Raw genomic sequence first — 55,970 nt, 5'->3', positions numbered from 1 at the left:
TGGTGATCCGCTCCGGCGGGCTCGTGGCCCAGAGGGCGGCGACGAGCGCCTCTCGGCTCGCGCCGTCGGGGTGCAGGGCCAAGAAGACAAGCAGCTCTCGCAGGCCTGCGTCGAGCAGTCCAAAATGAGGCGCGACCGGGATGTGACCGCTCCGCTTCCGCCAGTCGCGTCTCCGGCCGTTCACGCTGAATGCGAAGCTTGTTATCCCGCTCACGGATGTCGCTGACGGAGTCTTCATCGGGGTCATCGAAGAGTTCAAAATTGCGGAAGACCCTCTTGATTTTGACATCGATTTCAGCGATTACCCAACGAAGTCCGATGACCTGCTATTCGCGCTCCTGCGCGATTGAGGGGATCGATTCGGTGGCGGCTGCGCGTCTCCGGAGGGTCTGCCGCAGTCGTACCGGTCCAAAAAACTGGACGTGCGCTGTCCCCCAACAGGCTCAAAATCCGGAGTTCAGAAGTGTCCACGAAAAGTCCCGAAATTTAGATAGAGGCAGTCATGGCCGATCAGACCGACGGACACACCGACAGCAGCGCCATCGGACGCAGCACACATCAGGCCAACCAGGCACGCCGTCGCTGCGACTGCACGCGGTGCCTCCCCTACTCGCGTCGACCCAGTCTGCGCGTGCCGACACCCACTGCGATTCGGCAATAGGGCTGGCAGCAAAGCCCGAGTCCCCAGCAATGGGAACCGGCCGCGTAAAGCCGTTGCTGCACTCCGCGGAACAAGCAGCCGAGCTGCTGCAAGTCCGTCCGTCATGATTGCGGCGGAAAGCGACAGCTCGCGCCGTGCCGCGCCGGCTCCTGGGCAAGCACCTGCTACCACCGTCAGCTATGCGCAACAGAAAAAAATTCAGCCTTATTTTTTAACATATTGTGAACTTGACCGCGCTTTCTATCGACGCAGTCACATTAGTCTACAACGGATGGACGGTTTCCGGTTTCGTTACCGACTGGCCAACGGAACGGTTTTCTCCGAGAACGGATTGACCGCCCAGCTCGTGCGGTGTTTCTCGGCTGGAAGCAGGCAATGGATGGCCCAATCTGCGGGCAATAAATGGCACGGTCGGCGGCTTCTGCGCGGTCCGTGTGGGTTCGGCGTCCGAGATCGTTCCGGTTGCCGGAAGTTTCGGTCCTGAACAGGTTGTCTACCGGGATGGTGGGAGGTCCTGGGTGAGGTGGGTGGTGAGGATGGCGATGTCGTCACTGGGTTCGGTTCCGTCGCCGAAGGCGTGCAGGGCGGTGCGGGCGATGCGGCGCGGGGGCTGGGTGGCGGCGTGGGCGGCGAGCAGGGTGATGGCGTCGTCGAAGCCGATGCCGCGGCGTTCGATGAGGCCGTCGGTGTAGAGCACCACGGTGCTGCCGGTGTCGAGGAGGTGCTGGTGGTCGCGGCGGTCGTCGGGGAACGCTTCGCTGTACCCGAGCAGTGGCCCGCTCTCCTCGAGCAGCGTGGTGGTTTTGTCGGGGTGGACGACGATGCCGGGGGGATGCCCGGCGCTGGTCCAGGTCATCCGCCAGCGCCGGGAGCCGTCATCGAGGGGGGTGAGGTAGGCGAGGAACGCGGTGCCGGTGATCCGGCCGCCGGCGGTGGCGTCGCCGAAGGTGCCCAGGGCGTCGTCCACCGCGGTGAACGCACCGGCGGGGCTGCCGTGGGGCTGCTGGTCCCAGCAGGCTTGCCGCAGCATCGAGCGCAGCTGTCCCATCTTGGCGGCGGCGTGGATGTCGTGCCCGGTCACGTCGCCGATGACCACGGCCACGGTCCCGCCGGGCAGCTGGGCGGGCAGGGCGAACGCGTCGTACCAGTCGCCGCCCACCTGATCGAGGTGCGCCGCGGCGTGATAGTGGCTGGTGAACGTCAGCCCGGGCAACTCCGACAGGTCGGGCAGCATCGCCTGCTGGAGTTCGTGGGCGGAGGTGATCCGGTTCTGCAGCAGCCGCACCCGCTGCAGCGCGGTGGCGACGTAGCCGGCCAGGCCGGTGACGACGGCGAGTTCGGCCAGGTCGGGGCTGTGGGGTTCGGCCCATCCGAATTCGAGGACCCCGAGGACCCCGGTCGGACCGTGGATCGGGGCCGCGATCACCCCGGTCACGCCGTGGCCGAGGTAGAAGCCGCGGGCCCCCGGGGACAGGGCGTCCGGCGCCGTGTGCAGGTCAGGGTGGCAGATGAGGCGGGCTTCGCGCACGACCTGGGAGGTGAGCAGGTCGGCGTCGGGATCGAACTCGGCCCATTGGCCCGCGCGCTCGTCCTCGGCCGCTCCGCCGCCCTGGTCTTCGGTGGTGGCGCGGGGGCCGAGGTTTTCGGTGATGAGGAGTTCGACCCGGGACGGTTTCAGGCCACTGGCGACCAGATCGGCGATGCGGTGGCGCAGGTCGGTGACGCTGTTGCAGGTGGACAGCGCCTCCGCCGCGGTCAGCAGCAGCTGCACGCGATCGAGCGCGGCGTGCAACCGGGAGTTCAGCTCGTCGCTGCGGGCCCGTTCACGCGAGGCCGTGTGGAGGGCCAGGCGCAGCCGCAGCAGCGTGGTGCCCTGGGCGGCCAGCTCCGCCAGTTCCGACAGCTCGTGCTCGCTCCATGCCCGGGGCTGGTGATCGATCGCGCACAGGGTGCCCAGCACCCGGCCGGTGTCGTCGGTCAGCGGTATCCCGGCGTAGGCGATGATGTTCATCTCGGTGATCACCGGCGCCGGCACCGTGACGTCGCCGCGGGTGTCGCCGACCACCACCGGGCGGGCGCTGCCGACCGCCCGGGCACACAGCGAGTGGGTCAGCGGTGTGGCCCGCCGCTCACCCCACGGCGCCGCCAGGCCGCACAACCCGGGGAAGACCTGCCGGTCGGACTCCACCAGCGACACCAGCGCCACCGGCACCCCCAGCCGGTCCGTGACGTGGCGGGCCAGGCGATCCAGCTGCTCATCCGGCCGGGCACCCAGGCCCAGATCCCGCAACGCCTGCCGGCGGGCCGGGTCGTGCAGCGCGGAGCCGTCATCTGTCATCGTGGACTACCTCGGGGCCGGGTGGACTGGTCGCAGCGCCACATTTTGCACCACGACACCGTCAGCAGGTCGCACCAGCCCGGATCATCACCCAACCCGGAGGGCTCGGCGGGTTTCATCGCCGCTGCCATGGGTGAGAACGCAGCCGTGTTATCGCCGGTACTACCTGGCGTGCGCGGCCGAGGACCCTGCCCGATGTGCCTGCTCCCGACGGCCTGCTCGATGCCTGGACGCCGAACGCACTGACCCGGCTGACTCCGGCATCGCCGCCGCCGGCCGGGCCGGCGGCATACCGGTGCGCCGTGGATCCCGGACCAGGACGAGACACTGCAAAGCGCATGGCTGACCGGTACCGGACACACGAACCCTCTCGTATAGCGACAATCACTCGAACGATGATGCCGTCGATGGCGACCAGGTCGTCGCCGACCTGGCTGCGGCACTGCGGGTCGGTGCACTCACCGCGGACGCGCTCGAAGCTGGCGAATCCGCTGACACCGACACCTATCGGCCGGTCTCACCGGCCAAGCGCACATGCGATCACTTCTCACCGATGTTGATCATGATCTCAGGCGCTCAGTGCGGTCATAACAGGCGAGCAATCGCGGCCCGTTCCCACAATCGCAGCCACCAGCTACAACTGGCCGCGTCGCACCCGGTCGCTGTCCTCCTGCGTGGCCGCCGGTCTGATGGTGGGCCTCATTCCGGCTTTGACGCGACACCCATTGCGCTCTTGACTCCGAGATAGCTCGATCACGCCGCATCAGGGTGTGCCGGGCAGCTCCGCGGGCTGGCGTCTGCGATCGAGCGGAGACGCGGACTCGCGCCAGGCGAAGGTCCACCCGGCAGCGACCGGCCCTCGACCGGCACGGGCGGATCGACGGGCTGGTCAACAACGCCGGCGCCAGCCTCAACGGGGCCGCTGGACCAGGTCGATCCGGCCGAGTTCGGCCGGATCCGGCAGCTCAACGTGGGCGCCTTGCTGGCGATGACCCAGGCGGTGCTGCCGGCCATGCGCGAGCAGGGCTTCGGCCGCATCGTGGACATCAGCTCGGGCACCGCGCGACGGGTCGCGGTCGGCCTCGGCGCCTACGCCTCCACCCAGTCTGCGGTCACCATGCTCAGCGCGGTGCTGACCGAGGAACTCGCCTCAGACGGTATCGTCGTGTCCCTGCTGCTGCCCTCGGTGACCGCAACCGAGTTCGGCGACTCGATGTTCAAGCTCGGCACCTCGCCTCGCCCGGGCGCGGTGGTGCACCGTCCGGACTACGTGGCCGGCGCCGTCATGCGGCTGCTGCGCACCGGCGAGGCGAGTCTCGGCATCCCCCACGGCCCGGAGCAACTGGGCCTCGATCAGCGGTCCTGAACCCCGGCCTCAGACGCGAGCCGGCTCCCGGCCACGCGGCCGGCCCGGCTGCCGCAGGTACAGCGCCCCGGCCGTCACCGCGGCCGCGATCAGGTACCCCGCGACCAGTGTGATGGCCCCGCCACCGGCCGGGGGCAGGACCAGGGCCAGCACCGCGCTCACCCCGGCCAGGATCCAGCGGGTGCGGTCGGTGGTCAGGCCGACCGCGAGCAGCGCGACCGTCCACAGCAGATACCACGGCTGCACGACCGGGCCCAGCACCAGCATCGCCGCGAAGGCCAGTCCGGTGCCGAGCATCGGGTGCAGCTTCCCCTGGTAAGTCAGCCACAGCAGCCGCGCGCCGACGACCAGGCCGGTTAGCGCGCCGACGGCCGAGAACACCCTGATCGCGCCGTCGGTGAGGTCCAGCCCGGCCAGCGAGCCGAGGCCACCGGCCAGGAAGCCCAGCTCGTTGGTCGGGGCCAGCCAGCTGTGCACCGGCCCGGTGGACACCCCGGCCAGCGTCCGGACCCAGCCGAAGCCCAGTCCGCTGCCCAGCGTGATCACCACGGTGACCAGCACGAGCCCCGCGGGCAGCCCCAGCGCCACTGCGGCCTTCCCCGCCGGGCGCGCGCGGCGGGCCAGGCCGGCCCCGGCGAAGCCCAGGGCCGCGACGGCCACGATCTTCACGTTCGCCCCGGTGCCGATCAGCGCCACCCCCGCCGCGATCAGCGCGAGCCGCGCGAAGCCGGTCCGCTCCGCGCCGAGGTGGAGCACCTCCAGCCCGGCCGCGGTCAGCCCGATCATCAGGCCGTCGTTGTGCACGCCCGCCACGACGTGCCACAGCACCAGCGGGTTGAGCAGGCCGAGCCACAGCGCCACCGACGGTGACGTCCCGGTGCGGCGGGCCAGGCGGGGCAGCGCCCAGGCCAGCAGTACCAGGCCGACCAGCTCGACCAGTCGGTGCAGCAGCACGGGGCCTGGCCCGGTTTCCCCGGCGATGTGGGCGATCACCCGCGACAACCCGACGAACGCCGGGCCGTACGGTGCGGGCGTGTCCTGCCAGTAGTGGCTGACCTGCAGGGTCACCGGGGACGCGGCGCCGAGCGCGGTGGCCGGGCCGAACGCGTACGGGTCGAGCCCCCGGTCCGCGATGACCCCCTGCGCGAGGTAGCTGTAGACGTCCCCGCTGAACAGCGGGCGAGCAGCCAGCAGGGGCAGGCCGCACAGCGCGGTGACCGTGTACAGCCGCCGCACCGGGATGTCGGCGGCGCGGCGCCCGAGCCGCAGCCAGGCGAGCACGAACGCGGCCATCCCGAGCACCCCCAGCGCCACAGTGAGCACCGCGGGCAACGGCAGCCAGGTCACGAGCACGAGCAGCACGACCCCGGCGAATCCGCTCCAGCGCAGGCTCGGCGCCTTGACCTCAGCTTTCGGCCGTTCGCACGTAACGTCCGACATCAACCGGTCTCTCCCCCTTGACGGAAACGAAGCTATCCAAAGAAAACAGCGGGCTCAGGCCGGACCGGGAGTGGTCACTGTCACTCCTGTGTGGACCATCCCGGACCGGCCGCCGCGCGTAACCCCGCCGGTGCGGGACCCACCGGAATCCTGGCGGCCGGCGGGGATCCCGGGTAACGGCGCGCGTGTAACAGAATCACACGCTCTGGCCACAGCTTCTCCACACGAAGTGCGCCCCTCCCGCCACCCTGCCTGGGATCGGGACGAACTCGATCTCGGGGCACCGTGCCACGACTTCTGCTGGTCGAGGACCGGCCCTAACGGCCGCGGAAGGCGTTTCGGATCTCGTCGACCAGCACGTCCGGCTTCTCCCAGCCCGGGTAGTGCCCGCCGTACTCCATCTCGTTCCAGCTGATGAGGTCGCGGTACCGGCGTTCCGCCCAGCGCCGCGCGATCGGGAACGGCTCTCCGGGGAACAACGTGCAGGCGGTGGGCACGGTGACCGCCCGCGCGTTCTCCGCCTCGGCCCCCCGCTGCTCCCACCGCAGCGACTCCCAGTACCAGCGGGCGGTGGACGCGCCGGTCCCGGTGAACCAGTACAGGGCGATGTCGTCCACCTGCTGGGCCAGGCTGACCCCGCCGCCGGCCTCGGGCCGCGTATCGGAAAACCCGGCCAGCGCCTCGGCCAGCCAGGCGGCGAGCCCGGCGGGAGAGTCCACAAGGGAGTATCCGAGGGTCTGCGGCAACAACCCCTGCACGATGACGTGAGTGGGCCCGGTCCGCAGAAACTGCTCGCGCCGGGCGATCTTGGCCCGCTCCGCGTCGTCGGCGGACTCGAGGTCCTCGGGCAACGGCGACGCGATCGGCATGGTCAGGTGCAACGCGGCGACCCGCTCGGGCACCAGCCGGGCCAGCTCGGTGCTGACGAAGGCGCCCCAGTCCCCGCCGTGCGCCCCGAAGCGTTCGTAACCGAGCCGGGTCATCAGCTCGGCCCAGGCCCGCGCCGTCCGCCCGGAGTTCCACCCGCGTTCCCGGGGACGCTCACAGAACCCGAACCCCGGCAACGCGGGAATGACCAGGTCAAAAGCGTCCTCGGCGGAACCCCCGTGCGCGACCGGGTCGGTCAGCGGCCCGATGGTGCTCTCGAACTCCAGCACCGACCCGGGCCACCCGTGCGTCAGCACCAGCGGAAGCGCATTGGCCTCGGGGGACCGCACGTGCCAGAACGCGATGTCGAGCCCGTCCAGCCGCGTGCGGTAGTGCGGGATCGCGTTCCACCGCTGCTCCAGCGCCCGCCAGTCGTGCTCCCGCCAAGCGTCCAGCAACTCACCCAACCGCCCGACGCCGATCCCCTGCGTTCCATCGTCGACCGTCTCGGCTTCGGGCAACCGGACACGGTCCAGCCGCTCGCGCAGGTCCCCCAGGGCGCTTTCGTGGATATTGATGGGGAAGGCTTCGATTTCGGTCACAGAGCCACGCTAGGCTGGAAGTGACGGTATTCTCAATACATAAAATTGCGCAGCCAGGTCGGCGCCGTAGCCTCTACTGCGCACAGTGTTAACCAGGGTCACTGACCCGTTACAGTTCATGATTTTCTTGAAGCAGGTAAGAGAGACTGCGAGGGTGAGGAACGCGCGCAGAAGTGATTGGCGTAGCGGTCGTGCCGGACGCCGAGGCGGTGAGTAACCGAACAGCCAGGCGATGGACCGTTCGATGAATACGGCATCAGCCGCGAAACCGTGTACAGCTACCTGCGCACCGCCGCACCGGTCACCAGCTGAGCCGAGCCTACGAGTACGACCGCCAGCGGCTCGCAGGGCCCGGATATCGCGCGAAGTGAATGCGTACGCTCATGTCGGCCGTGACCGTCTCGGAAATGACGACCCGCGTCGGGCGTCGGCGCGGCCGGATGTGCCGGGGCGGACGGGTGGGCCTGGGCGGTACCGCAGCTCAGGAACAGGCAGCCGGCCGCAAGGAAGCCGAGTAACGCACGGTTCCTGGAGGCGCGGGGTTGAGGCGCCGCCATGGTGTGCATTTAGGTGCACGATCGACAAGTAATTCACGTATAAATTCGGGTGGTTGGCGTGGGAGTGGACCGGGCTGGACCCGCGGAACTCGAAGCAAGCAAAGGCGGACGCTTCGAGCATTTTCATCCACGGGTACTTCACAACGACGGGCTCCGCGGAACAGGCGGACTGCCTGAACGCCGAAGACCGCTGACGTCCGCTCCAGATGGGGGAATCCACACGCGGTGTGAAGGGGGGCGGTCACCGAGTGGGCATGCTGCCGTATGTCGACGACGATGAGTCGTGGGAGGTCACGCTGGTGGGTCCGCCGTACGGCGGGGGATGTCGAGGGTGAGCACGGCGCCGCCTTCGTTGCGGGCGGTGAGCTCGCCGCCGTGCAGGCGGGCGTTCTCCCGGGCGATGGACAGGCCCAGCCCGCTGCCTTCGGTGGCCCGGCGGGCGTGGTCGCCGCGGACGAAGCGGTCGAACAGGATCGGCAGCAGGTCCTCGGGGATGCCCGGGCCGGAGTCGCGGACCTGGACCGTGACCGGGTCGGCGGTGCCGTCGATGATTACGGAGACCGGGGCCAGGCCGTGCCGGACGGCGTTGACCAGCAGGTTGCCCACGATGGTGTGCACGCGGCGTGGATCGGCGACCACGGTGGTGTCGCCGGCGCTGGTGATCTCGACCGCCGTGCCGGGCAGGTTGACCTCGGCCGCGTCCTCGATCAGCGCGGGCAACTCGACCGGCTCGGCGCGGAAGTCCGTGGAGCCGGCGTCGAAGCGGGAGATCTCCATCAGGTCCTCGACCAGCTTCGCGAGCCGCCGGGCCTGGGCGGTGAGCAGCCGCGTCGCCCGGGTGCGGGTGTCGGGGCTGACGCTGTCGAGGCTGTCCACGGTGGCGACGATGGAGGCCAGTGGGGTCCGCAGGTCGTGCGCGACGTCGGCCACGAACCGCTGTTGCTGGCCGTCCTTCTCGCGCAGTTGTTCGATCGACGTGCTGACCCGCTGCGCCATGGTGTTGAAGGACATCGCGAGGTCGGCCAGCTCGTTGCGGCCCGTGACCGGGACCCGCACGTCGAAGGCGCCGTCGCCCAGCTCACGGGCGGCGGAGGCGACGCGGCGGATCGGGCGCTGGATGTGCCAGGCGGCGAACAGCGCGGCAAGAACCCCGAGCAGGGCCACAGCGACCGCGACGTACACGAGTTTCCGCGGCTGCCCGGCCAGCCCCACCTCGATCGGGGTGATGTCGAACAACTCCAGCAGCCAGTAGTCGCCGTGGTTCCCGCTGACCACCAGCAGCCGCAGTCCGCTCTCCGGGTCGGTCGTCGTCGCCGTGCGCAGGTCGGACGGGGTGGTGGTGCGCACCAGGACCTGGTCGGCGACCGCGTCGACCACGGCCGGCCGGTCGTTGATCCGGATGGGTGCCGGCTTCGGCAGGTGCAGGACGCTGGTCGAGGAGTAGGTGGCCAGCCGGGGCGAGCCGCCGGGGCTCCGGGTGAAGATCATCCACTCCTGCGAGTCGTTGTCGATCAGGCTTTCGATTTCCGGCGTGGTGCCGTCCTTGGCCCGTTCGAACCCCGGCAGCGCCTTCGCGAACACGTTGCCGAACGAGGACTGGGCCGCGAAAGTGAAGCCGCCCAGCACGTCCCTCTCCTGCAGCCGGGCCGCGGCCAGCGCCATCACCGCCGTCGCCGCGGTGGTCACCAGCACCACCGCGGCCGTCACCCGCGCGCGGAGCCCGAAGGCCGGCCGCCTCACGGCCCGGCCATCCGGTACCCGAGCCCGCGCACGGTCCGCAGCACCACCGGGTTCGCCGGATTGTCCTCGATCTTCGCGCGCAGCCGCGCCACCGCCGCGTCGACGATCCGCGAGTCGCCGAGGTAGCCGTAGTCCCAGACCCGCTTCAGCAGGGTCTGGCGGCTCAGCACCTGACCGGGGTGGCGGGCGAACTCGAGCAGCAGGCGGATCTCGGTGGCGGTGAGGGCGAGTTCGGCGCCGTCGCGGGTCACGCGCATCGCCCTGGCGTCGATCTCCAAGCCGCCGCCGGCGCTCAGCACGCTCGGCGCCGGCCCGGGCTCGGGCACGGCGCGACGGCCGACCGCCTTGATCCGTGCGTCGAGCACCCGGGGCTCGGCCGGTTTGACCACGTAGTCGTCGGCCCCGCACTCCAGCCCGGCCACCACGTCGATCGGGTCGCCCCGCGAGGTCAGCAGGATCACCGGCAGCCGGCTCGCGGCCCGGATGCGGCGGCAGACGTCGAACCCGTCGATTCCCGGCAGCATGACGTCGAGCAGCACGAAGTCGGGCTCGGACCGGCCGGCGGTCAGGGTTTCCAGTGCCCGTTCCCCGGTCGGCGCGTGGACGACCTCGTGCCCGAGCGCCTCCAGGGCCAGGGTGAGCGCTTCGGCCAGGGCCTGATCGTCCTCGACCAGCAGAAGTCGTGGCATGGCACTCCCAAGATCAAGTTCGTCCCCATCCTGAAGAAGGTGGCGAGAGGGACGCGCTTCGTGTGGAGAAGCTGTGGCCAGAGCGTGTGATTCTGTTACACGCGCGCCGTTACCCGGGATCCCCGCCGGCCGCCAGGACTCCGGTGGGCCCCGCACCGGCGGGGCCACCCGCGGCGGCCGGTCCGGGACGGTCCACACAGCAGTGGCGGTGACCACTCCCGGTCACACCACGACACGAGATCAAACCAAGTCACCCACCCCCACCTTGAGGACACTCCCTAGGCCCAGCGTGACGGGCGGACACCGGTCTCGCGGAGGAAAACCGCGGAAAGGTGCGCCGCGCTGTAGAAACCGCACTGCTGCGCCGTTCGCGTGACCGTGGCGCCGTCTTCCAGCAGCCGTTTCGCCTCGGCGATCCGCAGCAGGACCAGGTACCGGTGCGGTGTGTGCCCGGTGGCCCGCTTGAACACCCGCACGAAGTGGTACGGGCTGAGCCGGACCGCGCCGGCCAGCTCCGTGACGGTGACCGGGTGCGCCAGCCGGTCCCGCAGGTAGGCCACCGCCTCTGGGGCCGGGTCGAGCGGCATGATCTAGTCCTTCTCCGTTACCTGCTGTGACGCCATGATCATCAACCACCCGATCGCACCCGGACCAGCCCAGCCGCTGCCCATCCGGTGCCCAATCACGGCGTAACGTTCAGGCTGTGACGGTGCTGGGTGAGCGGCTGCGAGAGCTGCGCCGACGTTCGTTCACCGGCCGGGGCCCCGAGGTCTCGCTGTTCCGGGACGCGCTGGCCGAGCCGGGCCTGATCTTCGTGCACGGCGTGGGCGGGATCGGCAAGAGCGCGCTGCTCGAAGTGTTCGCGGAACTGGCGGCCGATGCCGGACGCCCGGTGGTCCGGGTCGACGCGCGGCATCTGCGATTGGCGCCGGACCCGCTGCCGGCCGTCACCGATGAAGGCCGGCCGGTGCTGCTGATCGACACCTACGAGCTACTCACGGACAGTGACGACTGGGTTCGCGAGGAGTACCTGCCCTCGCTACCCGGCGACGTGCTCGTGGTGATCGCCGGGCGCCACGCCCCCGGGCCACGCTGGCGGGCGGACCCGGCCTGGCGGGACCTGATGCGCGTGGTCGCGCTGGACAACCTGCCGCCGGAGGACGGGCGGCGGTACCTGGCGGCTCAGCAGCTCGCCGGGCACGAGCGGTTGCTGGCCATCAGCCACGGCCATCCGCTGACGTTGTCGATGCTGGTCGACGCGGTGCGCCGGGGCGCGCAGCCGAGCGCGCTGGCCGACCTGCCCGACGTCGTGAGCGCCCTGCTGACGCAGGTGATCACCGCTGTGCCCAGCCCGCGGCACCGCGCGGTGCTGGAGGTCTGCGCCCAGGCTCCCCTGACCACCGAAGAGCTCTTGCTCGAGGTGCTCGGCCCGGAGGCCGGCGAGTTGTTCGCCTGGCTGCGCACCCTGCCGTTCGTGGACGAGGGGCCGCGTGGGCTGCACCCGCACGACGTTGTCCGCGACGCCCTCGACGCGGACCTGCGCTGGCGTGCCCCCGGCCGATACGCCGAGCTGCGGGATCGGATCTCCGCCGCGATGCTCGCCCGCATCCGCGCTTCGGCGGACGAGCGTGAGCAGATCCAGCTGATCGTGGACTCGATCGTCCTGTCCGGCGCTCGCTCGAAGGTCGAAACGTGCACCACCCCGCCGCCGACGATGCAGGCCTACGCCGACCGGCTGCGCGACGGGGACCGGGCCTCGATCGTCGAGATGACCTCGGCCTGGCAGGGGGAAGAGCAGGCCGCGCTGGTTTCGCATTGGCTGGAGCGGCAGCCGGCGGCGTTCTGGGTGTTCCGCTCGCTGTCGGGTGAGGCACGTGGTTACACCGCGGGCCTGGAGCTGGCCGACGCCGACCCGGGCGTGGACCCGGGCGTCGACGCCATGTGGCGCCACGGTCTGGAGAACGGCGCGCCGAGGCCGGGTGAGCGAGTGCGGGCCTGGCGGTTCTTCCTCGACCGCGACCACGGCCAGTTCACCTCGCCGTCGGTGACCCTGTTCGCGGCCTGCCAGACCCTCGACATCCTGCTGTACGGCGACAACACGGCGTGGACGCTGGTGGGCGCGTACGAGGACGCGGCCCGCTGGGGCCACACGATGGACAACCTCGGCTTCCAGCCCGCGGCCGAGTACACGGTCGGCGGGCGGACGTTCCCGGTTTTCGCCCACGACTGGCGCCGAGCCGGGGTCGCGGAGTGGATGCGTTTCGTGCACGCCCGGCAGGCCGGCGCCCAGGCCGAACCCCCGGAATCCGGTCACACGGTGCTATCCGAGCCCGAATTCACCCGCGCGGTGCGGGACGCCCTGCGTGACCTGCACACGCCGGAACGGATCCGGGACAACCCGTTGCTGGGCTCGAGAATGGTCCGCACGCACGGTGGTCCGCCGGTCGACGCCCTGCGCGAGCTGCTGGCCACGGGAACGGGTGGACTGCGGACGGACCTGGGCGAGCTGGTGGACCGCACCTTCCTGCACCCGGCCACCACCCAGGAACGCGTCGCCCAGTCGTTGCACCTGTCGTTCAACACCTACCGACGGCATCGGGACCGGGCGGTCGGCCACCTCACGGAATGGTTGTGGGTCCGGGAAGTCGGCCGCGTCGAGTAACCCAGGAACTGCGAGACCGCGGTTTCCACGCGACTATCCCGCATTTGTGGGGGCACCAAGTTAGCGTTGATGATCGAGGCGATGCCCTGCGGTGTCGCACCCAGGCTGCGGTACTGGCCACCGAGCTGGGCGCCGAGCACCACCCGTACGCGTGAAACCGGCAGGCCGGGAGTTCCGCGGTGTCCGGGCTGGTGCGGGAGTGGATCGAATTCGGTGGCGTTCGGCGCGAATCTGCCTTTCGCGCGATGGATTTCGCGATCGGTGCCCTGGTCGTCCGGGGCTCCGTCGGAGCGGCCCGGCGGCCGGGCTGGACCAGCTCGTTCAGGCGCCACCGTCGAAGGCGGCGGACACCGGGAATGCGTCGGACTGGACACTGGACACGATCACCGGCTGGCGCAGGGCCGCGTTGGTGCTGCCGCACGTCTGCGCCGATCCGTCGCCGAACACCTGCAACTTCCACAACAGCACGCCCCACTGGGTCGCGCGCTGGGCCGGGGTCAGCCGGACGTGCCGGTCGCTGCCCGGCACCGGCAGCGTCCGGTTGCCGCCGGTGCCCGTCGTCGCCGAATAGAGCGTGGCCCACTGGTTGCCGTCGGCGGACACCTGGACGGTGAACGCTTTGGCGCCGGCCGCTTACCCGCTGGAAAACGACCTGGTTGAGCGTGTGCGACCCGCGGAGGTCGGTCTGCAGGGTCTGCGAGTCGGCGGCCAGGCCGGACCAGTGGGTGCCGGGGTCGCCGTCCACCGCCGCACTCGCGGGAGGGCGGCGTTGTCGGTAGAGGACGCGGTCACCGCATGTCCCTTCGAGAGCAGGGTGGGTACCGCCCAAGCGGTGAGCAGGGTCGCGGTCAGCAGGCCGGCCGCGCGACCACCGCGCCCGGGACGAGCGCGAGCTTTCGCCTCATTGGTAGACCCGCACGTAGTCGATGACCATGTCCTGCGGGAGCACGGTCCCGGCTCCCGGCGGGCCGGGGAAGTCCCCGCCGATGGCGTTGTTGAGGATCAGGAAGAACGGGTGGTCGTAGACCCACGGCCCGCGCGTGCTCTCCACGGTGTCGCGGTCGATCGTCTCGAACGCGTTGCCGTCCACGGAGAAGGTCATGTGGTTCGCGTCCCAGTCGAGGCCGAACTTGTGGAACCCGGCCGAGACGTCCTGGCCGGCGTCGAAGGGCGCGCCGATGCCACCGCCGCCGTTGTAGGCCGGGGCGTGGATGGTCGAGTAGGCCAGGTTCGGCGACTTCCCGACGTGCTCCATGATGTCGATCTCGCCGCAGTTGGGCCACGGCGTGCCGCTGAAGAAGTTGGCGCCCAGCAACCAGAACGCGGGCCACAGGCCTTGCGTGCCGGACACCTTGATGTTGGCCTCGACGTGGCCGTAGGTGAAGCTGAACTTGCCCGCGGTGTTGATCCGGCCCGAGGTGTACTGGCAGGTGCCGCTGCCGCTGATCGGGTCGACCGGGCAAGCGCTTCCCGGGGTGGCTTCGCGGCGGAGCTGGATGACGAGGTCGCCGCGGCCGTCCTGCTTGGCGTTGTTGTTGTTCGTGTAGTACTCCAGCTCGTTGTTGACGCCCGGGCCGGTCTCGGCGGTCCACTTGCTCGCGTCCGGGGCGGCGCCCGCGGCGCCGTTGAACTCGTCGCTCCAGACCAGCGTGCCAGGGAAGTGCGGGGCCGGCGGCGCGGGCGGCGGGGTGGTCGGGTTGCCGCCGGTGCCGTAGACGTCGAAGCCCCACAGCGAGTAACCGTAGCCGTTGGACCGCGCGGTGCCGTACATCCGGACGTACCGGCCGCTGCCGTCGACGGTCAGGGTCTCCTTGAAGCCCTTGCCGGTGGTCGTCGAGTAGATCGACGTCCAGTTCGCGTTGTCGTTCGACACCTGGATCTGGTACGCGACGGCGTAGGCCGGGTCCCACTGCAGGACCACCCGGTGCACGTTCGCGGTCGCGCCGAGATCGACGGTGATCCAGCCCGGGTCGACCCAGCCGGTGGTCGCGCTGGTCGCCCAGCGGGTGGCCGGGTCGTGGTCGAACGCCTTGGCCGGGAGGCAGCCCGGGCAGGCGCCGTCGTCCTGGGAGGAGGACGCCGAGCCGGACTTCCCGTACGACAGCAGGACGTCGCCGCTCGGCGGGGTGGTGCCGCCCCCGCCGAAGACCTGGAACTCCCACAGCGAGTAGCCGTACTGCGTGGCGCGCTGGGTGCCGGTCAGCCGGATGTACCGGCCGCTGCCGGTGACGTTCAGCGTCTGGTTCCCACCGGTGGCGGTGGTCGTCGAATACAGCGGAGTCCAGGTGGCACCGTCGGCGGAAGCCTGGATCGTGAACGCCTTGGCGTAGGCGGTTTCCCAGTTCAGCACCACCTGCGACAGCTGCTGGGTGGAGCCGAGGTCGACCTGGAGCCACTGCGGGTCGCTGAACGCGCTCGACCAGCGGGTGCCGCCGTCGCCGTCGACCGCGGCCGACGCCGGGGTGCCGGCGTTTTCGGCGGACGACGCCGTCACGGGACGGCCTTGGGAGAGCAGGACGGGCGCGGCCTGGGCGGCGGGCGCGGTGAGCAGCGCGGCCACGGCCAGGGTGAGCACGGCGAGCACGCTCAGGCGGGCTCGGGGTCGCTTCATGCGGCGGTGCATGGGAACCTCCACGGGGACCGGAGCCGGGACGTCCTTGCCCCGGCGCGGATCGGCTCACGTGGCCTCGGCTCGGGTGTGGGGCCCGCGCTTCGGAACGCTCTTAGTTCAAGGTATAAATAAAGAGTGTGAAAATGTCAATGACGCTGCGCCGGACGGTGCCCGGACCGCCCGGACACTGGGCCGGGAGAAGGAATCCCGCCCGGAACCTTGACGCTCGCCCGGCGCGCGATGTTAACTGCTCCTCGCTTCGACGGAACCGGTTCCGCGGCCGCCACCTGGATCGATTCCACCCCCCTTCGGGCTGACTGGTTCGCCGTCGCGCCGCCCGCTTCGCCCTGCTCCCCGGCTCACGGGGCTCGGCGGATGCCCGGCCGCGGACCCGTCGCACCACCCGGACGCCGGCGCGGGCAGTGGGGCCCGCCCGGCCCGCCGCCGCGCCCCGCGCGCGGCCCGCCGGACTTTCTCCGACCGATCAGGCAGGCAGATGAGATCAACGACGTTCTCCCGAGGACGGCGGTTCCTCGCCGTCTCCACCACCCTCCTCACCGCGTTCGCCACGGCGACCGTCCTCGGTTCCCCGCCGGCGCAGGCCGCCGCGTGCGGGACGGCGAACCTCGCGCAGGGCCGCACCGCGACCGCGTCGTCCACCGAAAACGGCGGCACCCCGGCGTCGAACGCCGTCGACGGGAACACCGGCACCCGCTGGTCCAGCGCGTTCGGCGACCCGCAGTGGCTCCAGGTCGACCTGGGTTCGGCCCAGCAGCTCTGTGACGTCGTGCTGACGTGGGAAGCCGCGTACGCCAAGGCGTTCACCGTGCAGCTGTCCGGCAACGGCACGAGCTGGACCGACGCGTACTCGACCACCACCGGCACCGGCGGCACGCAGACCGTGCCCGTCACGGGCACGGCCCGGTACCTGCGGATCAACGGCACCCAGCGGGCCACCGGCTACGGCTACTCCCTGTGGGAGGTCGCGGCGCACGGCCCCGGCGGCGGCACCACGATCCCGCCGACCGACCCGCGCAACCCGGACCTCGGGCCGAACGTGTCGGTGTTCGACCCGTCGACCCCGGCGGGCACGATCCAGGACCGGCTGACGCAGATCGCGAACCAGCAGCACACCAACCAGTTCGGCGACCAGCGGTACGCCGTGCTGTTCAAGCCGGGCGCCTACAACGCCGACGTCAACCTCGGGTTCTACGAGCAGGTCGCGGGACTGGGCCTGTCCCCCGACGACGTCAACCTCAACGGCCACGTCCGCGTCGAGGCGGACTGGCTGCAGCAGGGTGACAACCCGGCCAACAAGGGCAACGCGACGCAGAACTTCTGGCGCTCCGCGGAGAACCTGTCGGTGACGCTACCGGCCGGGCAGGTCGAGCGGTGGGCGGTCGCGCAGGCCGCGCCGTACCGGCGGATGCACCTGAAGGGCAGCCAGATCCAGTTGTGGAACGGCGGTGACGGCTGGGCCAGTGGCGGACTGATCGCCGACAGCAAGATCGACGGCCAGGCCGTTTCCGGCTCGCAGCAGCAGTTCCTGACCCGCAACAGCGAGCTCGGCGGCTGGGCGGGCGGCGTGTGGAACATGGTGTTCGTGGGCTCGACCGGCACGCCGGCGGCGTCGTTCCCGAATCCGCCGGAGACCGTCGTCGGCCAGACGCCGGTGATCCGTGAGAAGCCGTTCCTCTACGTCGACGGCTCGGGCAGCTACAACGTGTTCGTGCCCGCGCTGCGGCAGAACTCGGTCGGCACCAGCTGGGGCCACGGCGCTCCGGCCGGGTCGTCGATCTCGCTCAGCGAGTTCTACGTGGCCAAGCCGTCCGACTCGGCCGCGACGATCAACGCGGCGCTGGCGGCGGGCAAGAACCTCCTGTTCACGCCGGGCGTGTACCACCTCGACCAGGCGCTGAACGTCACCCGCCCGGACACCGTAGTGCTCGGCCTCGGCCTGGCAACGCTGCAGCCCACCAACGGCACCGCGGCCATCACAGTGTCCGATGTGGACGGCGTGAAGATCGGCGGCCTGCTGATCGACGCCGGCGCGGTGAACTCTCCGGTGCTGATGCAGATCGGGCAGCCGGGCTCGGCCGCGAACCACACGGGCGACCCGACATCGCTGCACGACGTGTTCTTCCGGATCGGCGGCGCCGCCGTCGGCCGGGCGACGCAGACGCTGGTGGTCAACTCGAACAACGTGATCGGCGACCACATGTGGCTGTGGCGCGGCGACCACTCGAACGGAGTCGGCTGGAACGTCAACACCGCGGCGAACGGCCTGGTGGTCAACGGCGCGAACGTGACGATGTACGGCCTCTTCGTCGAGCACTACCAGCAGTACGAGGTGCTCTGGAACGGCAACGGCGGGCGGACGTACTTCTTCCAGAACGAAATGCCGTACGATCCGCCGGACCAGGCGTCCTGGTCCAGCGGTGGTGGCCGGCAAGGCTGGGCGGCATACAAGGTGGCCGACTCGGTGACCAGTCACGAGGCGTGGGGTCTGGGGAGCTACTGCTTCTTCCAGACCAACCCGTCCATCGTGGCCGGTCATTCGTTCGAGGTGCCGAACACCAGCGGGGTCAGGTTCCACAACCTGGTCTCGGTGTCACTGGGCGGCGTGGGCACGATCGCGCACGTCATCAACGACACGGGCGACCCGGCCAACACGGCCCACCAGGTGAGCCCGCTGAACAACTACCCGTGACCGGTCGTGAGTGAGAAACCGTGTTCCAACATGGTTTCTCACTCACGACCGCCCGAGCCGCCGCTCGCCCCCGGTGCCCGGCGATCCACGCGACGTCGACCCGGCGGGCAGGTGGCCCTGCCCGGCCAGCTGCACACGCCCGCTCACGGCACATCGGGATAAGCGTGCGTCCGCTGCATCTCCATTCGTCCTGCCCTCGCTGACGGTCCGCGAAATCACCCAATCATCAGAACCAGGCGCCCGCGGACGTGCGCGGTTTCGCTGGCGCGATGAGCTTGGGCGATGCCAGCCAGCGGGAAGGTCCGTTCGACCGGCAGCCAGGCGTCAGAAGCGATTCAAGCCGGGCCGCAGGCGCTGCGGTGACCGGGATGGAACCCGCCAGTTTCTGTTCATCAACGAAGACACCCTCACCCAGTGGCTGACCGGCTTCGAACTGCTCGACCCCCGGATCGTCCCGGTCAACCGCTGGCATCCCGACCTGCCCGGCCCCGACGAGCCTGACAACCGCCCCATCATCGGCGGTCTCGCCAAATACTCCGCATCGACGACGTCAGGCTGACGTCGACGTGACACCGCCGGAACCTGGCACCGGTCAGCACCGGGACAGGCCATGCCGTCAGCCGAGCATCCTTTTGCCGACAACGAGGGTGCGACCGCCCTCTCCGCTGAGGCTGGCCTGCCGGAGCCGTCGGAGGGGGTCATCGCCCGCGAGACCGCCGATCGCCTGCTGCGGCTGCGGATCGACTGAAGATCCGCTGCCGGAAGATCCGGCCGGTTCCAGGGGCCGGTCATCCGCCGAGCGTGACGTGGAAGACCTTCTCGTCGCTGTTGTCGGGGATGCTGTCCTTGTCGCCGTTGTTGGTGGTGGTCAGCCACAATCCGCCGTCCGGGGCCGGCTCGACGGTGCGCAGCCGGCCGTAGGTTCCGTTGAAGTACGCCTGAACGTCGGTGAGGTCGCTCCCGCTGATCACCTCGCGGTAGAGGCGGGTCCCCCGTTCGCAGGCGACGTAAACCACATCGTGGACGATGGCGAGGCCGGAACAGGAACCGTCCGCCGTGGAGTATGTTCGCTTCGGCGCGATGAGGCCGGCGGTGCCGCACGTTCCGGACGTGCCTTCACAGGCGGGCCAGCCGTAGTTGCCGCCCTTGGTGATGAGGTTGGTCTCGTCCATGATCGAGTTGCCGAACTCCTGCTCCCACAACCGGCCTCGGGAGTCGAACGCCAGGCCCTGCGGGTTGCGGTGGCCGTAGCTCCACGCGTAGTTGCCGAAGGGGTTGTCCGCGGGAACGCTGCCGTCCGGGTTGAGCCGCAGGATCTTGCCGTTGAGGCTCGCCTTGTTCTGCGCGTTGTCGCCGTTCTGGGCATCACCGGTGCTGGCGTAGAGCTTGCCGTCGGGTCCGAAGCGGAGCCGGCCGCCGTTGTGGAACTTGTTGCGCAGGATCCCGCTGAGCAGGATCTGCTCCGTGCCCAAGTCCAGTTTGTCGTTCTCGAGCTTGATTCGCACGATCCGGTTGTCGCTCGGCGAGGTGTGCATGAGGTACAGCCAGTGGTCGGTGGCGAAGCCGGGGGAAAGGGCCAGGCCGAGCAGACCGCCCTCACCGTCGGTGTCGTCCACGCCGGGCACGGTGCCCACGGTGGTTGTGGTCCTGGTGGCGGGATCGAGGTGGATGATGTCGTGGGCGTCGCGCCGGCTGTAGAGAACGGTGCCGTCCGGCAGCGTCACCAGGCCCCACGGGATGTCGGTGTCGGTGGCGATCTGCGTGACCGCGCAGACGGAGTCGCCGCAACCGGCCCCGGTGGTCACGGTCGCGGTCGTGCTGGGCGCTGACCGGTTCGCCTGCGCGTCGCGGGCCACGACGTAGTAGCGGTAGCTCGCTTTCGCCGTCAGCCCGCTGTCGACGAAGGTGGTCGCGGGCGGTGCGGTGGCGGTCCCGCTGACGGTGCCGACCCTGGCGCCGTCCCGGTAGACGTCGTACGCCCGGACGCCGATGTTGTCCGTGGACGCGGTCCAGTTCAAGGTCACCGTCGTGCCGGACGCGGTGCCGGTCAGCTTGGTGGGAGCGCTCGGCGGCTGGCTGTCCGGCTGGCACTGCGGCGGGGTGACCGCAACGGTGGCACTGGCCTGCGAGACGTTGCCCGCCGCGTCACGAGCGTTCACGTACAGGCCCCAGGTCACGCCGGCGGCGACGGTGAGGCTGGTCGACCGGGTGGTTCCGCTCACCGACTTCATCAGCTGGCCGTCGTGGTAGACGTCGTAGAACGCCACGCCCACGTTGTCGGTCGCGGCGTCCCACGCGAAGGTCACCGCGTCGCAGACCAGCCCGCTGATCCTCGGGTGGCCCGGCACGCCCGGCGGCTGGGTGTCGCCGAGCGAGGTCCGCCACTTCTGGTTGCCCTGCCCGGTGCAGGTCCGCAGCCCGACCGGGGTGCTGTTCGCGGTGCCCGAGCCGGTGACGTCCAGGCAGAGGCCCGACTGCACGCCGATGATCGAGCCGTCGGGGCTGATCCTCCAGCGCTGGTTGTCCCCGCCGTTGCAGGGATAGATCTGTGCCTTGGCCGGGGACGTGGTGCTCTGACCGGCGACGTCCAGGCACATCGTGGCGTCGTACACCCGCAGTTCGCCCGCCGGGGTGAACGTCCACGCCTGGTTGGCCTGGCCGATGCAGTCGAAGATGTTGACGGGCGTCTTCGGCGCGGTGCTGTTGCCGACGACGTCCAGGCACCGGCCGGAGGCCACACCGGTCACCGTCGTGCCGGCGGCCGCCGCGGCGGGCACGACCACCGCCACCGCCACGGCGAAGGCGGCGATCACCGCGGTCAGGGCACGCGGGTGCGACCGACGGCGGTAGCTCCAGGACGACATTTTCCTGCCTTCCGCTGTAAATCAGGTGGTGGAATCCGCCCGCGGATCACTGCGAATGGCGAGAGCTGCCGCGGCGCGCCGGGGGCCGGTGGCACGACCAAGCCGCGAAACGCGCGCGCCGGTGGCACCGCCAAGCGGGTCGAGCGGTGTCCCACTTTCATGCCCTAGCCACCGGAGGTCAAGACTTGTCCGACGATTTGTCCGGTTGCCTGCCAGCGGCCTTGTACGGTGTCGTATATCAGATCAGACTGGACGATACCGCCTGTTGCCCTGGTAATCGCGGACAGGGATGCCGTGGCGTAGGTAGCCGGCCTGGCGGCGAGGGCACCATCGTCGGCGAACGCTTCCACCTCACCGATGCCGCCTTCGCCAGTGGTGACCAGCATCTGTTCGACGACATCGCTGAGCCATGATCGACGATTTAATGCCATGGATGCCAGACGTGACCGCCAGTCGCCGGGCGTAGATGCTTCAGCACAGATTCTTCCAGATGCACGCATCATCTGGCTGCTGTGAGACGCCGAGTAGGCGTACTCCGGCGACTCGATCGAGCGTCTTGAGGCTTCCTCGGCCTGGGCGCCGATGCCTTTCCGCTGGTAGCTGGCCAGTTCCGGTCAACCTTGACTGAGGGGCGCCCCGGCCGTCGCAGCTTTGTGCGGTTCTCCATCCGTGGTATCCCTACTCACAGCCGTTAACCTAGCAAACACCCCCTTGACCCGGAGTGCATTGGGTATTCGCGAGGTACGCCCCCGGGGCTTTGAATACGGCGCCCGGAGGCTTCCACAGGTCCGCGTAAACGGCGATGGGTGCGAAGGGCGGTGCGTCAGCCCCACCACGACCGCTCTTTCCAAGCGAAGCGGCGGACGGAGGGTCGCCCGCGCAGCAGGTGATACCGGGCGGAGCGCTGTTCGCTTCGGCCGACAGCGGAATCTCCCGGCCGGTCTCCGCGCCGGCGACTCCTGTCAAGGACAGGACGGTGCCTATCCCTGACACAGCGAGCGCGCTTGCTAAAGCGATTTGACGAACCAGCGACATCTCTCACTCCTCGGCTCTCACGACAATCCGGTTGCGTCCTGGGCCCAAGTAGCTGCCAGGGTCGGACACTACAATGCCCGAAACCAGCACATCAAATCTGAAATTTTGCCCGCCAAGACACTGAATTCTACTCGAAATACAGTCTGAGAGCACGGCGTGCGGGATGACCAGCGGGAGCGAAGTCACCCGGTTTCCCATCGACCAGCCGGTTCCCGCGCGGCCACGGCGTCCGTTCGGCGCTTCGACTGAGACCTGGACCGGCCGCGGGTGGAGTTTTTCGCGCAGACTTGGTACCTGCAGACCCGGACTCCGTGACCGGGGAGGCTACGTGCGGCATAACAGTCGACTGGACTGGACGACCTCTCGGTCGGAATTCTTTCGTGCATGTCCGATGCCCGGCTGACCTGACTTTATGGACGGAGACGTTGACTACGCAGGTTCGCGGTATAGCGTCTGGATGACTGGTTGAATACCTTTGATATGACACGGCACGAAAGGTTTGCGGATGTCTGTGATTCGTAACGGTGTGGCAGCGGGTGTACTCGCTGCCACGACAGTGGGCGCCGTCGCCATGATGGCTGGGCCGGCCAACGCGGTGACGGCGGTCCCGCAGTACGGCCACTCGACAGCGGACTCGCAGTGGCCCCCGGGCCAGGGGAAGACTGGCCAGGGGGCGGCCGCTCTGATTCGGCAGGTGGCCGAGCCCACCGGCACCCAGGACGGGAACTGGCCGCCCTACCGCATCTCGGAAGGCTGGAGGGGTCCGGGCGGCGCCGGACTAGCAAATGTGTTAGTGGCGGACTCTGGTCACGGTCAACATACTTACGAACTGGACGGTGCAGGTTACGGTCAGAATCTCTACTGAACGCGGGGCTGTGTCACGTCTGACAGCGTCTTGGTCCAGATGATCACGGTACTGTTCAGGGTGGTGTAGCGGCGCGCTGATGGCACCAGCCGTCGCGGAGACCCTGCTTGCGCCCGACCTGGTCTAGGGCGTGTCTGACAGTGCTTGGTTCAGGTGACCACTGCGTGCAGGACGACCGCTGATCGGTGGATGATGGCCCACTTGTCACAGGTGCTCAGCGTTCGTGGGTGAGCACCTGTGACAACTCGAGCGGGCCGTCGTTGTTAACCGTCTTCCAGGGGCCGTGCCGTTCCGGCAAATCCCGCCACGCGACATTGGTCTTGGCCTTGAACAGTATCCCGTTGATCACCCGCCGGTCATCCACCCGCGGACGCCCCACCGCTTTGAGGACAAGCCCTATTAGTGCTTTGTTAGGTGTGTCGTGGCTGTTGGTGTGGGTTTCCTTGGCGGGTGCTCCCGGAAGAGATGGACGAGGTTCGTCCGGAGGCCGAGGAGTTCACCGGGAGGATGTTCGGTGGGTTCGCGAGGCGTGATCGGCGGGTGAAAGGCGACCTGAACCCGGATGCGATGGTGATCGATGGCACCGGTTTCCCCACGGTGCACGGAATCGACGGCCTGCGGGTGATCGGCGCGTCGGTGATGCCGGTGGTGCTCTCCGCCACCCGAACGCACCGACGATCCTGGTGGCGGGAAAGGCAGCCGATCTGATCCGGGGTGGCAGCGCCGTCTAGTGCAGGGCCCCTGCGGACGCCTTCGCGTCTTCGCCCGTCGACAGCGCGGTTTCCACCACGATCTGCAGCGCCGCGGCGGACTGCTCGATCGGCAGGCTCGGTCCGGTACCGCGGGCGGCGGACTGTTCCGGGGAGAACGGCACGTGCACAAAACCGCCGCGCAGGCCGAGGAACTCCGTGGCCAGCAGGTGCATCAGACAGTAGAAGGCGTGGTTGCACCCGGTGGTTCCGGCCGTGTAGGACACCGAGCCGGGTATCCCGGCGGCGCGGATCGCGGTCGCTGCGGCCTTGACCGGCAGCGACGTGAAGTACGCGGCCGGGCCGCCTTCGAGCACGGGCAGGTCCCTCGGCTGCGTACCGACGTTGTCCGGGATGGGGGTGTCGAGGACGTTGATCGCGACGTATTCCGGCGTCACCTCCTCGCGACGGCCCGCCTGGCCGACGCAGACGACGACGTCGGGCCGATGCCGTTCGATCGCGGCGCGGAGCGCGGCTGCGGTTGTGTCGAACTCGCACGGCAGCCGCACCGCCACGACCTCGCGGTGGCGCTCGGCCGCCAGCGAAACCGCTTCCCACGACGGGTTGATCGCCGAGCCGTTGAACGGCTCAAATCCGGTCATCAGCACTGTCATCAAGGGCTCCCTGTGTCGATCCACCGGACTCGGTCAAAGCATATCTGTACCGGCGCTTGAACGTCCGGATGAAGTGGCTGCCTGCCGGCGCGGACAGGGCCGGGTGGTCCACCTGGCTGAGCAGTGCGCACCGGGCTTCCTCCAGGCGGCGACCGCGGACGTAGCCGGTGACACCGTGCACTCGGCCGGATCGACCACGACCAGCCCGCGCGCGAGCGTGACATTGCTGATGCCGTGGTCATCGCGCAGATCCACGCAGTAGGCCCGATCCGCAGTTGCCGGGTGCAGCGCGGACGCCGCTGACGAGTCCACCTCACCGGAGAGCTTCACCCGCCCCACCGTCCCCACATCGGCGCAGACACGGGCCGGTGCCGCGGCGAACACGATCGGGTACGACTCGCCCGCGCGGGGTTACGGGTGCTGGCCAATCCAGTGCCATCTCGCGCCAGAACGCGCCCCGCCTCAATCACCTCGTTCTACCGCGGCCTCGCCGACGCCTGACCAGGTTGCTGGACCCGCACAACAGGACACGAAGTCGTCAGACGTGCGGCTAGTAGTGCTTTGTTCAGGTGTGTTGTTGCTACTGGTCAGGTTGTCTGCCACGCCCGCCGACAACTTCGACGCCGCGACGCCTAAGCACTCTTAGCTCCGAGATAGCTCGATTCCGCCGCATCAGCATTCGCGACTACGTGATCGAACAGGCCGCTGAATGCGCCTCGGCCAGTGGACAGCAACGACTCGCGGGCGACGATGAACCAACCTGCGGGTCGAGCGTCGATACATACAGACCCGACGTGACCGACAACGTCAGTGAGGACGGAGCACCCAAACGATGAGCCCAAGCAGAGTAGTGACCTGGGAAGGCTTCTTCAACACCAGGGACCTCGGCGGACTGCCCACTAAGTCCGGCGACGCGACCAGCTACGGAGCCTTCTTCAGGGCAGCGGACCTTCGTTTCGTCACTGAGACAGGTTGGGCCCAAGCGCACGAGTCCGGCGTCCGCACGATTCTCGACCTCCGCAACGCGGACGAGATCCGGCCTGCCGAAACCTCGTTGACGACCCTGGCGGGCTCAGCACAATTCGCTGCCACCCCGGAAGGTCCCACCACACCGGCTTCCTTCGACCGGCTCGAAGTCCCGCTCGACGACATCGACGACATCGAGTTCTGGCAGCACGTCAACCGTGAGCGGCTCAACGGCAGCCCCCTCTATTATCCCATCTTCCTCCAGCGGAAGGCCGAGCGTTGCGCCGCCGTCATCAAGGCGATCGCCCACACTGATCCCGGCGGGGTCTTGTTCCACTGCGCCGGCGGACGAGACCGAACCGGGCTGATCGCGCTCCTGCTGCTGACGTTGGCCGATGTCGAGCCCGACGCGATCGCCGCGGACTACGCGCTGTCCGCCGAAGCCCTCAAGGCTCTGTATGCCGCGATGGGAACCGCCGACCAGCAACCGTTCATCCAGGGTGCTCTCGCGGACCGGGGCACCACCATCGAGGAGGCTGTCATGGCGACCCTCGACGGCCTCGATGTCGAGCAGTACTTGCTCGACGCCGGCGTAACCGGCAGCGAGCTCCGCAACGTTCGCAGCAGGCTCTTGGGTCTTCACCCTCGCTGAAGCTCGCGAACGAACACTTCGTGAACCCAGAACTTCCACGAACGGATCGCCGGCGGCCCCGCTAGTCCGAAGAAGGTACTGAGCGTATGGACCTCCCTCTGGGACTGGAACGGCATCGGGGTGGCCCGCTGGGTCGGTATCGACAACGACGCAGACGTACTGACTGAACCGGCCCTGCAGGGCGCGGTGCTCAACGCGTTCGGGTTCATTGTCTTCTACTGGGTCATCCCCCTCGCGCTCGGCCTCGTGCTGGCTGCGCTGATCGCCGCGACGCCATGGAAGGCGATGCCGGTGATTCGCATGATTCCGAGATCCGTCACGAGTTCGCTGCACTATTCCGCCGTGATCGCGAAGTCGACGGCCTCGTTCAAGGAAGTGACTACCCTGGCCGCCTTTTCGACACTGTCACGTGTATGAAGGGCGAAGTCGCCGGCATAATAGAGGACGCACAGTGCGCCACATTCCTCGGCGGCCAGCGCATCGTCCACGCTATCACCGATGAGCAACGAACGCTCCGGTTCCACGCCGAGAGTGCGAAGATGACGCGCCAGATGCGGGGCTTTGCGATCAGGCGCCGACTCCCGGGCGCCGTCTATCCGGTCGAAGAACCCTGCGATACCTTTCTCCTCCGTCAGGAGTACCAACTTCTGATGATTGAACAGTGAAAGCAGGGACTGCCGTAATCCTGTTTCCCGGCATCGGGTCAGTGCCATGTGCGCGTCCGGAGTCAACTCGGTCCTTATGCTGTACTCCTCGTAGCGGGAGCGGAAGCTCTCGAGCAGCCGCTGACACTCCTCGGCCTGCAGGGTGCGCCCCGCGAGTCGTTCGAAGAATACATTCACTGCTTTGCTGTGACACTGCTGGTAAAGTTCTCGCGAAACTGTAGTAAAACCCGCATCGGAAAACGCCTCCAGTGTAGCATCGATGAGCGCCCGATTGTCCGCGAACAGCGTTCCGTTCCAATCCCAGACAATGTGAGAGATTTGACCCATCGCCCACCTTTCAGTCGATAACGGGATAAGATGGCCCTATGCCGAAAATCAGTGTAGCCGAATGCGCGGGTGTCGGGGTTCTGGGTCTGCCACGGCCGAGCGAGGATCGTGTTCTCGTGCTCGGAAACGCGGTGGTCGTGCTCGATGGAGCCACCAACCTCACCCCCGGCCTGCCGAGCGGGGGCTGGTATGCCGACCGGCTCGCCGAGCAGCTGGGCGACAGACTGCAGACTGCTCCGGAGCGGGGGCTGGCCGACCTGCTGGAGGACGCAATCCGGCACGTGGCGAACGCGCACGGGCTGGTGGCGGGTTCATCGCCGTCCAGCACCGTCGCCATCGCGCGCTGGACGAGCGAGCGCGTCGACGCGCTCGTACTGGCCGACAGCCCGGTCGTCGCCTTTTCCGGAGGACAACCCCGGCCGCTGGTCGACGATCGGCTGCGCCGGCTGCCCGCATCACGGCACACCTATCCGCAATTGCTGCTGGATGGGGTGGGTTACGGGGAGGAACTCGCCGCCGCGCTGCGAGCCGGTATGACCAAGACAGCCGAGCGGTACCGCAACCATCCAGGCGGCTTCTGGGTGGCGGAGGCCAACCCCGTTGCCGCCACCCATGCCGTCGAGACGAGCTGGTGTCGCGCCGACATCGACGGGCTGCTGCTCGCCACGGACGGTGTCTCCTGTGGCGTCGACGACTATGGGCTCTTCACCTGGGCAGAAGCGTTCGCCCAGGCGTGCGCAGAGGGCCCGGCCGCCGTGCTGGACGCTGTCCGGCGCGCTGAGGAAGCGGACCCGGACGGCCGGCGATGGCCGCGAGCGAAGCGTCACGACGACCAGCTGCTGGTGCTTGTCGACGAGGTGTGAGACGCATCCGCGGGGAGGACCTGACGACCGTCATGCGCGCGGACCTGGACATCCGGCCCCTCGAGCGCGTCGAGGACCCGCACGGCGAAGACTTCGGTGAGCACGGCCTGCGCTTCCGCCGGCCGGATCCACCGGAAGTCCTGCACCTCGTCGTTGAGGGTGAGGGTGCCGCCCGTGGTCTGGCCGCGGAACATCAGTGCCACCACGCCCAGTGTCATGTTCTTGTAGACGCCGGTGAGCCGTTCGACCTGGAATTCGAGGCCGGTCTCTTCCCGAACTTCGCGGCGCACGCCAGCGTGGATGTCCTCGGCCAGTTCGAGCACCCCGCCCGGGGGTTCCCACGCCCCGTTGTCGCGGCGCTGGGTCAGCAACATCCGGCCGTCGGGACGCACGATCGTCGCGGCCACACTCACCGAGTGCCGGGGTGTCGCAGTCACTTCGCTACCTCCTGGTCTGGTGGGGAAAGCGCGACATCGCCGGTTCTCGTGATTCCGATGGCCAGGACGAGCAGCAGTACCGCGAAAGTCGCGAAAGCGACGGCAAGCCCAGCGACCTGGGCGGCGAATCCGCCCAGCAAGGAACCGCCGAACTGGCCGGCGAAGGCGAAGATAAAGTAGACCGCGAGCAGGCGGCCTCGGGTTCCGGCCGAGGACCGGGTGTTGACGGTGGAGTTGGTGATGCTGATGGCGCCCAGCCAGCCCGCTCCGCACAGTGCAGCGGCGACCATGGCCACGACGATGTGGGAAAACATCGCAAGTAACGCCATCCCGGCGGCGTCGACTACGCAGCACACCGCGATGAACCGGTTGTACCCGAGCTTGCCGGCGAGCCCGGCGACGAAACCGCCGGCGAGGATGGCGCCGATGCCGAACGCACTGAGCAGCCCGCCGAAGGCCAGCGCCCCACCGCGGAGCAAATCCCGCGCCGCGATGGGGAGCAGTGACATCGCCGGCATCGCGAGGATCGAGAACGCGAATGCCGTGATGTAGAGCTTGCGCATGACTGGTGAGCTCAGCGGCTTGACCGGCTCGGCCATCGTGACGGTCTTCTTCGACGGCGGCAGCAGCCGCCAGACCAGCAACGCCATCACAGCAAAGCTCACCGCGTCGATGAAGAACGCCGTGGCCGCCCCGGCGGAGATCAGCAGCCAGGCCCCGATGGTCGGCCCCAGCGTCCGGGCCGCGTTGTAGCCCGTGCTCACCAGGGCGACCGCGCCGTGCACGTCCTCGTCGGGCACCTGGCGGGGCACGGTGGACTGCCACACCGGGTTATCGAGTGCGACGAACGCGCCCATCAGCGCGGTGAGCAGGAACAGCACCGGGATCTGCAGCCGGCCTACTGCGGCCAGGGTGCCGAGCGTGCCGGACACGACCATCAGGCAGATATTGATGACGACGAGCACCTTGCGGCGGTCGCGAGTGTCCGCGAGCTTGCCCGCCACGACCGACAGCAGCACGATCGGCAACGCCTGCAGCGCGTCGACCACGGTCACCAGGAACGGCGAGCCAGCTTGGGAGGCCACCGTCCACCGGGCAGCCACATTGTGGATCCAGGTGCCGAAGAAAGACACCACACCCACCGCCCACAGCCAACGGAAACGGCTGTGGCGCAGGGGGCGCAGCCCGACGGGCAGGCGGCGCGTGGTTTTGAGCCGGTCTGGGGCAGGCACGAGTCAACTGCCGGTGGTTGCGGTCGCGCGCGACCGTTCGCGCCACTCGACGAGGCTGCGCAGGCCGTCCTCGAGCGAAACCCCGGTGGAGAAGCTGAGCAGCTCGGCCGATTTCTCGGGACCGCCGATGCGCTTGGTGACGAGGTTGGCAGGGATGGCGGCTTCGCGGTAGACCGGCTCGATGCGGATACCGGTCAGGTCACTGAGCATGGCGACGACCTCACGGATCGTCGTGCCGGTGCCTGAGCAGACGTTGAAGAACCCGCTAGGCGCATCGGCCTCCATCGCTCGCACATTGGCCCTGGCGACGTCGGTGACGTGGACGAAATCCATCATTTGCGAGCCGTCGCCGAAGATCACCGGAGGCTCGCCTGCCTCCAGCCGGTCGAGCACCTTGTGCAGAACCGATGTATAGGCGCCTTTGGAATCCTGGCGTGGACCGTAGACGTTGAAGTACCGCAATGCGACCCACTCGAGGGGATCCAGTTCTCCGCACGCCAGCAGGAGGTGCTCGGCGGCGATTTTGTTGGCGCCGTAGAGCGTGCGGTTGTTGTAAGGATGTTCTTCGGTCATCGGCACGATCTGCGGCTGGCCGTAGACGCTTGCCGAGGATGAGTGCACCACCTTTTGCACGCCACACGCGGCAGCGGCGCGGAACACGTTCCAGTTGCCGGTCACGTTGATCGTGAAAGCATCTTCGGGTGATTCGTTGCTGGCCACGATCCCGATGGCAGCAAGGTTGAAGACTCCGTCGATACCGGCCATCGCCTCGGTGAGGCGGTCGAGATCGCGGATGTCCGGCTGATCGTCGAGTATCGTCAGCCGGGAGTCAGACGAGGCGTCCGCCAGGTTCCGCAGCGCTCCGCGTACTAGTGAGTCGTAGATGATCACCTCGGCGACCTCTGTCTTCAGGAGCCGATCAACCACGTTGCTACCGATGAAGCCAGCTCCGCCGACCACCAGAATTCTTTTCCCCGCCAGATCCATGATGCCGCACCCTCCCAGTTCCGGTCTTTGGATCCCGATCGGCGTACCCCCATCAGTGGCGCGCCAAACATGAATTTCCAGAGAATTTTTTGCGCGACTGAACCGCCGCTTCAGCAACGTTACCCAACGGCTCGACGAGCTTGTCAAGTCAATTCAAGGTTCTCTTCATGGTTGACCTAAACGTCAGGCTTCAATATCAGAATCACTCGGAAGCAGTAATCTTGGCGCACCTGCGCGCATTTTCCGCCATACTCCGCCCGGAGTGGCGGTACCACCTCACCTCGGCGCCTGCTATCTCGCGCGTCAGTACCCGCTGCCGATTACGCGGCGTGATCGTCACGGTTGCGCGGTGAGTGGCCATTTTTTTGGTTTCGCACTGTACAAGCCGACTTGTGTTAGAACAGAATGAACAGCGTTTCGTACTGAGGGGGAATCGAAGTGCGAGTACTGCGCCGTGGCGACAGCGGAGTCGATGTAGCCGATGTCAACACGATGTTGCATGCTCTCGGACTGCTCCGGGCGGCCAGCGATCCGACAGCAGCGACAGCCTTCACCGTGGAGACCGAACACGCGATCCTCGCGTTCCAGCAGCAACGTGGCCTTCGGGCTGATGGACTGGTCGAACGCGCAACCTACCTAGCATTGCGAGGGGCGCAATACCACCTGGGCAGCCGGCCTCTGACGTTCGTCTTCTCCGCACCGGCCAATGGCGATGACGTCCTTGCGCTGCAGCAGCAGCTCAACGGGCTCGGGTACGACCCGGGCCGGTGCGACGGCGTCTTCGGTTCTCGTACGTTGAACGCACTGCGACGGTTTCAACGCGATGGGGGACTCGACCCGGATGGCGTATGCGGTGCCGAGACCGTTCGTGCACTGCACCGGCTGGTCCGCGTACCTGCGGCCGGTGGACGACCGCTCTTGCTGCGCGAGCAGGAGAAGCTGCGGAAGTCGGGGCGTCGGCTACGCGGCAAACGGATTGTTATCGACCCCGGTCATGGTGGGCCTGACACTGGCGCGGTCCACGGGCATACGACCGAAGCAGAGCTCATGTGGGATCTGGCCCGCCGGTTGGAAGGACACATGGTTGCGGTAGGAATGGACGCGTTATTGTCGCGTGGTGCCAACAATAGCCCCTCGGTCGCCCGCCGTACCAAGTTGGCCAATGACGCCGATGCCGACCTGCTGCTTTCTCTGCACTGTGCCCACCATAGCTCGCCGCACGCGCGCGGCGTCGCCAGCTTCCACTTCGGCAATGGAGACGTGACGACGACGACCGCAGGTGAGCTCCTGGCCAGGCTCGTCCAGCGCGAACTTGTGGCGCGGACCGCACAGCCCGACTGCGGTACGCATCCAAAGACCTGGGACATCCTCAGGCACTGTCGGTGCACGGCCTTGCATCTGGAACTGGGCTATCTTTCGAACCCGGCTGACCGTGCGCTTCTTGAAGACTCCACATTCCGAGACCAGGTCGCCGAAGGCATTCTTGTAGCGGTCAAACGGCTCTACGTACTGGACGCCATGGATCAGCCGATGACCGGCACTTTTACCGTAGACGACATCCTCCGACACGAATCCGCCTAGGGAGTGTCCGGCTAAAATCGTCGGTTGTTGTCTGGAATGCTGCAAGTTGTTTCGCGGTTTCAGCCGCTCTCAGACAATCACTGGGCCATGATCGAAGACCTGCTCCCTGTCCTGACCGGCAAGCGGGGCAGGCCGTGTTCCGTACCCGGTCGATGGTTGAGGGAATCACCTACCGCTACTGTCGTGGCATCGCGTGGACGTACGTGCCCGGGGTGTTCGGTCCGGGCAGACGATCCGGACCTGGTACCGGCGGATAGCCGGCGACGAAACCTGGCACCGTGTCGCAGCGCCTGCTCACCACCGTGGATGCAGCCGGGCTGGCGGACTGGTCGGTATCGGTGGACTCCACGATTGCTTGGGCGCATCGGCGCGCACGAGGCGTTCTGCGCAGCAGCCGCCGACCAGGCCTGTGAGACTGGTGAGATCGCTTGTCCAACTGTCGCTGGTTCTCCGCGGCGGTGACGGTGGTGTTGGTGACCGGGGGTGTGGCTGTTCTGGTCAGTTGGCCTGGAGCTCGAAGAAGAGGAAGCCCAGGAACCTCGTGCCTTCGAACTTCTGGAATTCGTCGGGGAACAGGTCGGGGGCTTCGGGGGCGGCCGGTGGCTCGCTGATGCCGGTGATGCGGAAGCCGGCCCCGGTGAACGCGTCGGTCATCGCGTGCAGCGGGCGGTCCCAGAAGGTCAAGGGGGTGGACTGGCCGCCCAGCGTCCATTCTTCGGTGCGGCTGCGGGTCTGGAAGTAGCGGGGTTCCTCCCCGGCCTCGCGCTGCATCAAGGTGATGACGAAGGGGTGCTCGACCGAGACGAACAGTCGTCCGCCGGGTCTCAGGACCCGTCGCAGTTCGGTCAGCGCCGGCCCCCAGTCCTGCAGGTAGTGCAGCACCAGGGAAGCGACGACGACGAACTCACCGTCGGGGAAAAGCAGCGGATCGGCCAGATCGGTGACCCGCAGGTCGGCCTCGACACCCAGCCGCCGCCGGGCCAGCCCCACCATTCCTGCGCTCGCGTCGACTCCGGTCACGACCGCGCCCCGCTCGCGCAGCGCGGCGAACAAGGGCCCGGAGCCGCACCCCGCGTCGAGGATCCGCCGGCCGCTCACCTCGCCCGCGAGAGTCAGCATCGCCGGCCGCTCGTAGTAGGCGTTCATCAGGCTGGTCTCGTTCTCGGCCGAATATCCCTCGGCGATACCGTCATAACCGTGTTCCCTGGCAGCACCAGCGGTGCCCCCGCCGCTCTCCGACGTCACGCTGTCAAGACGTCCCGACGGTGCCGAAGTCGCCGGCGGCGTCATCCGTATGCGCGGATGACGCGACCGGTGCTGTCGCCGTCGATACAGTCCAGGTGGTGGTTGACGAGCTCGTCCATGGGCACCGGGCGCATGCCGGGGAAGTTTTCGGTGAAGTCGTCGACGGAGTCGCCGATCATCGTGGGACTGACCACGTTGATCCGCATACCTCGTGGTAGCTCGATCGCGGCCGACAAGGTGAAGCTGTGCAGGGCGCCGCTGATGACCCCGCCGCCGGTGACGTGCGGCCATGCTTGGTCAGCGAAGATGCCGGAGGTCAGCGTGAACGAAGCTCCGTCGGTGCAGTGGTGCTGGCCGGTGAGCACCAGATCGGCTTGCCCGAAGAACTTGGCTCGCATGTTCTCCTGCAGTGAGTCCGACGTCAGCGTCTCGAACTCGACGAGTGCGCCGTGCGCTGCGATGCTCACAGCGCCGTCGACCGGCCCGAACTCGCGGTACAGGGCCTCGATCGTCGCGTGTGAAGCCAGGTCGACATGGACGTCACCCGAGGTGCGGCCGGCCACGACGACGTCGTGGTTCTGGGATCGTAGGGCGGGAACCAGTCGTCGTCCGATGGTGCCCGCGCCGCCGACAACGACAATCCTCATTGGGTGTTCTCCTTCTGAGACGGGGACACTGTCACGAGGCGCCGTTCGAGGCCTTGTGACAGTAAGGTCAGTGCGTCGGCGTCAGGGGTGCCGAGGCGCGCGTAGAACAGTCCGATCTGCTGGTCGTCGTCAGGCAGGGTGACCGTCTCATTCGCCAGGGTCACTCGTCCGACGAGAAGGTGATTGAGTTCGCGCAGGTAGTACGAGCAGGTTCGGATCGGACGTCGCGCCCACATCCGCGCAAACTCTGGACTGTCGACGACAAGGTGACCAATGAGCTGTTCCAGCTCCAGATCGGCCGGGTGCCGCGCGACCGCCTGATGCAGGGCCGCGACGGTGACCTGCGCTTTGCCGTGCCAGTCGCAATACAAAGCGCGGTGATGCGGGTCAACAAACAGCATCCGGGCGATGTTCGGCCGGATCCGCGTGTCCGGGGCGTCGAACGCAACATGGCCGGCAAGCAGAGCATGACCGAGGCTGTTCCACGCGAGAACGTCAGTGCGATGATCGATCACGATCGCCGGTGTCGCGGAGATGGCGGCGAGCAGGTCACGAACCGAGGGCCGCGCTTTGCTACTACGGGGACGAGGGCGAGTCGGTCGCCTCGGTGCGGCAAGGATCCGCAGGTGATCGTGCTCAGCCGAATCGAGCCGCAACGCCGCAGCCAGAGCATCGATGACAGCGCCGGAAGCGCTGCTGCTGACACCCTGCTCAAGTCGCGTGTAGTAGCCGACACTGACCCCAGCGAGCTCGGCCAACTCCTCCCTGCGCAGCCTCGGGATTCGCCGACGAGTAGCACCCGGCTCGATGCCAGCGTCCTCAGGCATCAGGCGTTCGCGCCGGCTGCGCAGAAATCCACCGAGATCATTCGTACTTGTCTTGATCACCAACCCATTGTCGCGCCAATCGCCGACTCCTGCCTGCCCCAAACACGGATACCTTCGCGAAACTCTAGTGTTGACAGCACAACCTTTGCCCTTTCGCAGAAACGTCCGATTTTCGGCGGGTACTACGGCGACCACGACTGGGGTCACTGCACTGGTGAGCTCGCGTAATCAACTGTCGCCAGTTCTCCGGTCCTGTAACCGTGTGTGGTCACCTGGGACGTGCGGCTCCAGGTGGTTCCTGCGGTTGTAGCTGTGCGAGCGGTGTGGTCTTGGGTTTAACCGAGCATGGTGGCGGTGGTGAGGCTGAGTCGCTGATCAAGGTGCTGCCGCAGCAGGTGTGCGAACGGCCGCAGAATCGAGATAAGCAGGTCCCCGAGCCGGACGCTTACCTAGCCGTTCTCGTCGAGTACGTCGTCGAGAGTGAGTTTCAGGATGATCAGCAGCTTGTTGCTCATGGCCCAGCACAGGAACTCCTGGGTGAGCCGGCGCGCGATGTAGTCCTGGGCGTATCTGGCATCGAATGTTTGTCGAACAGACGTCGAGGGCGACCGGCCCGAGTGGTCCGGGGTTCAGCCCAGCAGACCGTCGAGGTGGGCCAGCGGACTGCAGTCGAGCTCGTCGACGATCGCGACGTCGCGTGCCACTGCCGTTACGGCGTTTCCGGTCATGCAGGACCGGCCGCCGTCAATGCGGTCATGTTCGCTGCTGTCGTGGCCGTGGGGAACGTAGGTACGCCGTCGGCGCTGAGGTCGATCATGGTTGTACAGCACGCTGGCCGGCGGTTCTATCAGGGTTCACCGAAGGTCGGTGCAGGTTGCCGTTCCGGCAAGAAAAGTTGTGGTAGGCAGCCGACCGCTGCACCGTTGCTCGCATGAGCACTCACGACGTAGTCATCATCGGTGGTGGACCGGCGGGTCTGGCGGCGGCTGTGACGTTGGGCCGTGCCCGGCGTGACGTACTGGTCATCGACGCAGGCACGCCCCGCAACGCGCCTGCCACCCAGGTCCACAGCTATCTCGGACGCGAAGGTGTCGATCCGCGCGAACTGCTGGGCATCGGCCGATCGGAGGTCGAGCAGTACGGCGGCACCGTCCGCGACGGCGCCGTGATCGGCGTGGAGCGCGTCAGCGAGGATGCCCTGCGGGTCACCCTTGCCGACCAGAGCATTGTTGACACAAGGCGGGTATTGGTGGCCACTGGTGTCGTCGACGAGCTGCCCGACATTCCCGGCGTCGCCGACCGCTGGGGCGTGGACGTGCTGCACTGCGCCTATTGCCACGGCTACGAGGTCCGGGACAAGGCCATCGGGCTGATCGCCAGCGGCGTCGCCTCCCTCCACCAGGCGCAGCTGTGGCGTCAGTGGAGTGAGAAGGTCACCCTGTTCACCAACGAGTCCGTGGAACTGACCGTGCCGCAACGCACCGAGCTCGCCGCGCGCCAGATCAGCGTGGTGCCCGGCCGGGTCACCGGCGTCGAGGTCACCGACGACGCACTCAGCGGCGTCCGGGTCGGTGACAGCGTGACCGAAGTCCAGGCCGCCGTAGTCTTCCCCGTGTCGGTGGCCAAAGTCGACACTCTGCTCGCAGACCTGGGCCTGACGGCCGAGGTCAAGGACATGGACGGCCAGCTCATCGGCGAGACGCTGCCCGCCGACCCCCAGACGGGAGCGACCTCTGTTCCCGGGGTGTGGGCGGCCGGCAACGTGCGAGGACACCGGGCGCAGGTCATCGACGCTGCCGCACAGGGTGGGCTGACCGGAGCAATGATGAACATCGACCTGGTCACCGAGGACGTGCACCGCGCCGTCGCGGCGCATCCCGCCACGCTCTGAACTTCTTCGACAGTCGGCCACAGGTAAAGGGAAGGCGTTTGAGATGACAGAACACCAGCCGCTCAGCGACGAGGAGACGGCCGCCATGTTCGAGCCGCACGGCTGGGACGAGCGTTACACCGGCCAGGAACAGGTCTTCAGCGGACAGCCCAATGTGCAGCTCGTAGCTGAGGCGGCCGGGCTGACACCGGGCAGCGCTCTCGACGTCGGCTGCGGCGAGGGAGGCGATGTGAGCTGGCTGGCCCGGCAGGGCTGGACTGTGACCGGCGCTGACTTCTCCGCAGCCGGCCTGGCCCGCGCTGCCCAGCGCGCCGGGCAGGACGGCGTCGCCGACCATGTCGACTGGTGGCAGATCGACGCTCGCGTCTTCACCGCGGGCAGCCGCTCCTACGACCTGGTCACCAGCCACTACCTGCAGCCGCCGGACGGCGGGATGACCCAGGTGACGCGCCGGCTCGCCGACGCCGTCGCCCCCGGTGGACACCTCCTGATCGTGGGCCATGCCCCGATGAGGTCGTCCGCCCCACTGACCGCCGGGCAGCACGCGGCGATGTTCTCCGCCAAGGACCTGCTGCCCGGCCTGCCGGACGGTTTCGACGTCCTCGCGGTTGAACAACGGCCCCGGACCTTGATCCGCGGCGGAACGCCGATCCACGCCGCCGACTCCACCCTGCTTGCCTGCCGTCGGCACGAGAACGGCCTCCACTGGTGAGCTCGCGTCTTCAAGTGTCATGTGTTCTTCGATCTTGTAACGGGGTGTGATCACCTCCGGCGTAGCGGGCCCAGGTTCCTCCGGCCTCGGCGACCAGCCGGGCGGTGTGGCCGGTGCTGCAGCCGTGGGTCTTGGCAACGACGGGTGCGGGTGCTTGCAGGCGACGTTTCGCAGCTGGGATGCGGCGATGACCAGGGAACGTACCGACAAGCGCGCCGTCCGCAATCTGCAGGAGACCGCCGGCCTGGCCTACGCCGATGCCCTCCGACTCACCACGAGCTTCGACAAAGTCCTCCACGAGCAGCCCCACCTGACCTACTTCGGGTTCGGGACCCGCTGGAAACGAGGCCAGACCGCAGAAGAGTACGAACAGTCGTTCAGGAAGCAGCGCACCCGGCTGGCCTCATCGCTGCCGAACGTAGTCCGGGTGCACTTGTGGCTCCGCCAGAACATCCAGCCGATCAAGACCCCACGCCACGGCAGTTACGGACTCAAACACATCGCCGAGGAAGTCCTGGACGGTTACGTGTCCAACGGCGAGCTGATCGCCGCGGCGCTCATGGCCGGATACCCGATGTGCAAGCCCCACGGTCTCAACGTCGACTTCGCCATGAGCAAACGAACATCGACCGCCAACGTGCTCGCGCGCGGGGCGAACGGCTGCACCCGCTGCTCACGCCTCACCCTTTCTGCACATCACCGAGGACGAGCCGCGCCCGACCAGCGTTTTCACCACCTCATCGCCCCGTCCGCTCGTATCCCGGCGGCTCCCGTGACATGGATGCGGCTTGATGAACTCCCGCCCGTAAACGACCAGTCTCCGCATCCGCTTCTCCTCGACGGGCCGAGCCTGCGGACCCCGTGTTGTGCTGAGTCTGTCAGGGGCCGAGCAGTTTCGGGACGAGGACGTAGATCTCGAGGACCTCGTAAGCGGCTCCGATGACGAGGAGGGTGAGCGCCGGGATCCAGAGCCAGGCGAGCCGCTTGATGCCCTGCAGGTAGGCCGTGCGTCGCGTGGTGGCACCGATGGTGGCCGGCCGGATCCACGACCTGCCCAGCAGGTAGGCGCCGAACATGATCAGGACGTAGGCCTGGAATTCGACCAGCAGGGTCACCGAGTGCGGAATGAGCGTCAGTGACGACACCCGGTCGACCGGACCGGTGAGGATACCCAGGTCGACCGCTTTGACCGCGAAAATCGCCACCCCGGCGAAGGGAACCACGACCGAGGGCAGAACGATCAGCAGTAACGCTGTCGCGAACACGTTGACCAGGAAAATGAGAACGCCGAACGCCCACGGGTTGCCGACCACGCTGGTGACGAGCGCACCCTGATCAACAGCGAACGAGGCCGTCCTGGCGGCGCGCAGGGCGGGAAAGATCAAGGAGAGCACCATGCCCAGGATCAGTGCCCCATAGGCGATGGCATTGGTGATGAGGTACGCGCGTAGGTCGGCGCGGATGATGTGCAGCGGTGCGCGAAGGAAATCCATCGGTTCGTTGTCCGTCTCTTGGCGGGCGGGGGGCGCATGTGCGTGCCCCGGTGTGAGCAGTAGGCGAAAGCGTGGGGAGCGGCTGAAGTTCGCGGCCTGGGGATGAGGGTTCAGTGGCCTCCGCCGTCGAGCAGCCAGTGGTAGCGCAGCCGCAGGCCGCGCTCGATGCTGGCCAGTACCGCGCCCAGGCCGAGTGCGATGTTGAGCCAGATCGGCAGGCTGACCGGCGAGGTGAAGGCACCGACGCGTGCCGCGACGACCGGTATCCGGGAGAGCGGCTCCAGCAGCTGCAGCACGTTGAGGCCCACCCCGACCAGGAGCAGTAGTACCGACACGGCACCGATGAGGCGGCTGGCCGCCGGGTGCTCGTGTTCCAGCCGGGCACGCCGGCCTTCGCCGGAGCGGTAGTCGGGAACGAGCCGGTGCTCCTGGCCGCGGTTGTTCACGTAGTGGCAGCGCTTGATGCCGAACCTGCTCGTCGCCACCTCGATGACGCCACCCTCCACTGTGAACACCGCGGGGAGCTTGGACTGAGCGTGCTGGTGGCCATTGAGGTAAAGGTGTGCGGCGCCTTCGCCGCCTGCGCCGAACTGCCGCACGTCCAGGGCATACGACATCGGTCGCCGCTCCGCCACCGAGGGCTGCAGGTAGAGCAGCCCCCGGCCGAGCATCATCTGCCACCAGCGGAAACGCGGCAGAGCCCGCCCATCACCCGGCTTCACCTTCCTGCCCGCCCACTGTCGCCGAGATGTCTCGAACACGTGCCTCTCCCCTTTCTTGCGATCCCGGCCGGGATCGGTCCCCGACACCCTGCTAGTACAGTGTGTTAGCCGATCTAGTGGATAAGGTAGCACAGTGTGCTAGTACAGTGTGCTGGATGAGGTGGATGAGATGACCAGACCGGACGCCCAGCCCAGCAGTCGAGAGAAAGTGCTGGTCGCGGCCATAGAGATGCTGTCCGAGAATCCAGGGGCCACGCTCAGCGTGCGGGCAGTCGCCGCGCGGGCGGGTGTGAGCACGGGCTCACTGCGGTTCCACTTTCCGACGCAGCGCGCCCTGCAGGACGAAGTGCTCAGGCAGCTCTACGACGTCATCGCCCCCGCGGAGCACATCCACGACCGGCACGTCCCGGCTCGGGACCGGCTGGCCGACTGCCTGCGCCAGATCCTCGCACCCCTCGGTGTGGGATCCAGCGCCCGGGAGGCGTTCCGGATCCTGCATGAGCAGTTCGTCGCCCCGGAACCGACCGAGCAGGTGCGTGAGGCCTATCTCGCCATCGAACAGGAAACACGGCGGCGCGTGGAGTTCTGGCTGGCGGTGCTCACTCAGGAAGGTGCGCTCGCGGAAGGTGACCATTCCCGGGCGGTGACTTTCCTGTTGACCGTCCTCAATGGACTCTCACTGGGGCGGGCGCTACCCTCCGCGGAGCCGGTTCTGCAAGCGGAGAACGATACCTTGTACCTGGCCGTCGACAGCGTGTTGCGCCCTCGGTGACCTACGGCCGGACAGGTTACCCGTACTGGCATCGCTGCCGACAATGGCGCTGTCTCGTGCGCGGCACTCACGGTGGCCACGACGGCGCTGGTGCGGCCCGTTTCCCATAGAGCGTAAGCTCGGCAACCGCGCTCCGCGGAAACGCGCATTGCCCGCCTGACCAGGAGCTGTTTAGCCCAGTGGTCCCCTTTCTGGGGTACTCGGGGTGCCGCCCCTGAGGCGGAGGACCGCTGTCGGGTAACGGCTGCGTATCAATGGTTTGAGCCGTTGGCGTGCGTGGTCCACGAAGTCGCAGTCTCGATGTGCAGTCCGATGAGTTGGCTGAGCACGGCGGCCGGACTTCGATGAGCGAGGTCCATGAGGGCGGCGTTTTGGCCTGGGCGCACGGGGGTGCCGAGCGTGACGAGGTGCCGTGAAATGGTCGCGGCGAAGACCGAGTTGCCGGGAATCACGCCCGGGAACAGCCAGATGGAGTCGGCGATTCGCCCGGTTGCAAAGTGCCCGCGGTGGGATCGTCGTAGCTCGCGGACGAAATCGTCCAGCGGGGGTGGTAGCTCGACCGGGGTGGTGCCGAGGCTGAGCGTTTGTTTGCTGTCGGTGTCGGTGGTGAGGCGGCTGGCCCGGGTGAGGCCTTGGCCGTAGAGCAGCACCAGCAGCCCGGCCACCCGGTCTCCGGGCGTGATGTCGGCGTCGTCAGCGCCGCAGTGGGTGGCAATGCAAGGCCGCCGGTTCGGCACCTAAGAAGGATCGCATTGGGGTCTCTGGGGAAATGAATGCGCATGGATCGGTGTTCAGTCACGTTGAGGAGCACACCTGACTACCTGCGCAGGTCTTGCGGTCCCGTCGGCAAAACGTCAGCCACTCTCCTATTATCCGGCGGGGCGTGGCTATCCACTGCAATGCAATGTTAATCTGGGATGGCGATGCGCGGATCGCGCAATACACTCTTCCGACGAGCTCTCTTCTATAGCGCAAAAAGTTCTCATCGAGATGGTGGATGACATCGACGGCGGCGAAGCAAGACGGCGTCCAATACGAAATCGACCTGTCCGACGGCAACGCGTCCAACCTGCGTGAGGAATTCGCCCGCTACGTCGCAGCGTCGCGACGTGTCGGCGGACGCAAAGCCCGGACCGTAGCGGGGAGTCCGCCTCCGACCGCCGCGGACCGGGAACGGTCGCGGGCAGTGCGGTTCTGGGCGCAGGAGGACGGCTGGGACGTGTCCGAGCGCGGACGCATTCTCGCAGGCCGGGGCTCACGTTCCACCGCGACCGCACCCGGTTGAGAACGAGACCGGCACCACCCCGATCCGCTCCATCCGAATGTTCCACTGCTCGTCGAGGTGTCGGACTCGGCTGGCAAGCGTCGACCGGGGCTCCCGGTCTTCGCCGCAGGCCCCGGGGGAACCGCGGGCACGTCGATCAACCGCCGACGAGCTCAGCCGTCCTCACAGCCTCGGCCACGGCGCTTGTGAGACGTGAACCATCCAGCCTGGCGGACGTTCTCGCCGTGCCCTGACCAGACGCGGACCCGCATCCCTCCCCCTCGACGCGGGGCCACGGTCCCCCTCCGGACAGCCTCGGTCAATGCCGGGACGCCAGCACCCCGCACCGCATTCCCGCGGCGGCCTTCGGCCGCCTGTCGACGGTTCACCATGGCCTGGCCGGCCGCGGCGTCGCCCAGCGACCCCGCGCGCCGCCGGAACTCGAAACTTCCATGACCGGCGCCGAAAACCGGGTATACATACGGCACGGGGTCAACCGAACCGCCAGACACGTTGCTGCTTCATCCCTCGACCAAGGGGCTTCTCCCGCAGGTGGGCATATTGGCGGCGTTCCTCGCGTTCGAGCTGTACTTCAGCCTCACGGGCCAATTCGAGACATGGCTGGCCATCGCGGCGCCGGCGGTGTTCGTCGTGGCGCTGTCCTTGGCGGTGGTGACGCTGGTGCGATCGCGGGGCAAACCGTGGCAGCTGCGCTGCACGATCGAGGGCGTACAGGCCCGTGGATTCGACCTGGTCCCGTGGTCCGCGCTGGCCGAGGTGAGGTTTAGCCCGTTCTGGCCGCGCTGGCTGTACCTCACGACGTCGAGCCGGCACCGGGTGATCAGTTTCATTCCCCGCGAACCAGGCACGGTGCCCACCACGGTGGTCTTCAACGCACTTCCCATCCGCACCACCTCGTCGAGCCGCCTTGCACGGCAGCGGACCAAGATCCGCGGCAGCCCCTTCATCGTGCTCACCAGCACCGTGGACGCCACCCCAGCGCACATCGCCAACTCGATCCGCCGCCTCACCGACGTTCCCGTATCTGGCCAGGTGCCTTAGCAGCCCGCCGCCCGGACCAAACCCGGGCTCGCACGCGCGGACGACTGGTCTGCGCACCCGCCACTACAAGTCTCGGCTGTCGCGAGCCATCGCTGACGGTTGCCTCTTCACGGTATTTGCGTCATCGCGCGGGGCCGCTCCGGCAGTCAGAGCAGTCCTGACCGCCGAAGCGCACCCCGCAGGGCTGGAGCCGACCGCGGTGATGTCGGCGGTGGACGAGATGTTCGCCGGAGCCAGCCCCCTGCACACCATCAAGTCCCGCGATGCCTGGCTGACGTCCGGCTACCCTGCGGTCCGCGCCGACCTGCGCGGCCGCCACCCGAAGTGCTCGTGGCCCGAGGACCCGGCGACCGCCGCCCCGACGCGGCATGTCACGCGGCGCCGGACCCGAGCCCTGACGAAAGTCGGGTGCGGTCCGCGACCGTCGTCCGATGTGGTGAAGCCGGGGAAATCCCAGACTGGGCGGCATGATTACACTCAGGGGACTCACCAAGCGCTACGGGGAGAAGACCGTCGTCGACACGCTCACCTGCGACGTCGCGGCCGGGCAGGTGACCGGGTTCCTCGGCCCGAACGGCGCCGGGAAGTCGACGACCATGCGGATGACCGTCGGGCTCGACCACCCGCAGGCCGGCGAAGTACGTGTCGGCGGGCGGCGGTACGCCGAATTGCGGGACCCGCTGCGCGAGGTCGGCGCGCTGCTCGACGCCAAGGCGCTGCACCCCGGCCGCAGCGCCGGCAAGCACCTCCTCGCGATGGCGCGCAGCAACGGCATCGCAGCGTCGCGGGTCGAGGAGGTGCTCGCGACGGTCGGGCTTTCGGACGTCGCGGGCAAGCGGGCCGGACAATTCTCGCTCGGCATGGGGCAGCGGCTGGGCATCGCGGGCGCGCTGCTCGGCGATCCCGGCGTGCTGCTGTTCGACGAGCCGGTCAACGGCCTCGACCCGGACGGCGTCCGCTGGGTGCGGCAGCTGATGCGCTCGCTGGCGGGCGAGGGGCGGACGGTGTTCGTCTCGAGCCACCTGATGAGCGAGATGCAACTGACGGCCGACCACCTCGTGGTAATCGGCAAGGGAAAGCTCCTCGCGGACGCACCGGTCGCCGAGTTCATCGCGGGCAACTCCCGCACGACGGTCTCGGTGCGCGTCCCGGACCCCGCCGAGCGCGACGCGCTGTGCCGGAGCTTGCGAACCGAAGGCGGCCACACCGACCTGGGCGCCCCGGCTGAGCTGGTCGTCGACGGCATCGACGTCACCCGCGTCGGCGACCTGGTGCACGAGCTGGGCATCCGGGTACACGGCCTCGTCGAGCGGACGGCGTCGCTAGAGCAGGCGTACATGAAACTGACCGCTTCTTCGGTGGAGTACGGGGTGTCGGCATGACGGCTGCAGTCGCTGTGGTGTCTTCGGAGTGGACGAAGTTCTGGTCGGTCCGCGCGACCTGGTGGACGCTGATCGCCGGAGCCGCGCTGATGGCGTTCTACAGCACGGTGTCGGCAGTCGCCCAGCGCTACGACAGCGAGGACCCGATGGGCGCGAACACGATCACCCTGGGCGGCGGTGTCTCTTTGACGCAGTTCGCGGTGATCGCACTGGCCACGCTGTTCGTGACAAGCGAGTACGCGGGCGGCGGCATCCGGTCGACCCTGCTGTGGACGCCGCCGCGTTCACGGGTGGTCCTCGCGAAGGCGGCGGTGCTGCTGCCGGTGCTGTTCACCTACGGCGTGGCGCTGTCGGTCTCGGGAATGGCATTGGCGGCTTTGGTGAAGGACGGCCACGGCCTGCCGACGTCGTTCTCGGGTGCCTTCACACTAGCTTCCGGCATGGGCGGGTACTTCGCCTTGCTGGGCTTGCTGTGCACGGGTGTGGGCTGGGCGCTGCGGAGCGCGGCGGGGACGTTGGTGACGGTGATCGTGGCGCTGGTGCCGCTGCCGCTGATCGTGGCGTCGCTGGGGTTACCGGGCTGGGTGCCGTACTTCCCGGGGACAGCCGGGGTGAACGCGATGGTGGAGACGGGACAGCCGAACCCGATAACCCAGGCGGCGGCGCCGTACGCACCGTGGGTGGGGCTGCTGATCTGCGCGATCTGGACTGCGGCGGCGTTGCTGGCAGGCACCGCGGTGCTGCGCCGCCGGGACGCCTGACGCCCCCGAAGCACCCCCACCCTCTCCGCGGGACCGGCCTTGCTTGCAGTGTATCGGGGCGACCCGACGGAAGCCGGAAAAGACCGAAGCCACCGCCTGGTTGTCCACATCACGGCAGCGCTGTGGACAACCGGCTTCGGTCAGCGATCCCCAAGGCCGCCGGTACTTCCCGGGCGCCGCGGGTCAGCGCGGCTCGTAATGGGGGCGAGAGAGCCCATGCCCGCGATCGCGTCGAAGATCGCGCCGTCCGGCCCGGCCACCAAGACCGTCGCGTAGCGCTCCGGTTCAAGAGATTCCGCCGCCGAGAGCACCGATGCGCACCGGCGGCGGATCAGCAAGCCGCCCTTCTCGTACACCTCTCGCAGCTCCGGGCGGCGGGTTTCCCCCAACGCGAATACGACCAAGAACGCAGGCCCCGCAGCCAGAAAGTCGCCAGAGAATCCGTTCGAGCCGGAAAGCTCGATTCGCAGCTCACCAACCCCGCCGCCACCACCCCTGCGCGAAACGCTGCAGAGAATGACCCCGCCAAAGCCACGGCCAGGATCGGCGCCGGAATCAGTGGCCGGCAGCCGCCGGGTCTTCCCCGACCAGTCCCGCCTCGTACGCCGTGATCGCAGCCTGCACCCGGTTCTTCGCGCCGAGCCGGGTCAGGATGGTGCTGACGTGCGCTTTCACCGTGCCCTCAACGACGAACAGCTTTGTCGCGATGTCCGCATTGGACAGTCCGGATCCGATGAACACCAATACTTCCCGCTCCCGGTTGGTCAGCAGGGCGATCCGCGACCGGGCCGCCGACGCGCGCGCGAGGCGGCCGCCGGCCAGCCGGGCGATGACCCGCTGCGCCACCTTCGGCGAGAGGAACGCGGCGCCGTCCGCGACGGCGTGGATGCCCGCCAGCAGCTCACGCGGGTCGCCCGACTTGAGCAGGAACCCGCCGGCGCCCAGACCGAGCGCGCTCTCGATGTAGTCGTCCTCACCGAACGTCGTCAGCATGACGACGCCGGTCGCGGGCCGCAGCCGCCGGATCTCGGCCGCCGCGCCCAGGCCGTCCAGCACGGGCATCCGGATGTCGAGCAGCACGACGTCGGGGTGCGTGGCCAGCACCTGGGAGACCGCCGCACGGCCGTCGGCGGCTTCGGCGACGACCTCGATGCCGCCGTCCGCGGCCAGGATCGCCGCCACCCCCGCCCGCATCAACGCTTCGTCGTCGGCCAGCACGACCCTGATCACGAAACCCCCTCGGCGAACTCGTCCTTCGAAACCAGTTTCCCGTCGGCGAAACACAGCCGATAGGCGGCGTAATCGTTGTTCATGAACGATCTTCCGGTGCCGTAGTACTCGCACGCGGCCCCGGGCACCGGCGGCAGCGGCGGCTCTCCGCGCACCGGCCTGGCGCTGCGCTGGTTGCCTGGCAGCAGCGGCGCGACCTCGGCGCGCGGCTGCCCAAGCCGCAGCCGGTCGTAGACGGGACCGGGCAGTTCCGACGAGTTCCACAGGTACAGGAACGCGATGCCAGCCACCCCGAGGGCCACCGCGAACAGCCCGAGCGGGATGCCGACGGCCTGGATCAGGCTGCGCCGGACGTCACGCCGCGCCAGCTCCAGCGCCCGCGCGGACCTCGACTGCCCGACGGCGTCGTCGGCGGCCTCCCGCAGTTCGGCGGTCTCCTCGGCCGGCGCGGCGTCGTGCGGCAGCGTCGCGGTGACGGCGAACCCACCCGCGTGCGGCCCGGCCCGCAGCGTGCCCCCGACCAGCCGGACGCGCTCGCGCAGCCCGATCAGCCCGCGGTGCCCGGACGCGGCGCCCGGCAGCGACCCGGCGGGCGGCGGCGCGTTGACGACACTTACCTCGGTCTGCGCGCCGGAGCTGGTCACTCGCACCGTCACGGCGGCGCCCGGCGCGTGCTTCGCGACGTTCGTCAGCGCTTCCTGGACGACCCGGTGGGCCGCGAGCGCGACCATCGGCGGGGTCTGCGCGCTGTCCACTCCCGCCTCGATGAGCAGGCCGGACGACCGGGCCCGCGCGATCAGCTCACCGAGGTCGCGCTGCACCGGTTCGACGGGCGCGGCGTCCTCGCGCAGCACGCCGATGATCTCGCGCAGCCGTTCGGTGGCGGCTGCGGCGCTGGTGCGCAGCTGGGCGGCCGCGCCGCGCCGGCCGTCGTCGAGACCGTCGGCGACCTCCAGGGCCGCCGCGCGGACGGCGATGAGGCTCAGCTCGTGGCCCAGCGAGTCGTGCATGTCGCTGGCGATCCGCGCGCGCTCGCGCAGCCGGGCCTGGTCGGCGACCAGGCGCTGGCGGCTCTCCATCTCCTCGGCGCGGCGCCAGCCGGTGCGGGCCAGCTCCCCGCGCAGCCGGACGTAGCGGCCCAGCAGCCACGGCGACAGCCCGGCGAACACCAGCATCGTGACCAGTTCGGCCCAGTCGCCGAGGCCGTCCTCGCCGACGAGCAGCGAGAGCGGCAGGCCGAGCACCGCGACGGCGCCGCCGAGCAGCGGACCCGGCCGCGCCCGCGGCATTCGCAGTCCGGCCTGGTAGCACATCGCGACCAGCACGAAGATCACCCAGACCGGCAGGCGGTTGCCGTACGGGAACGGCACGACCAGCGTCCCGGCCAGCGCGATGCCGAGCGACACGACCGGGTGACGCCGAGCGGTGGCCACCGAGCCCAGGACGACGGCGAAACCGCCGGCCATCTCCCAGTACGCACGGGTGTCCACCGTGTCGGAGACAACGACGAACGCCAGGAACAGCGCGAGGACGGCGTCGAACACCACCCGCCACCGTCGCCTCGTCACCTCCCGCACAACAGCGACGCTACAAGCGGGCCACGGCGGCGACCACTGCCGAAAGTCAACCTTTCGGGGCGTCCAGGAAGGCCGGGGTCTGCGGCCAAGAGAGCGCGAACGTGTCGGCGTTGACCGCGGTGCCGTGGCGGAAGGAGTCGCTGAAGCCGTGCCCGGCGCCTGAGAAGTGCTGGGTGAGTGTCCCGCCCGCCGGGCGGGCCTGCAGCGCGGCCTGGAGCCCGGGCGATCTCGCCGAGGGCAGCCGCCGGATCCACGCCTTCCGGATCCGGCGGCTGCTTCGTGTTCCCGGGCGGAGGCCGTCGAGCACTGTGACCCGTTCACCGACCCGCACGGGCGCAACTACGCGGTCCGGGAGTTCCTGGCCCATTCCAAAACCGTGACACAGGCGGAGCCGACGACGATCACGAGCTACCATGCCGCGCTCGACCACTTCTACAACTACCACCTCGACCTCGACCTCGGCCGCCGACCGCGAACGCCCCCCGGGGCTCCCCGCGCGCTGGAACCGCCGGAGCGCAAGAAGTTCCTGCGCGCCGCCGGCCGGTGCGACTTCACCTGCGACACCGCGATCGCCCTCGTCCTGTACTTCTCGGGGCTGCGGATCTCCGAGCTGGCCGCGCTCGACACCGGCGACGTCGTGCGCTCCGCGCGGCGCTGCAAGCTCATCGTCCGCGACGGCAAGGGCGGGGTATACCGCACGGTGCCGGGCCTGCACCTGCTCGCCCGCGCCGCGCTCGAGGCGTGGCTGACCGACCGCGCCGCATGGCTACCGCCCGGGTCGGCCGGGCAGGCGGTGTTCCTCGGCCGCCGCGGCGACCGGCGGCTGCGCGACATCGTCGGGCACATCGCGGCCGACGGCGGTCTCTCCGCCGGTGAGGTGCGCGGTCATCACGCACGGCGTCTGGAACTCGCGGGAGCGAATTCCCAAGTGCGACTCCGGCGCGCCGGACATCGTGATCACGCCGATCGCTTTCCTGCTCAGCGCCGGTGCGAGAAAAGGTCGCGGTGCCGCCGCGGACGAGCAGGATGTGCTCCTTGCGCCGGCCGGACTGGATCAGCGAGATCACTTCGGCCGGCGACGACAGGTACTTGACCGTCCCGCTCGGGGATTTCATCGTGTCGAAGACGTTGTAGCCCTCGGCCGGAACCTCGCTCATTCGTTCCTCCTTGAACTCCACCGCGGATGTCCGGCCGGGACAAGGCGAGCAGATCCGTCGCCCACCGTAGGCGGGCACCCGCCGCCGCGGCCAACCCATTCGGGTGTGCCGTCGGATGGCCGCGTGTGATCTCCCGTCGCCTCCGGGACGAGGAGGTCCCGTGAACGGGTCCGGGCGGCATCGTGCGAGCTGCGGCAACTCGATTCGGCGACAAGACCTCGGTGACCGCCGCGACGAAGACGCTGAGCTTCGCGGAGCTCGATGCTCTTGCCGACCGCGTCGCCGAACTGCTCGAACGCGGTGTCCGTCCCGGGCCGCCGGTATCGCTGTACTCCCAGAACCGCTGCGAGTGGATCGCCACCTACCACGGGGCCCTCCAAGCCGGCGTGGTTGTCGTTCGCGCTGGTCAAGGACCGCGGGTGGCGGTCTCGGTGTTGATCACCGCGATCGTGGATGCTCACTCCGGAGGAAGACGTGGAGGCGCAGGCACTGCGTGCTCAAGGCTGGTCGGTCTCGGCCATCGCGTGACATCTCGCGCGTGACCGCAAGACGATCCGCCGCTATCTGGCCGGAGAAGTGGTTCCGGGCGAGCGCCGGCCGACGCTCTGCAAACGCACCGCCTCCGCGCACTGCGTCGTCGGCGACACTCCCCACGACCACCAAGCCCGCTCCGCCGGCCGGTCCCGATTACCGCCGCTCAGCGCGACTGCCCCCACTGCAGCGGCCCCGTCACCATCGTCGCCCTGCTCACCGCACCCGAAGCCGCACGACCCACCATGCCCATCGCCGCACCCGGCGGAGTGATCCCACTCCGCTGCTGGCACCAGCTGCGCCGCACTCCTCAGCTGGGACATGTCAGCGAGCGCACGCGGCCCATCTCGGAGAGCGTCATCAACCCGGCCGACCGGGTCGAATTACCTGGACAAGGCACCAGCCGCATGCCGTTCGGCGGGTGAACCGGTTACTCCCGATACATCGCGGAGTCACGGTTGAAGACCCCGGCGGTGATGTAGTAGAGGTTGGTTACCACGACGATCACCACCGAGGTGGCGACGTAGAGTGCGGTGCCCAGTGCGGGCACGAGATCGACCGGCATCGTGTAGGCCATCACCACCCGCGCCGCGGAGTCGGTGAGGGTGGCGACACCCCACAGCAGGCTGGAGGTGCGCCACATCCGGCGAAACCGGGGAGAGCGTTCCCACATCCGGTCCCACGCCGGTGGCCACCGGAGACGGCCCTCCAGCAGAGGCCGGGAGAAGAGATACACCAGCGGCCGGGGCGCGGCCAGGCTGGCGATGAACCACACCCCGGTGACACCGGTGATCCAGCCCTCCCGGGCCAGCAGAAACCGGGGGCTGCCCGCGATCAGGGCTACCGCCGTGCTGAGGACCATCATCGTCAGCACATAGCCGGTCAGGGCGGTGACGCGCCGAGTCCGGGCGAGCGCGACCGCGGCGCCGGCTACGGAACCTGCCGCACCTCCCAGCAGCGACAGATAAATCCCGGCCCCGGCGGCGCGCAGCCCGTAATACACCGCCAGCGGCACCAGCACGTCGAGCACTGCCCCGAGCACCGCTCCCCGCGTCGCGACCGGCGTCGCGGCGCTGGTTCCGCGGTCCGAGGTTGGCCCAGGGTCCGTTTCCGAGGGCGACGAGGTCGAGGACGGGCCGGGGTGTGCGGTCGAGGGCGTCGGCTCGGTCATGTCGGGCTCATCCGGGTGCCGAGCTCGAACAATGTGACCAGTTCACGACCGTAGGCAGCACAGTCGAGTTCGGGCCGGGCCTGCAGCAGGAAGGGCAAGCCCTCGACAGCCCGCTGCACGGCGGTGGCCATCACTACCACGTCGAATTCGCGGAACTCGCCGTCGGCCTGGCCGCGGCGCAGAATCGCCTCGACGGGCCCGACGACGTCCCGATCGGCGGCTGCGTCGTGGCGCAGGCCACCGCCGAGGACGATCTCCATCAGCGCCGTCATCGACACCCGGTGGGCCGCAGTGAACTCGACCATGGCCATGATGTAGGCGCGCAACATCCCCGCAGCACTATCCGCTACCGCAAGCCGCGACGCGGCATACCGCCCGATCGAGTCAATCACCTCCCGGGTGACAGCGGCAATCAGCTCGTCCTTGCCCGCGAAGTGATAGGAGATCAACCGCGTGCTCGACAAAGCCGCCCGCGCCGCGATCCGGGCGAACGACGCCTTCGCGTAGCCGAACTCGGCGATCACCTCCACCGTCGCCGCAACGATCTGCGCCCGCCGAGCAGTCACCGTCACCGACCGGCCACCACCATCCGTTACCTGCATGACGCAAAAATACGTCATGCAGGTAACAACGGCAACGAAACGCGTTGTTCCCGCCCATTGCTCGCCCACATCGGGGTGCCTGGCGGGTGACGTCGGTGCTGGGCGGGTGTGGGGTCAGGCCCAGGTGACGGGCAGGGCGTGGACGCCGAAGATGAGCATGTCGTTGCGCGGGGGGATGTCGGCGGCAGGCACGGCGAGGCGCAGACTCGGCAGGCGGGTGAGCAGTTCGGTGAAGGCGACGCGCGTTTCGATGCGGGCCAGTTGCTGGCGCAGGCATCCGTGGACGCCGTGGACGCCGTGGCCGAAGGCCAGGTGCGGGGTCCGGGTCCGGTGCAGGTCCAGCTCGTCGGGCCGGGGGAAGCGGGCGGGGTCGCGGTTGGCTTCGGGCACGGCGATCACGAAGGTGGATCCGGCGGGAACGGTGACCTCGCCGATCGGGACGTCGGTGGTGGCGACGCGGTTGACGCCGAGCTGCACGATGCTGAGGTAGCGCAGCAGTTCCTCGATGGCGTTGTCGATCAGCGAGGGGTCGGCGCGCAGGGCCGCGAGCTGGGCGCGTTCTCCAGCAGGGCGAGGGTGCCCAGGGCGAGCATGTTCGCGGTGGTTTCGTGGCCGGCGCCGAGCAGGTGCATGGCCATGTCGGTGAGCTGGGTGTCGGTCAGGGGCGGGTCGGCGTCGTGGACGAGGCCGGAGAGCAGGTCGTCGGCGGGGGCCCGGCGTTTGCGGGTGATCAGGTCGCTGACGAACCGGTGCAGCGCGGCGCCGGCGGCGGCGCGGTCCTGGGGGTCGGCGCGGACGTTGAGGGAGACCTCGGTGCTGGCCTGGAACTCGGCGCGGTCGGCGTAGTCCACGCCCAGCAGCTCGCTGATCATCACCGACGGGATGGGCAGCGCGAACGAGGGCACGAGGTCGGCTTCGGTGCCCGCGGCGATCATGGCCTCGATGTGGTCGACGGTGATCTCGTGCAGCCGGGTGTGCAGGGCGTTCATGCGCTTGACCGAGAACTGGCCGGTCAGCAGCCGCCGCAGCCGGGTGTGCTCGGGGGGATCCATGAACACGAACATCCCGTCCGCCCGGCCCCCGGACGCATCGGTCGCGGCGACGTCGCCGGGGGCGAGCTGGGTCGCCGGCTGGTGCGGCGGCTTCGGCATCGACGGCGCGTGCGTTCAGGTACTGGAAGGCGCGCGGGTTGCCGTTCGCCTCGGTCTTGCGATGGGCGAATTCGTCTTTCAGGTCAACGCGTTCGTGGGTGAGGATCCAGCGTTTGATGCCTTCCTCAGCGGCGAGTTGAAGGGTGGTGAGCGCGCCGGTGGATCGGCCGGCCGGCCGTCGAGGAGGCGCTGCATCGCCGTGATGATGGCGTTGCGTTCGGTGTCGCGGTCAGTGGTCATCGTGGTCTCCAGCATGGTCGGCGACGATGCACTGCAAACGCTCGAGCTCGTGCTGCTCGCGGGCGCGCCGTCCCGCGACGCGGGGAGACGGTGCGGCTGCGCGTGCACCGGCGCGGGCTCTTCGGCTGGGAACCCGGCGAGGACGCGCTCGCCGGAGCGGCGGTCACCACCACCGAGTGCCGCAACATCGACCTGGACCGGATGCTCGACCCCGCCCGAGGCAACCTCGTCATCGGCGCCCGGCTGCCCCACATGTCCCTGGTGTTCGACCGCGACGCCCGCGGCCCCGGCCACCACCTAATCGAGCTGGACGACCTCACCACGAAATCGTTCGCCCGCCTCGACTGGCCGACCGACAGCACCGAGCCGTTCACCATCTCCCAGCTCGGACCCCGCCGACTGTAGGACGAGGCCGAAGCCGCCTCCGCGTGGTTCAAGCGCTACTACCCGGCGGCGTTCTGCGCTGGGCTGCTGCGCGCGCAGCCGATGGGGTTTTACTCCTCGCAGTCCCTCGTCGCCGACGCCCGCCGCCACGGCGTCGTGACCAGAGAGCCGGACCTGAACCTGTCGCTATCGCACGCCACCCTCGAACCCGACCCCGCCAGCGCCGGTGGGGTCGCGATCCGGCTCGCGCTGGCCGGGATCCGCCACGTCGGCCAGGCCGTCGCCGACCGTATCGTCGCCGAACGCGACACCGCCGGCCCCTACACCTCCATCGCCCAGCTGACCGAACGCATCCAGCTCACCCGGCCCGTGGTCGAGGCCCTCGCGACCGCGGGCACCGTCACCCCCCTCGGCCCCGACCGGCGCGCCGCCCTGTGGGCCGCCGGCGCCGCCGCGGCCACCCGCGCCGAGCACCTGCCCGGCCTCGCCCTCGGCCAGGACGCCCCCGCCCTGCCCGGCATGACCGCCGTCGAACTCGCCTCCGCCGACCTGTGGGCCAACGGCGTCACCCCCGGCGTCCACCCGGTGCAGTTCCTGCGCACCCACCTCGAGACCCTCGGCGCCCTCCCTGCGGGCCGGCTCCTGGATGTCCTGGACGGGACCCGCATCACCGTCGGCGGCGCCGTCACCCACAAACAACGCCCCGCCACCGCCGGCGGCATCACCTTCCTCAACCTCGAGGACGAAACCGGCATGGTCAATATCGTCGTCAGCCCCGGCCTGTGGCAACGCCACCGCCGGACATTGCTGGCCAGCACTGCCCTGCTCATCCGCGGCATCGCCCAAACCGGGCAGGGCACCGTCTCCGTCGTCGCTGACCACATCACCCCACTCGACCTCACAACCCTCGCCGCCGCCTCCCGCGACTTCCGCTGACCCCGAGGGAACAGCGATTTGTCCGAGCCTAAGCTGCAGGCCGTGAGCCGTGATCGATCTCACCGGCAGGACGTCACCGGCTCGGGCCCGGGGACCGGGGCCAAACCCAACAAGCCGGATGATTTGCCATCACATCGCAAGAAGCACCATAATATTTCCATGACGAATCAGCAGCGGGAGCAAAGGATTAACCGGGTCGGCTTCGTGGTGCTGTTGACGCTGGGGCTGGCGGTTGTCGTGGTAGCAACAATCTCTTTTACCGATAGCGACATGTCAGCGTGGCCGGCTACGGTCCTGTTGCTTCTGTGGCTGGCCGCCTTCGGTGTGTTGCGCTCGATCAACTGGCGCTCACCGTTCCAGTGAGACGACCTGAGCCCGCAGGCTCCCGGATCTGACAGTCTGCCATTCCGGGAGCTTGCCGGCAGTGGTCCTAGTCGAACGGGTTACACACGGGCACGGGCAGCGGTGCCGGCGGGATGGGGAAGCCGGTGTTGAGGAAGTAGATGTTGAGCTCTCCCTGCTCGTTGGTGCACAACGTCACGATGGCCAGTGACGTCGCGATTGCCGAGGCGATCGCAGCGGCGGCGGTGCCGCCACCGAGCGCCACGGTGATCCCTGTAATACCACCGGCCGCGGTCAGACCCTTCTTCAGCAGGTCGGTGAAGTACTTGTCGAGGTGGACGTGCAGCGCGAGGATGCCCAGCACAGTCTCGGCGTACCCGTGCGGGCCCTGAACCACGATGCCGGCCGGTGACTTCAGCTGCTTCATCAGGGCGGCATCGGCCGGGTTGGCCGGGTCGAGACGAACCACCACGTCGCCCTGGGCGTTCACCTGCACGGCACCCGCCCGCTCGTTCAGTCGCTGGACGTGTGCAGGCGCCGACGCCGTGGACGCGTCAGCCATCCCCGCACACCCCAGCGAAAGCACGCTGGCGGCCGTGACTGTTCCCATCACCCTGGAAAACTTCACAAAATTCCCCTCTTCACTATGCCGATGAATTGGCACAACGGAATCCAAAAATCTGCTTAACACAGGAAGGGGAAGCAAAGAAATAAGCTTCGTCGAAAACGCTGTAAACTGATTATGAGTGAACAATGAATTGGACGTTAAATCCCCCTTGCCCCTCCCCTGGGCATCATCTAACCCGTAATACCGAGGAAATCGACACCGCCAGACGGGTCAACAAGATCACGCCGATGCGGGTATGAGCATGTCCGCCACCGGCTTGCCTAGCCGGAGGCCAGGGCAGCACCGCTTGGGTGCCGGCCTGGCCCGAGGACCGGTGCCACCGTGGTGGGTATGGCCGATGTGACCCCGCCGGAGCCACCCGCCCTGTTTCCCGTCTCGGCGCTGCACCACACCGGGCTGGATGCCTTCCGCCGCCGCATCCGGCACACCCGCCCCGGCTCGGCACGGCTCCCGCCCGACCCGCGGGTGTGGGCCGCTATCCATCCCGGCGCCCACGGCCGCGCCCCCTCCGGCACCGTCCACGAGGTCACCGGCCAGTGGCTGCCCGCCTGCGGCGCCGGCCTCAACGGCTGGGACGCCCGCGGTCTGGCCGCCACCACCGACAACATCACCTGCGCCCGCCGCCTGGGCAACCAGCGCCGCCGGGAACTCGCCACCGCCGGACAGCTCGAACTCTTCCCCATCGGCGCCCCAGCCGTGGCCGAGTCGTCGGTACAGGGCCCCCGCGAGGACGCGCAGCAGCGGCGGGTCGTGACCGGCGACGGCCAGCAACAGAACCCTGGTCAGCCGGACGATGATGCCCGAGCTGAGGCGGGCAGCCCGGGCACCGGCGGCGCCGAGCAGTCACAGCAGGACGGAGACGGCGCCGGCGATGGCGATGGCGGTCTGGCGGCACAAGCAAGCGGGGAAACGATCAAACTGACCGGCTGGCGGCAACGAGACCAACGCCGCATAGCGATCACCGCAACCCTCCTCGAAGGCGTAGCCACCATCGCCGAACCCACCGAACTCCGACACGCGATCCTCACCGGCACCGGCACCGGCACCGGCACCGGCACCGGCACCGGCACCGGCCGCGCCTACGGCAGCGGACTGCTCACAGTGGCACCACTGAACTAACACAACCCCCGACACGACACACCCGCCGCACCGACGACCGAAAC

57 protein-coding genes and 4 pseudogenes (1 of these 61 running past the window's edge) are annotated in these 55,970 nt (G+C 68.5%); 25 read left to right on the top strand and 36 right to left on the bottom strand.

What is annotated here, in order from left to right:
• On the bottom strand, nt 1–238 hold the 5' portion of the coding sequence (locus NYF13_RS15400; RefSeq protein WP_315657460.1) for a hypothetical protein. The gene continues 191 nt to the left of window position 1, outside the view; the window shows 238 of its 429 coding nt (coding positions 1–238); the start codon lies at nt 236–238; its stop codon lies beyond the left edge, outside the window.
• 916 nt (nt 239–1,154) lie between these two features.
• Entirely contained in the window at nt 1,155–2,999 is a 1,845-nt protein-coding gene (locus tag NYF13_RS15395; RefSeq protein ID WP_315657459.1) for a SpoIIE family protein phosphatase, read from the bottom strand.
• A gap of 790 nt (nt 3,000–3,789) precedes the next feature.
• Between NYF13_RS15395 and NYF13_RS15390 the strand changes: the two genes are divergently transcribed.
• Entirely contained in the window at nt 3,790–4,365 is a 576-nt protein-coding gene (locus tag NYF13_RS15390; protein ID WP_315660327.1) for an SDR family NAD(P)-dependent oxidoreductase, read from the top strand.
• Between the two features lie 9 nt (nt 4,366–4,374).
• Here the strand turns inward: NYF13_RS15390 and mptB are convergent, their stop codons facing one another.
• The 6 genes and pseudogenes from mptB to NYF13_RS15360 all read right to left on the bottom strand — a co-directional run bounded on the left by mptB (nt 4,375) and on the right by NYF13_RS15360 (nt 10,847).
• On the bottom strand, nt 4,375–5,805 hold the full coding sequence (gene mptB / locus NYF13_RS15385; RefSeq protein ID WP_315657457.1) for a polyprenol phosphomannose-dependent alpha 1,6 mannosyltransferase MptB: 1,431 nt from the start codon (nt 5,803–5,805) through the stop codon (nt 4,375–4,377).
• A gap of 317 nt (nt 5,806–6,122) precedes the next feature.
• Nucleotides 6,123–7,274: an epoxide hydrolase gene (locus NYF13_RS15380; RefSeq protein ID WP_315657455.1), complete on the bottom strand. Its 1,152-nt coding sequence runs from the start codon at nt 7,272–7,274 to the stop codon at nt 6,123–6,125.
• A gap of 120 nt (nt 7,275–7,394) precedes the next feature.
• A pseudogene (locus NYF13_RS15375) lies at nt 7,395–7,520 on the bottom strand (IS5/IS1182 family transposase); the annotation flags it as partial.
• A gap of 602 nt (nt 7,521–8,122) precedes the next feature.
• Entirely contained in the window at nt 8,123–9,571 is a 1,449-nt protein-coding gene (locus tag NYF13_RS15370) for a HAMP domain-containing sensor histidine kinase (RefSeq protein WP_315657453.1), read from the bottom strand.
• Nucleotides 9,568–10,260, bottom strand: a complete 693-nt coding sequence (locus tag NYF13_RS15365) for a response regulator transcription factor (protein ID WP_315657451.1) — start codon at nt 10,258–10,260, stop codon at nt 9,568–9,570. The genes NYF13_RS15370 and NYF13_RS15365 overlap by 4 nt, the downstream gene beginning before the upstream one ends.
• 278 nt (nt 10,261–10,538) lie before the next feature.
• A complete protein-coding gene (locus NYF13_RS15360) occupies nt 10,539–10,847 on the bottom strand; it encodes an AraC family transcriptional regulator (RefSeq protein WP_315657449.1) in 309 nt (102 codons plus the stop codon).
• Between the two features lie 116 nt (nt 10,848–10,963).
• Here NYF13_RS15360 and NYF13_RS15355 point away from each other — a divergent pair, with 116 nt between their 5' ends.
• On the top strand, nt 10,964–12,922 hold the full coding sequence (locus tag NYF13_RS15355) for an ATP-binding protein (protein WP_315657448.1): 1,959 nt from the start codon (nt 10,964–10,966) through the stop codon (nt 12,920–12,922).
• 321 nt (nt 12,923–13,243) lie between these two features.
• On the opposite strand, the gene NYF13_RS15350 is transcribed toward NYF13_RS15355, so the two are convergent.
• A complete protein-coding gene (locus NYF13_RS15350) occupies nt 13,244–13,525 on the bottom strand; it encodes a hypothetical protein (protein WP_315657445.1) in 282 nt (93 codons plus the stop codon).
• A 298-nt stretch (nt 13,526–13,823) separates the two neighbouring features.
• Nucleotides 13,824–15,533 carry a discoidin domain-containing protein gene (locus NYF13_RS15345; RefSeq protein WP_315657443.1) on the bottom strand — a complete coding sequence of 570 codons (1,710 nt, stop codon included), beginning with the start codon at nt 15,531–15,533 and terminating at the stop codon, nt 13,824–13,826.
• A gap of 496 nt (nt 15,534–16,029) precedes the next feature.
• Between NYF13_RS15345 and NYF13_RS15340 the strand changes: the two genes are divergently transcribed.
• Nucleotides 16,030–18,243, top strand: a complete 2,214-nt coding sequence (locus NYF13_RS15340) for a discoidin domain-containing protein (protein ID WP_315657442.1) — start codon at nt 16,030–16,032, stop codon at nt 18,241–18,243.
• Between the two features lie 215 nt (nt 18,244–18,458).
• Here the strand turns inward: NYF13_RS15340 and NYF13_RS15335 are convergent, their stop codons facing one another.
• Entirely contained in the window at nt 18,459–18,560 is a 102-nt protein-coding gene (locus NYF13_RS15335; protein WP_315660326.1) for a zinc-binding dehydrogenase, read from the bottom strand.
• A gap of 293 nt (nt 18,561–18,853) precedes the next feature.
• Here NYF13_RS15335 and NYF13_RS15330 point away from each other — a divergent pair, with 293 nt between their 5' ends.
• Nucleotides 18,854–18,991, top strand: a complete 138-nt coding sequence (locus NYF13_RS15330) for a hypothetical protein (protein ID WP_315657441.1) — start codon at nt 18,854–18,856, stop codon at nt 18,989–18,991.
• Between the two features lie 40 nt (nt 18,992–19,031).
• On the opposite strand, the gene NYF13_RS15325 is transcribed toward NYF13_RS15330, so the two are convergent.
• The 3 genes and pseudogenes from NYF13_RS15325 to NYF13_RS15315 form a co-directional block, all read right to left on the bottom strand.
• Nucleotides 19,032–21,107, bottom strand: coding sequence for a PQQ-dependent sugar dehydrogenase (locus tag NYF13_RS15325; protein WP_315657440.1), 2,076 nt, complete (start codon nt 21,105–21,107; stop codon nt 19,032–19,034).
• Nucleotides 21,108–21,271: 164 nt separating this feature from the next.
• The gene (locus tag NYF13_RS15320) at nt 21,272–21,493 is read right to left on the bottom strand and encodes a hypothetical protein (protein ID WP_315657438.1); all 222 of its coding nucleotides are present in this window, start codon (nt 21,491–21,493) and stop codon (nt 21,272–21,274) included.
• Nucleotides 21,494–23,272: 1,779 nt separating this feature from the next.
• Nucleotides 23,273–23,386 (bottom strand): annotated as a pseudogene (locus NYF13_RS15315) (transposase); the annotation flags it as partial.
• 71 nt (nt 23,387–23,457) lie between these two features.
• Here NYF13_RS15315 and NYF13_RS15310 point away from each other — a divergent pair.
• Nucleotides 23,458–23,715 carry a hypothetical protein gene (locus NYF13_RS15310; RefSeq protein ID WP_315657436.1) on the top strand — a complete coding sequence of 86 codons (258 nt, stop codon included), beginning with the start codon at nt 23,458–23,460 and terminating at the stop codon, nt 23,713–23,715.
• A 19-nt stretch (nt 23,716–23,734) separates the two neighbouring features.
• On the opposite strand, the gene pcp is transcribed toward NYF13_RS15310, so the two are convergent.
• Nucleotides 23,735–24,370 carry a pyroglutamyl-peptidase I gene (gene pcp / locus NYF13_RS15305; RefSeq protein ID WP_396287321.1) on the bottom strand — a complete coding sequence of 212 codons (636 nt, stop codon included), beginning with the start codon at nt 24,368–24,370 and terminating at the stop codon, nt 23,735–23,737.
• Nucleotides 24,371–25,220: 850 nt separating this feature from the next.
• On the opposite strand from pcp, the gene NYF13_RS15300 reads away from it, so the two are divergent.
• Together NYF13_RS15300 and NYF13_RS15295 are read left to right on the top strand one after the other, a co-directional pair.
• A complete protein-coding gene (locus tag NYF13_RS15300; RefSeq protein WP_315657433.1) occupies nt 25,221–25,988 on the top strand; it encodes a tyrosine-protein phosphatase in 768 nt (255 codons plus the stop codon).
• A 120-nt stretch (nt 25,989–26,108) separates the two neighbouring features.
• A complete protein-coding gene (locus tag NYF13_RS15295; RefSeq protein ID WP_315657431.1) occupies nt 26,109–26,405 on the top strand; it encodes a hypothetical protein in 297 nt (98 codons plus the stop codon).
• On the opposite strand, the gene NYF13_RS15290 is transcribed toward NYF13_RS15295, so the two are convergent.
• Entirely contained in the window at nt 26,321–26,980 is a 660-nt protein-coding gene (locus tag NYF13_RS15290) for an HAD family hydrolase (protein WP_315657430.1), read from the bottom strand. The two genes, NYF13_RS15295 and NYF13_RS15290, sit on opposite strands and share 85 nt — an antisense overlap.
• A 38-nt stretch (nt 26,981–27,018) precedes the next feature.
• Here NYF13_RS15290 and NYF13_RS15285 point away from each other — a divergent pair, with 38 nt between their 5' ends.
• Nucleotides 27,019–27,843, top strand: coding sequence for a hypothetical protein (locus tag NYF13_RS15285; RefSeq protein ID WP_315657429.1), 825 nt, complete (start codon nt 27,019–27,021; stop codon nt 27,841–27,843).
• On the opposite strand, the gene NYF13_RS15280 is transcribed toward NYF13_RS15285, so the two are convergent.
• The 3 genes from NYF13_RS15280 to NYF13_RS15270 are packed head-to-tail and all read right to left on the bottom strand — an operon-like array spanning nt 27,804 to nt 30,499.
• Nucleotides 27,804–28,250: an NUDIX hydrolase gene (locus tag NYF13_RS15280; RefSeq protein ID WP_315657428.1), complete on the bottom strand. Its 447-nt coding sequence runs from the start codon at nt 28,248–28,250 to the stop codon at nt 27,804–27,806. The two genes, NYF13_RS15285 and NYF13_RS15280, sit on opposite strands and share 40 nt — an antisense overlap.
• Nucleotides 28,251–28,276: 26 nt before the next feature.
• On the bottom strand, nt 28,277–29,512 hold the full coding sequence (locus tag NYF13_RS15275; RefSeq protein ID WP_315657427.1) for an MFS transporter: 1,236 nt from the start codon (nt 29,510–29,512) through the stop codon (nt 28,277–28,279).
• 3 nt (nt 29,513–29,515) lie between these two features.
• Nucleotides 29,516–30,499: an NAD-dependent epimerase/dehydratase family protein gene (locus NYF13_RS15270; RefSeq protein WP_315657426.1), complete on the bottom strand. Its 984-nt coding sequence runs from the start codon at nt 30,497–30,499 to the stop codon at nt 29,516–29,518.
• A gap of 438 nt (nt 30,500–30,937) precedes the next feature.
• On the opposite strand from NYF13_RS15270, the gene NYF13_RS15265 reads away from it, so the two are divergent.
• Nucleotides 30,938–32,080 (top strand): N-acetylmuramoyl-L-alanine amidase, encoded by a 1,143-nt coding sequence (locus NYF13_RS15265; protein ID WP_315657424.1) that lies wholly within the window; start codon nt 30,938–30,940, stop codon nt 32,078–32,080.
• A 498-nt stretch (nt 32,081–32,578) separates the two neighbouring features.
• On the opposite strand, the gene NYF13_RS15260 is transcribed toward NYF13_RS15265, so the two are convergent.
• From NYF13_RS15260 to NYF13_RS15250, 3 genes are read right to left on the bottom strand one after another with little or no spacing between them, the layout of a single operon-like run.
• On the bottom strand, nt 32,579–33,325 hold the full coding sequence (locus tag NYF13_RS15260; RefSeq protein WP_396287317.1) for a class I SAM-dependent methyltransferase: 747 nt from the start codon (nt 33,323–33,325) through the stop codon (nt 32,579–32,581).
• 41 nt (nt 33,326–33,366) lie between these two features.
• On the bottom strand, nt 33,367–33,972 hold the full coding sequence (locus tag NYF13_RS15255; RefSeq protein ID WP_315657423.1) for a short chain dehydrogenase: 606 nt from the start codon (nt 33,970–33,972) through the stop codon (nt 33,367–33,369).
• A complete protein-coding gene (locus NYF13_RS15250; RefSeq protein ID WP_315657422.1) occupies nt 33,969–34,859 on the bottom strand; it encodes a helix-turn-helix transcriptional regulator in 891 nt (296 codons plus the stop codon). The genes NYF13_RS15255 and NYF13_RS15250 overlap by 4 nt, the downstream gene beginning before the upstream one ends.
• A 269-nt stretch (nt 34,860–35,128) precedes the next feature.
• On the opposite strand from NYF13_RS15250, the gene NYF13_RS15245 reads away from it, so the two are divergent.
• The 4 genes from NYF13_RS15245 (at nt 35,129) to NYF13_RS15230 (ending at nt 38,345) form a co-directional block, all read left to right on the top strand.
• On the top strand, nt 35,129–35,734 hold the full coding sequence (locus tag NYF13_RS15245; RefSeq protein WP_315657421.1) for a hypothetical protein: 606 nt from the start codon (nt 35,129–35,131) through the stop codon (nt 35,732–35,734).
• Nucleotides 35,731–36,690 carry an NAD(P)/FAD-dependent oxidoreductase gene (locus NYF13_RS15240; protein ID WP_315657420.1) on the top strand — a complete coding sequence of 320 codons (960 nt, stop codon included), beginning with the start codon at nt 35,731–35,733 and terminating at the stop codon, nt 36,688–36,690. Before NYF13_RS15245 ends, NYF13_RS15240 begins: the two co-directional genes overlap by 4 nt.
• 43 nt (nt 36,691–36,733) lie before the next feature.
• Nucleotides 36,734–37,402 carry a class I SAM-dependent methyltransferase gene (locus tag NYF13_RS15235; RefSeq protein WP_315657419.1) on the top strand — a complete coding sequence of 223 codons (669 nt, stop codon included), beginning with the start codon at nt 36,734–36,736 and terminating at the stop codon, nt 37,400–37,402.
• A gap of 187 nt (nt 37,403–37,589) precedes the next feature.
• Complete coding sequence (locus NYF13_RS15230) at nt 37,590–38,345, top strand: hypothetical protein (protein ID WP_315657418.1); 756 nt, start codon at nt 37,590–37,592, stop codon at nt 38,343–38,345.
• On the opposite strand, the gene NYF13_RS15225 is transcribed toward NYF13_RS15230, so the two are convergent.
• Together NYF13_RS15225 and NYF13_RS15220 are read right to left on the bottom strand one after the other, a co-directional pair.
• Entirely contained in the window at nt 38,281–38,895 is a 615-nt protein-coding gene (locus NYF13_RS15225) for a stage II sporulation protein M (protein ID WP_315656920.1), read from the bottom strand. The genes NYF13_RS15230 and NYF13_RS15225 overlap by 65 nt on opposite strands.
• A 110-nt stretch (nt 38,896–39,005) precedes the next feature.
• Nucleotides 39,006–39,704: a hypothetical protein gene (locus NYF13_RS15220; protein WP_315656922.1), complete on the bottom strand. Its 699-nt coding sequence runs from the start codon at nt 39,702–39,704 to the stop codon at nt 39,006–39,008.
• Between the two features lie 82 nt (nt 39,705–39,786).
• Here NYF13_RS15220 and NYF13_RS15215 point away from each other — a divergent pair, with 82 nt between their 5' ends.
• Nucleotides 39,787–40,389: a TetR/AcrR family transcriptional regulator gene (locus NYF13_RS15215; protein ID WP_315656924.1), complete on the top strand. Its 603-nt coding sequence runs from the start codon at nt 39,787–39,789 to the stop codon at nt 40,387–40,389.
• Between the two features lie 251 nt (nt 40,390–40,640).
• Here the strand turns inward: NYF13_RS15215 and NYF13_RS15210 are convergent, their stop codons facing one another.
• A complete protein-coding gene (locus NYF13_RS15210; protein ID WP_315657417.1) occupies nt 40,641–41,126 on the bottom strand; it encodes a hypothetical protein in 486 nt (161 codons plus the stop codon).
• Between the two features lie 260 nt (nt 41,127–41,386).
• On the opposite strand from NYF13_RS15210, the gene NYF13_RS15205 reads away from it, so the two are divergent.
• The 5 genes and pseudogenes from NYF13_RS15205 to NYF13_RS15190 all read left to right on the top strand — a co-directional run bounded on the left by NYF13_RS15205 (nt 41,387) and on the right by NYF13_RS15190 (nt 44,858).
• A complete protein-coding gene (locus NYF13_RS15205) occupies nt 41,387–41,674 on the top strand; it encodes an Lsr2 family protein (RefSeq protein ID WP_396287314.1) in 288 nt (95 codons plus the stop codon).
• Nucleotides 41,675–42,214: 540 nt separating this feature from the next.
• Nucleotides 42,215–42,715, top strand: a complete 501-nt coding sequence (locus tag NYF13_RS15200) for a hypothetical protein (RefSeq protein ID WP_315657416.1) — start codon at nt 42,215–42,217, stop codon at nt 42,713–42,715.
• Nucleotides 42,716–42,989: 274 nt separating this feature from the next.
• Nucleotides 42,990–43,097, top strand: a pseudogene (locus tag NYF13_RS36730) (ATP-dependent helicase C-terminal domain-containing protein); the annotation flags it as partial.
• An 85-nt stretch (nt 43,098–43,182) separates the two neighbouring features.
• Entirely contained in the window at nt 43,183–44,097 is a 915-nt protein-coding gene (locus NYF13_RS15195) for an ATP-binding cassette domain-containing protein (RefSeq protein ID WP_315657415.1), read from the top strand.
• The gene (locus NYF13_RS15190) at nt 44,094–44,858 is read left to right on the top strand and encodes an ABC transporter permease (RefSeq protein WP_315657414.1); all 765 of its coding nucleotides are present in this window, start codon (nt 44,094–44,096) and stop codon (nt 44,856–44,858) included. Before NYF13_RS15195 ends, NYF13_RS15190 begins: the two co-directional genes overlap by 4 nt.
• A 140-nt stretch (nt 44,859–44,998) precedes the next feature.
• Here NYF13_RS15190 and NYF13_RS15185 read toward each other — a convergent pair whose 3' ends face one another.
• The 4 genes from NYF13_RS15185 to NYF13_RS15170 form a co-directional block, all read right to left on the bottom strand.
• Nucleotides 44,999–45,214, bottom strand: a complete 216-nt coding sequence (locus NYF13_RS15185) for a hypothetical protein (protein ID WP_315657413.1) — start codon at nt 45,212–45,214, stop codon at nt 44,999–45,001.
• A 199-nt stretch (nt 45,215–45,413) separates the two neighbouring features.
• Complete coding sequence (locus NYF13_RS15180) at nt 45,414–46,088, bottom strand: response regulator transcription factor (protein ID WP_315657412.1); 675 nt, start codon at nt 46,086–46,088, stop codon at nt 45,414–45,416.
• Entirely contained in the window at nt 46,085–47,665 is a 1,581-nt protein-coding gene (locus NYF13_RS15175) for a histidine kinase (RefSeq protein WP_315657411.1), read from the bottom strand. The genes NYF13_RS15180 and NYF13_RS15175 overlap by 4 nt, the downstream gene beginning before the upstream one ends.
• A 46-nt stretch (nt 47,666–47,711) precedes the next feature.
• Nucleotides 47,712–48,032, bottom strand: coding sequence for a hypothetical protein (locus NYF13_RS15170; RefSeq protein WP_315657409.1), 321 nt, complete (start codon nt 48,030–48,032; stop codon nt 47,712–47,714).
• Nucleotides 48,033–48,041: 9 nt separating this feature from the next.
• Here NYF13_RS15170 and NYF13_RS36725 point away from each other — a divergent pair.
• Nucleotides 48,042–48,506 (top strand): annotated as a pseudogene (locus NYF13_RS36725) (tyrosine-type recombinase/integrase); the annotation flags it as partial.
• On the opposite strand, the gene NYF13_RS36720 reads toward NYF13_RS36725, so the two are convergent.
• A complete protein-coding gene (locus NYF13_RS36720; protein WP_396287683.1) occupies nt 48,432–48,617 on the bottom strand; it encodes a hypothetical protein in 186 nt (61 codons plus the stop codon). The pseudogene NYF13_RS36725 and the gene NYF13_RS36720 overlap by 75 nt on opposite strands.
• Before the next feature lie 387 nt (nt 48,618–49,004).
• On the opposite strand from NYF13_RS36720, the gene NYF13_RS15160 reads away from it, so the two are divergent.
• Nucleotides 49,005–49,364, top strand: coding sequence for an AMP-binding protein (locus NYF13_RS15160; protein WP_315657405.1), 360 nt, complete (start codon nt 49,005–49,007; stop codon nt 49,362–49,364).
• A 419-nt stretch (nt 49,365–49,783) separates the two neighbouring features.
• On the opposite strand, the gene NYF13_RS15155 is transcribed toward NYF13_RS15160, so the two are convergent.
• The 5 genes from NYF13_RS15155 to NYF13_RS15135 all read right to left on the bottom strand — a co-directional run bounded on the left by NYF13_RS15155 (nt 49,784) and on the right by NYF13_RS15135 (nt 52,532).
• The gene (locus tag NYF13_RS15155) at nt 49,784–50,383 is read right to left on the bottom strand and encodes a VC0807 family protein (RefSeq protein WP_315657404.1); all 600 of its coding nucleotides are present in this window, start codon (nt 50,381–50,383) and stop codon (nt 49,784–49,786) included.
• A 137-nt stretch (nt 50,384–50,520) separates the two neighbouring features.
• Nucleotides 50,521–51,126, bottom strand: a complete 606-nt coding sequence (locus tag NYF13_RS15150; RefSeq protein ID WP_315657402.1) for a TetR family transcriptional regulator — start codon at nt 51,124–51,126, stop codon at nt 50,521–50,523.
• A gap of 114 nt (nt 51,127–51,240) precedes the next feature.
• Nucleotides 51,241–51,603, bottom strand: a complete 363-nt coding sequence (locus tag NYF13_RS15145) for a cytochrome P450 (protein WP_315657401.1) — start codon at nt 51,601–51,603, stop codon at nt 51,241–51,243.
• Nucleotides 51,604–51,644: 41 nt separating this feature from the next.
• The gene (locus NYF13_RS15140) at nt 51,645–52,277 is read right to left on the bottom strand and encodes a hypothetical protein (RefSeq protein ID WP_315657400.1); all 633 of its coding nucleotides are present in this window, start codon (nt 52,275–52,277) and stop codon (nt 51,645–51,647) included.
• A 78-nt stretch (nt 52,278–52,355) separates the two neighbouring features.
• Complete coding sequence (locus NYF13_RS15135) at nt 52,356–52,532, bottom strand: hypothetical protein (protein ID WP_315657399.1); 177 nt, start codon at nt 52,530–52,532, stop codon at nt 52,356–52,358.
• A gap of 75 nt (nt 52,533–52,607) precedes the next feature.
• On the opposite strand from NYF13_RS15135, the gene NYF13_RS15130 reads away from it, so the two are divergent.
• From NYF13_RS15130 to NYF13_RS15120, 3 genes are all read left to right on the top strand, one after another.
• Nucleotides 52,608–52,922, top strand: coding sequence for a hypothetical protein (locus NYF13_RS15130; RefSeq protein ID WP_315657397.1), 315 nt, complete (start codon nt 52,608–52,610; stop codon nt 52,920–52,922).
• Between the two features lie 81 nt (nt 52,923–53,003).
• Nucleotides 53,004–53,837 (top strand): OB-fold nucleic acid binding domain-containing protein, encoded by an 834-nt coding sequence (locus NYF13_RS15125; protein WP_315657396.1) that lies wholly within the window; start codon nt 53,004–53,006, stop codon nt 53,835–53,837.
• 42 nt (nt 53,838–53,879) lie between these two features.
• Entirely contained in the window at nt 53,880–54,200 is a 321-nt protein-coding gene (locus NYF13_RS15120; RefSeq protein WP_315657394.1) for a hypothetical protein, read from the top strand.
• A 67-nt stretch (nt 54,201–54,267) separates the two neighbouring features.
• Here the strand turns inward: NYF13_RS15120 and NYF13_RS15115 are convergent, their stop codons facing one another.
• Entirely contained in the window at nt 54,268–54,741 is a 474-nt protein-coding gene (locus NYF13_RS15115) for a hypothetical protein (RefSeq protein ID WP_315657392.1), read from the bottom strand.
• Nucleotides 54,742–55,146: 405 nt separating this feature from the next.
• On the opposite strand from NYF13_RS15115, the gene NYF13_RS15110 reads away from it, so the two are divergent.
• Complete coding sequence (locus tag NYF13_RS15110) at nt 55,147–55,926, top strand: hypothetical protein (RefSeq protein ID WP_315657391.1); 780 nt, start codon at nt 55,147–55,149, stop codon at nt 55,924–55,926.
• The last annotated feature ends 44 nt before the right edge of the window (nt 55,927–55,970 follow it).

The organism is Amycolatopsis sp. PS_44_ISF1, from assembly GCF_032335455.1.
GTDB lineage: Bacteria > Actinomycetota > Actinomycetes > Mycobacteriales > Pseudonocardiaceae > Amycolatopsis.
This window is presented reverse-complemented; position numbering and strand designations above follow the sequence as displayed.

Excerpts from the sequence above, each read along its gene's own strand:
- NYF13_RS15340 (WP_315657442.1), top strand. The coding sequence starts at position 16,030 with ATGAGATCAACGACGTTCTCCCGAGGACGGCGGTTCCTCGCCGTCTCC.
- NYF13_RS15325 (WP_315657440.1), bottom strand. The coding sequence starts at position 21,107 with ATGTCGTCCTGGAGCTACCGCCGTCGGTCGCACCCGCGTGCCCTGACC.
- NYF13_RS15240 (WP_315657420.1), top strand. The coding sequence starts at position 35,731 with ATGAGCACTCACGACGTAGTCATCATCGGTGGTGGACCGGCGGGTCTG.
- NYF13_RS15115 (WP_315657392.1), bottom strand. The coding sequence starts at position 54,741 with ATGGCTGACGCGTCCACGGCGTCGGCGCCTGCACACGTCCAGCGACTG.
- pcp (WP_396287321.1), bottom strand. The coding sequence starts at position 24,370 with ATGACAGTGCTGATGACCGGATTTGAGCCGTTCAACGGCTCGGCGATC.
- NYF13_RS15270 (WP_315657426.1), bottom strand. The coding sequence starts at position 30,499 with ATGGATCTGGCGGGGAAAAGAATTCTGGTGGTCGGCGGAGCTGGCTTC.
- NYF13_RS15395 (WP_315657459.1), bottom strand. The coding sequence starts at position 2,999 with ATGACAGATGACGGCTCCGCGCTGCACGACCCGGCCCGCCGGCAGGCG.
- NYF13_RS15140 (WP_315657400.1), bottom strand. The coding sequence starts at position 52,277 with ATGCCGAAGCCGCCGCACCAGCCGGCGACCCAGCTCGCCCCCGGCGAC.
- NYF13_RS15345 (WP_315657443.1), bottom strand. The coding sequence starts at position 15,533 with ATGAAGCGACCCCGAGCCCGCCTGAGCGTGCTCGCCGTGCTCACCCTG.
- NYF13_RS15230 (WP_315657418.1), top strand. The coding sequence starts at position 37,590 with ATGACCAGGGAACGTACCGACAAGCGCGCCGTCCGCAATCTGCAGGAG.
- NYF13_RS15365 (WP_315657451.1), bottom strand. The coding sequence starts at position 10,260 with ATGCCACGACTTCTGCTGGTCGAGGACGATCAGGCCCTGGCCGAAGCG.
- NYF13_RS15215 (WP_315656924.1), top strand. The coding sequence starts at position 39,787 with ATGACCAGACCGGACGCCCAGCCCAGCAGTCGAGAGAAAGTGCTGGTC.
- NYF13_RS15235 (WP_315657419.1), top strand. The coding sequence starts at position 36,734 with ATGACAGAACACCAGCCGCTCAGCGACGAGGAGACGGCCGCCATGTTC.
- NYF13_RS15150 (WP_315657402.1), bottom strand. The coding sequence starts at position 51,126 with ATGCAGGTAACGGATGGTGGTGGCCGGTCGGTGACGGTGACTGCTCGG.
- mptB (WP_315657457.1), bottom strand. The coding sequence starts at position 5,805 with ATGTCGGACGTTACGTGCGAACGGCCGAAAGCTGAGGTCAAGGCGCCG.
- NYF13_RS15135 (WP_315657399.1), bottom strand. The coding sequence starts at position 52,532 with ATGCTGGAGACCACGATGACCACTGACCGCGACACCGAACGCAACGCC.
- NYF13_RS15330 (WP_315657441.1), top strand. The coding sequence starts at position 18,854 with ATGCCGTCAGCCGAGCATCCTTTTGCCGACAACGAGGGTGCGACCGCC.
- NYF13_RS15285 (WP_315657429.1), top strand. The coding sequence starts at position 27,019 with ATGCCGAAAATCAGTGTAGCCGAATGCGCGGGTGTCGGGGTTCTGGGT.
- NYF13_RS15125 (WP_315657396.1), top strand. The coding sequence starts at position 53,004 with ATGGGGTTTTACTCCTCGCAGTCCCTCGTCGCCGACGCCCGCCGCCAC.
- NYF13_RS15255 (WP_315657423.1), bottom strand. The coding sequence starts at position 33,972 with ATGAGGATTGTCGTTGTCGGCGGCGCGGGCACCATCGGACGACGACTG.
- NYF13_RS15195 (WP_315657415.1), top strand. The coding sequence starts at position 43,183 with ATGATTACACTCAGGGGACTCACCAAGCGCTACGGGGAGAAGACCGTC.
- NYF13_RS36720 (WP_396287683.1), bottom strand. The coding sequence starts at position 48,617 with ATGTCCGGCGCGCCGGAGTCGCACTTGGGAATTCGCTCCCGCGAGTTC.
- NYF13_RS15360 (WP_315657449.1), bottom strand. The coding sequence starts at position 10,847 with ATGCCGCTCGACCCGGCCCCAGAGGCGGTGGCCTACCTGCGGGACCGG.
- NYF13_RS15190 (WP_315657414.1), top strand. The coding sequence starts at position 44,094 with ATGACGGCTGCAGTCGCTGTGGTGTCTTCGGAGTGGACGAAGTTCTGG.
- NYF13_RS15170 (WP_315657409.1), bottom strand. The coding sequence starts at position 48,032 with ATGGGCCAGGAACTCCCGGACCGCGTAGTTGCGCCCGTGCGGGTCGGT.
- NYF13_RS15290 (WP_315657430.1), bottom strand. The coding sequence starts at position 26,980 with ATGGGTCAAATCTCTCACATTGTCTGGGATTGGAACGGAACGCTGTTC.
- NYF13_RS15225 (WP_315656920.1), bottom strand. The coding sequence starts at position 38,895 with ATGGATTTCCTTCGCGCACCGCTGCACATCATCCGCGCCGACCTACGC.
- NYF13_RS15205 (WP_396287314.1), top strand. The coding sequence starts at position 41,387 with ATGACATCGACGGCGGCGAAGCAAGACGGCGTCCAATACGAAATCGAC.
- NYF13_RS15320 (WP_315657438.1), bottom strand. The coding sequence starts at position 21,493 with ATGCTGGTCACCACTGGCGAAGGCGGCATCGGTGAGGTGGAAGCGTTC.